General features: G+C 72.0%; 51 protein-coding genes, 2 pseudogenes and 1 riboswitch (1 of these 54 only partly in view). Of the genes and pseudogenes, 31 read left to right on the top strand and 22 right to left on the bottom strand.

From position 1 onward, the window contains the following. The 3 genes from ACZ6NC_RS18810 to ACZ6NC_RS18800 form a co-directional block, all read left to right on the top strand. On the top strand, positions 1-749 hold the 3' portion of the coding sequence (locus tag ACZ6NC_RS18810; protein ID WP_465734094.1) for an amino acid ABC transporter permease. The gene continues 202 nt to the left of window position 1, outside the view; the window shows 749 of its 951 coding nt (coding positions 203-951); the start codon falls outside the window, past its left edge; it ends in the stop codon at positions 747-749. Beyond that, entirely contained in the window at positions 746-1,537 is a 792-nt protein-coding gene (locus tag ACZ6NC_RS18805) for an amino acid ABC transporter ATP-binding protein (protein ID WP_465734092.1), read from the top strand. Before ACZ6NC_RS18810 ends, ACZ6NC_RS18805 begins: the two co-directional genes overlap by 4 nt. A gap of 112 nt (positions 1,538-1,649) precedes the next feature. Next, positions 1,650-2,243: a CGNR zinc finger domain-containing protein gene (locus ACZ6NC_RS18800; protein WP_465734091.1), complete on the top strand. Its 594-nt coding sequence runs from the start codon at positions 1,650-1,652 to the stop codon at positions 2,241-2,243. A 25-nt stretch (positions 2,244-2,268) separates the two neighbouring features. Here ACZ6NC_RS18800 and sodX read toward each other — a convergent pair whose 3' ends face one another. Next, positions 2,269-2,709 carry a nickel-type superoxide dismutase maturation protease gene (gene sodX, locus ACZ6NC_RS18795; RefSeq protein ID WP_465734089.1) on the bottom strand — a complete coding sequence of 147 codons (441 nt, stop codon included), beginning with the start codon at positions 2,707-2,709 and terminating at the stop codon, positions 2,269-2,271. A gap of 181 nt (positions 2,710-2,890) precedes the next feature. Between sodX and sodN the strand changes: the two genes are divergently transcribed. The 8 genes from sodN (at position 2,891) to ACZ6NC_RS18755 (ending at position 9,373) form a co-directional block, all read left to right on the top strand. Continuing rightward, positions 2,891-3,286 (top strand): superoxide dismutase, Ni, encoded by a 396-nt coding sequence (gene sodN, locus ACZ6NC_RS18790; protein ID WP_396456407.1) that lies wholly within the window; start codon positions 2,891-2,893, stop codon positions 3,284-3,286. A gap of 396 nt (positions 3,287-3,682) precedes the next feature. Further along, the gene (locus ACZ6NC_RS18785) at positions 3,683-4,747 is read left to right on the top strand and encodes a FecCD family ABC transporter permease (protein ID WP_465734086.1); all 1,065 of its coding nucleotides are present in this window, start codon (positions 3,683-3,685) and stop codon (positions 4,745-4,747) included. Then, on the top strand, positions 4,747-5,520 hold the full coding sequence (locus ACZ6NC_RS18780; protein ID WP_465734084.1) for an ABC transporter ATP-binding protein: 774 nt from the start codon (positions 4,747-4,749) through the stop codon (positions 5,518-5,520). The genes ACZ6NC_RS18785 and ACZ6NC_RS18780 overlap by 1 nt, the downstream gene beginning before the upstream one ends. Before the next feature lie 2 nt (positions 5,521-5,522). Further along, entirely contained in the window at positions 5,523-6,524 is a 1,002-nt protein-coding gene (locus tag ACZ6NC_RS18775) for an ABC transporter substrate-binding protein (protein WP_465734253.1), read from the top strand. Between the two features lie 113 nt (positions 6,525-6,637). Continuing rightward, positions 6,638-7,021, top strand: a complete 384-nt coding sequence (locus ACZ6NC_RS18770) for a nuclear transport factor 2 family protein (RefSeq protein WP_465734082.1) — start codon at positions 6,638-6,640, stop codon at positions 7,019-7,021. Positions 7,022-7,030: 9 nt separating this feature from the next. Then, positions 7,031-7,507: a GNAT family N-acetyltransferase gene (locus ACZ6NC_RS18765; protein ID WP_465734080.1), complete on the top strand. Its 477-nt coding sequence runs from the start codon at positions 7,031-7,033 to the stop codon at positions 7,505-7,507. A 294-nt stretch (positions 7,508-7,801) separates the two neighbouring features. Beyond that, a complete protein-coding gene (locus ACZ6NC_RS18760) occupies positions 7,802-8,212 on the top strand; it encodes an ATP-binding protein (protein WP_465734078.1) in 411 nt (136 codons plus the stop codon). Between the two features lie 159 nt (positions 8,213-8,371). Continuing rightward, complete coding sequence (locus ACZ6NC_RS18755; RefSeq protein ID WP_465734076.1) at positions 8,372-9,373, top strand: RNA polymerase sigma factor SigF; 1,002 nt, start codon at positions 8,372-8,374, stop codon at positions 9,371-9,373. Between the two features lie 46 nt (positions 9,374-9,419). Here the strand turns inward: ACZ6NC_RS18755 and ACZ6NC_RS18750 are convergent, their stop codons facing one another. Next, entirely contained in the window at positions 9,420-9,848 is a 429-nt protein-coding gene (locus ACZ6NC_RS18750; protein WP_465734074.1) for a hypothetical protein, read from the bottom strand. A 50-nt stretch (positions 9,849-9,898) separates the two neighbouring features. On the opposite strand from ACZ6NC_RS18750, the gene ACZ6NC_RS18745 reads away from it, so the two are divergent. Both ACZ6NC_RS18745 and ACZ6NC_RS18740 read left to right on the top strand, forming a co-directional pair. Continuing rightward, positions 9,899-10,870, top strand: a complete 972-nt coding sequence (locus tag ACZ6NC_RS18745) for a diacylglycerol/lipid kinase family protein (RefSeq protein ID WP_465734072.1) — start codon at positions 9,899-9,901, stop codon at positions 10,868-10,870. A 368-nt stretch (positions 10,871-11,238) separates the two neighbouring features. Continuing rightward, positions 11,239-11,490, top strand: coding sequence for a WhiB family transcriptional regulator (locus ACZ6NC_RS18740; protein WP_014138019.1), 252 nt, complete (start codon positions 11,239-11,241; stop codon positions 11,488-11,490). 425 nt (positions 11,491-11,915) lie between these two features. On the opposite strand, the gene ACZ6NC_RS18735 is transcribed toward ACZ6NC_RS18740, so the two are convergent. The 7 genes from ACZ6NC_RS18735 to ACZ6NC_RS18705 form a co-directional block, all read right to left on the bottom strand. Next, complete coding sequence (locus ACZ6NC_RS18735; RefSeq protein ID WP_465734070.1) at positions 11,916-13,436, bottom strand: sensor histidine kinase; 1,521 nt, start codon at positions 13,434-13,436, stop codon at positions 11,916-11,918. A gap of 625 nt (positions 13,437-14,061) precedes the next feature. Then, positions 14,062-15,120 (bottom strand): SIS domain-containing protein, encoded by a 1,059-nt coding sequence (locus tag ACZ6NC_RS18730; protein WP_465734068.1) that lies wholly within the window; start codon positions 15,118-15,120, stop codon positions 14,062-14,064. Positions 15,121-15,322: 202 nt separating this feature from the next. Further along, positions 15,323-16,621, bottom strand: coding sequence for an extracellular solute-binding protein (locus ACZ6NC_RS18725; protein WP_465734251.1), 1,299 nt, complete (start codon positions 16,619-16,621; stop codon positions 15,323-15,325). A 435-nt stretch (positions 16,622-17,056) separates the two neighbouring features. Then, the gene (locus tag ACZ6NC_RS18720; RefSeq protein ID WP_465734066.1) at positions 17,057-18,610 is read right to left on the bottom strand and encodes a glycoside hydrolase family 3 protein; all 1,554 of its coding nucleotides are present in this window, start codon (positions 18,608-18,610) and stop codon (positions 17,057-17,059) included. 6 nt (positions 18,611-18,616) lie between these two features. Further along, positions 18,617-19,447: a carbohydrate ABC transporter permease gene (locus ACZ6NC_RS18715; RefSeq protein ID WP_465734064.1), complete on the bottom strand. Its 831-nt coding sequence runs from the start codon at positions 19,445-19,447 to the stop codon at positions 18,617-18,619. Then, positions 19,444-20,466 carry a carbohydrate ABC transporter permease gene (locus tag ACZ6NC_RS18710; protein ID WP_465734062.1) on the bottom strand — a complete coding sequence of 341 codons (1,023 nt, stop codon included), beginning with the start codon at positions 20,464-20,466 and terminating at the stop codon, positions 19,444-19,446. The genes ACZ6NC_RS18715 and ACZ6NC_RS18710 overlap by 4 nt, the downstream gene beginning before the upstream one ends. A gap of 91 nt (positions 20,467-20,557) precedes the next feature. Continuing rightward, positions 20,558-21,844 carry an extracellular solute-binding protein gene (locus ACZ6NC_RS18705; protein ID WP_465734060.1) on the bottom strand — a complete coding sequence of 429 codons (1,287 nt, stop codon included), beginning with the start codon at positions 21,842-21,844 and terminating at the stop codon, positions 20,558-20,560. A 335-nt stretch (positions 21,845-22,179) separates the two neighbouring features. On the opposite strand from ACZ6NC_RS18705, the gene ACZ6NC_RS18700 reads away from it, so the two are divergent. The 4 genes from ACZ6NC_RS18700 (at position 22,180) to ACZ6NC_RS18685 (ending at position 26,207) form a co-directional block, all read left to right on the top strand. Continuing rightward, positions 22,180-22,971 (top strand): GntR family transcriptional regulator, encoded by a 792-nt coding sequence (locus tag ACZ6NC_RS18700; protein ID WP_396320774.1) that lies wholly within the window; start codon positions 22,180-22,182, stop codon positions 22,969-22,971. A gap of 347 nt (positions 22,972-23,318) precedes the next feature. Beyond that, positions 23,319-23,621, top strand: coding sequence for a DUF3311 domain-containing protein (locus ACZ6NC_RS18695; protein WP_465734058.1), 303 nt, complete (start codon positions 23,319-23,321; stop codon positions 23,619-23,621). Next, on the top strand, positions 23,618-25,231 hold the full coding sequence (gene mctP / locus ACZ6NC_RS18690; protein WP_465734056.1) for a monocarboxylate uptake permease MctP: 1,614 nt from the start codon (positions 23,618-23,620) through the stop codon (positions 25,229-25,231). Before ACZ6NC_RS18695 ends, mctP begins: the two co-directional genes overlap by 4 nt. Positions 25,232-25,397: 166 nt before the next feature. Continuing rightward, a complete protein-coding gene (locus ACZ6NC_RS18685) occupies positions 25,398-26,207 on the top strand; it encodes a histidine phosphatase family protein (protein ID WP_465734054.1) in 810 nt (269 codons plus the stop codon). An 18-nt stretch (positions 26,208-26,225) separates the two neighbouring features. Here the strand turns inward: ACZ6NC_RS18685 and ACZ6NC_RS18680 are convergent, their stop codons facing one another. Next, positions 26,226-27,182, bottom strand: coding sequence for a helix-turn-helix domain-containing protein (locus tag ACZ6NC_RS18680; protein ID WP_465734052.1), 957 nt, complete (start codon positions 27,180-27,182; stop codon positions 26,226-26,228). Positions 27,183-27,592: 410 nt separating this feature from the next. On the opposite strand from ACZ6NC_RS18680, the gene ACZ6NC_RS18675 reads away from it, so the two are divergent. Next, a complete protein-coding gene (locus tag ACZ6NC_RS18675; RefSeq protein WP_465734050.1) occupies positions 27,593-28,087 on the top strand; it encodes a GNAT family N-acetyltransferase in 495 nt (164 codons plus the stop codon). Between the two features lie 38 nt (positions 28,088-28,125). Here ACZ6NC_RS18675 and ACZ6NC_RS18670 read toward each other — a convergent pair whose 3' ends face one another. From ACZ6NC_RS18670 to ACZ6NC_RS18660, 3 genes are all read right to left on the bottom strand, one after another. Next, complete coding sequence (locus tag ACZ6NC_RS18670; RefSeq protein WP_465734048.1) at positions 28,126-29,634, bottom strand: hypothetical protein; 1,509 nt, start codon at positions 29,632-29,634, stop codon at positions 28,126-28,128. A gap of 323 nt (positions 29,635-29,957) precedes the next feature. After that, on the bottom strand, positions 29,958-31,094 hold the full coding sequence (locus ACZ6NC_RS18665; protein ID WP_465734046.1) for a LamG domain-containing protein: 1,137 nt from the start codon (positions 31,092-31,094) through the stop codon (positions 29,958-29,960). Between the two features lie 310 nt (positions 31,095-31,404). Then, entirely contained in the window at positions 31,405-32,631 is a 1,227-nt protein-coding gene (locus ACZ6NC_RS18660) for a ricin-type beta-trefoil lectin domain protein (RefSeq protein WP_465734044.1), read from the bottom strand. A 470-nt stretch (positions 32,632-33,101) separates the two neighbouring features. Here ACZ6NC_RS18660 and ACZ6NC_RS18655 point away from each other — a divergent pair, with 470 nt between their 5' ends. From ACZ6NC_RS18655 to ACZ6NC_RS18635, 5 genes are all read left to right on the top strand, one after another. Next, positions 33,102-34,520, top strand: coding sequence for a glycosyltransferase family 2 protein (locus ACZ6NC_RS18655; RefSeq protein WP_465734249.1), 1,419 nt, complete (start codon positions 33,102-33,104; stop codon positions 34,518-34,520). After that, positions 34,517-35,620: a glycoside hydrolase family 26 protein gene (locus ACZ6NC_RS18650; protein ID WP_465734042.1), complete on the top strand. Its 1,104-nt coding sequence runs from the start codon at positions 34,517-34,519 to the stop codon at positions 35,618-35,620. Before ACZ6NC_RS18655 ends, ACZ6NC_RS18650 begins: the two co-directional genes overlap by 4 nt. Beyond that, complete coding sequence (locus ACZ6NC_RS18645) at positions 35,617-37,608, top strand: ArnT family glycosyltransferase (RefSeq protein ID WP_465734040.1); 1,992 nt, start codon at positions 35,617-35,619, stop codon at positions 37,606-37,608. The genes ACZ6NC_RS18650 and ACZ6NC_RS18645 overlap by 4 nt, the downstream gene beginning before the upstream one ends. 105 nt (positions 37,609-37,713) lie before the next feature. Then, positions 37,714-37,791: riboswitch (cobalamin riboswitch) on the top strand. A 211-nt stretch (positions 37,792-38,002) separates the two neighbouring features. Then, positions 38,003-40,408: a ribonucleoside-diphosphate reductase subunit alpha gene (locus tag ACZ6NC_RS18640; RefSeq protein ID WP_465734247.1), complete on the top strand. Its 2,406-nt coding sequence runs from the start codon at positions 38,003-38,005 to the stop codon at positions 40,406-40,408. Further along, positions 40,408-41,424, top strand: a complete 1,017-nt coding sequence (locus ACZ6NC_RS18635; RefSeq protein ID WP_465734038.1) for a ribonucleotide-diphosphate reductase subunit beta — start codon at positions 40,408-40,410, stop codon at positions 41,422-41,424. Before ACZ6NC_RS18640 ends, ACZ6NC_RS18635 begins: the two co-directional genes overlap by 1 nt. Positions 41,425-41,491: 67 nt before the next feature. On the opposite strand, the gene ACZ6NC_RS18630 is transcribed toward ACZ6NC_RS18635, so the two are convergent. Continuing rightward, positions 41,492-41,659, bottom strand: coding sequence for a DUF397 domain-containing protein (locus ACZ6NC_RS18630; RefSeq protein WP_465734245.1), 168 nt, complete (start codon positions 41,657-41,659; stop codon positions 41,492-41,494). Between ACZ6NC_RS18630 and ACZ6NC_RS18625 the strand changes: the two are divergent. The 3 genes and pseudogenes from ACZ6NC_RS18625 to ACZ6NC_RS18615 form a co-directional block, all read left to right on the top strand. Then, a pseudogene (locus ACZ6NC_RS18625) lies at positions 41,618-41,764 on the top strand (ATP-binding protein); the annotation flags it as partial. The gene ACZ6NC_RS18630 and the pseudogene ACZ6NC_RS18625 sit on opposite strands and share 42 nt — an antisense overlap. Before the next feature lie 133 nt (positions 41,765-41,897). Further along, on the top strand, positions 41,898-42,170 hold the full coding sequence (locus ACZ6NC_RS18620) for a hypothetical protein (RefSeq protein WP_465734036.1): 273 nt from the start codon (positions 41,898-41,900) through the stop codon (positions 42,168-42,170). A gap of 158 nt (positions 42,171-42,328) precedes the next feature. Then, positions 42,329-43,387 (top strand): ferritin-like domain-containing protein, encoded by a 1,059-nt coding sequence (locus ACZ6NC_RS18615; protein WP_465734034.1) that lies wholly within the window; start codon positions 42,329-42,331, stop codon positions 43,385-43,387. Between the two features lie 51 nt (positions 43,388-43,438). Here ACZ6NC_RS18615 and def read toward each other — a convergent pair whose 3' ends face one another. The 8 genes and pseudogenes from def to ACZ6NC_RS18575 all read right to left on the bottom strand — a co-directional run bounded on the left by def (position 43,439) and on the right by ACZ6NC_RS18575 (position 51,436). Then, on the bottom strand, positions 43,439-44,086 hold the full coding sequence (def, locus tag ACZ6NC_RS18610; RefSeq protein ID WP_465734032.1) for a peptide deformylase: 648 nt from the start codon (positions 44,084-44,086) through the stop codon (positions 43,439-43,441). Positions 44,087-44,149: 63 nt separating this feature from the next. Continuing rightward, entirely contained in the window at positions 44,150-45,139 is a 990-nt protein-coding gene (locus ACZ6NC_RS18605; RefSeq protein WP_465734030.1) for a tetratricopeptide repeat protein, read from the bottom strand. 258 nt (positions 45,140-45,397) lie between these two features. Next, entirely contained in the window at positions 45,398-46,696 is a 1,299-nt protein-coding gene (locus tag ACZ6NC_RS18600; protein ID WP_465734028.1) for an HD-GYP domain-containing protein, read from the bottom strand. A gap of 104 nt (positions 46,697-46,800) precedes the next feature. Next, complete coding sequence (locus tag ACZ6NC_RS18595; RefSeq protein ID WP_465734026.1) at positions 46,801-48,231, bottom strand: HD-GYP domain-containing protein; 1,431 nt, start codon at positions 48,229-48,231, stop codon at positions 46,801-46,803. Positions 48,232-48,670: 439 nt separating this feature from the next. Next, positions 48,671-48,964 (bottom strand): annotated as a pseudogene (rsrA, locus tag ACZ6NC_RS18590) (mycothiol system anti-sigma-R factor); the annotation flags it as partial. Continuing rightward, positions 48,961-49,704 carry a sigma-70 family RNA polymerase sigma factor gene (locus ACZ6NC_RS18585; RefSeq protein ID WP_380321818.1) on the bottom strand — a complete coding sequence of 248 codons (744 nt, stop codon included), beginning with the start codon at positions 49,702-49,704 and terminating at the stop codon, positions 48,961-48,963. The gene ACZ6NC_RS18585 and the pseudogene rsrA, both read right to left, overlap by 4 nt. A 321-nt stretch (positions 49,705-50,025) precedes the next feature. After that, entirely contained in the window at positions 50,026-50,661 is a 636-nt protein-coding gene (locus tag ACZ6NC_RS18580) for an alpha/beta hydrolase family protein (RefSeq protein WP_465734024.1), read from the bottom strand. 22 nt (positions 50,662-50,683) lie between these two features. Beyond that, positions 50,684-51,436 carry an SOS response-associated peptidase gene (locus tag ACZ6NC_RS18575; protein ID WP_465734022.1) on the bottom strand — a complete coding sequence of 251 codons (753 nt, stop codon included), beginning with the start codon at positions 51,434-51,436 and terminating at the stop codon, positions 50,684-50,686. 157 nt (positions 51,437-51,593) lie between these two features. Here ACZ6NC_RS18575 and ACZ6NC_RS18570 point away from each other — a divergent pair, with 157 nt between their 5' ends. From ACZ6NC_RS18570 to hisN, 5 genes are all read left to right on the top strand, one after another. Next, a complete protein-coding gene (locus ACZ6NC_RS18570) occupies positions 51,594-52,310 on the top strand; it encodes a M50 family metallopeptidase (protein ID WP_465734020.1) in 717 nt (238 codons plus the stop codon). A gap of 339 nt (positions 52,311-52,649) precedes the next feature. Next, positions 52,650-53,981, top strand: a complete 1,332-nt coding sequence (gene aroA, locus ACZ6NC_RS18565; protein WP_465734017.1) for a 3-phosphoshikimate 1-carboxyvinyltransferase — start codon at positions 52,650-52,652, stop codon at positions 53,979-53,981. Positions 53,982-53,997: 16 nt separating this feature from the next. Beyond that, positions 53,998-55,053 (top strand): ribosome small subunit-dependent GTPase A, encoded by a 1,056-nt coding sequence (rsgA, locus tag ACZ6NC_RS18560; RefSeq protein ID WP_465734015.1) that lies wholly within the window; start codon positions 53,998-54,000, stop codon positions 55,051-55,053. A gap of 119 nt (positions 55,054-55,172) precedes the next feature. After that, entirely contained in the window at positions 55,173-55,496 is a 324-nt protein-coding gene (locus ACZ6NC_RS18555) for a DMT family transporter (RefSeq protein WP_465734013.1), read from the top strand. A 237-nt stretch (positions 55,497-55,733) separates the two neighbouring features. Then, positions 55,734-56,531: a histidinol-phosphatase gene (hisN, locus tag ACZ6NC_RS18550; RefSeq protein ID WP_465734011.1), complete on the top strand. Its 798-nt coding sequence runs from the start codon at positions 55,734-55,736 to the stop codon at positions 56,529-56,531. The last annotated feature ends 145 nt before the right edge of the window (positions 56,532-56,676 follow it).

Below are 56,676 nucleotides of genomic sequence, written 5' to 3'. Positions count from 1 at the left end.
CCGCGCTCTCGATGGTGATGGGTGTGGCCGGCGGCATCATCCTCGCGGTGATGCGGCTGTCGCCGAACCCGTTGCTGTCCGGCACCGCGTGGTTCTACATCTGGGTCTTCCGCGGCACTCCCGTGCTGGTCCAGCTGGTGTTCTGGAACTTCCTGGGCGCGCTCTGGCCGAAGTTGTCGATCGGCATCCCGTTCGGGCCCGAGTTCTGGTCCGAGTCGACCAACAAGCTGATCCCCGTCTTCACGGCGGCCCTGCTGGGCCTCGGCCTCAACGAGGCCGCCTACATGGCGGAGATCGTCCGCGGCGGCATCCAGTCGGTGGACGAGGGGCAGTCCGAGGCGGCCCACGCGCTCGGCATGAGCCGCTTCGCGACCATGCGCCGGATCGTCCTGCCGCAGGCCATGAGGGTGATCATCCCGCCCACCGGCAACGAGACCATCTCGATGCTCAAGACCACCTCGCTGGTCAGCGTCATCGCGCTGGAGGAGCTCTTCCGGGCGGGGCAGAACATCTACTCCCGCACCTTCCAGACCATCCCGCTGCTGATCACCGTCAGCCTCTGGTACCTCTTCCTGACCTCCGTACTGACCATCGGCCAGTACTACGTCGAGCGGTACTACGCTCGTGGTACCACCCGGACGCTGCCGCCGACGCCACTGGAGCGGCTGCGCCGGCTGTTCGCGGGCAAGCCCGTCCCGAAGGCCAAGAACGACGTGGTCCCGGGGATCGAGGGAGGTAGCCACCAATGACCGACCTGAGCAAGCCCCCGGCCTCGGGGCACCCGATGGTCCAGGCCGAGGGCGTTCGCAAGTCGTACGGCCTGGTCGAGGTACTCAAGGGCATCGACCTGGAGGTCAAGCAGAACGAGGTGTTCGTGCTCGTCGGGCCGTCCGGCTCCGGCAAGTCGACCTTCCTGCGCTGCATCAACCACCTGGAGAAGATCAACGGCGGGCTGCTGTCCGTCGACGGAGAGCTCGTCGGCTACCGGCGCAAGGGCGACAAGCTCTACGAGCTCAAGGACAGCGAGGTCGCCCTCAAGCGCCGCGACATCGGCATGGTCTTCCAGCGCTTCAACCTGTTCCCGCACATGACCACCATAGAGAACATCATCGAGGCGCCGGTGCAGGTCAAGGGCGAGAGCCGGGCGGACGCCCGGGAGCGCGGCATGGCCCTGCTGGAGCGGGTCGGCCTCTCCGAGAAGGCCAAGAACTACCCGTCCCAGCTCTCCGGCGGCCAGCAGCAGCGCGTCGCGATCGCCCGCGCGCTGGCCATGAAGCCCAAGCTGATGCTCTTCGACGAGCCCACCTCGGCGCTCGACCCGGAGCTGGTCGGCGAGGTGCTGGACGTCATGCGCGGCCTCGCCGAGGACGGTATGACGATGATCGTGGTCACCCACGAGATGGGCTTCGCCCGCGAGGTCGGCGACGCGCTGGTGTTCATGGACGGCGGTGTGGTGGTCGAGTCCGGCAACCCGCGCGAGGTCCTCACCAACCCGCAGCACGAGCGCACCCGCGCTTTCCTCTCCAAGGTGCTCTGAGCGCACCTTCACGCGGCGCCCGGCAGGCCGGTCCTGCCGGGCGCCGACGTTTTCCCCGTACGGGTAATAGGCTGGAAGCAGTCAGCCCGTTACCGACTTTGGAAGGACCACCGTGGAGCTCGCCTCGTACGCCGATCTGGCCGTCCGGCTGGTGAACACCGAGGAGCCCGAGCGCGGCACCGACTCGCTGACCTCGGTGGACGCGGTGCGCGCGCTGTTCTCGGAGTCGTCGCGGGCCGCCGCGCTCGCCGACGAGTCGGACCTGCCGCGACTGCGGGCCGTCCGCACCCGGCTGCGCGGGGTGTTCGAAGCCGCCGCCGAGGGGGACGAGATCCGCGGCGTCGACCTGCTGAACAGCCTGCTGATGGAGTACCCGGTCAGCCCGTTGGTCTCCGGGCACGACTACCTCGACGACGCCGGGCGGCCGCGCTGGCACCTGCACCTCGCCGACAACTCGCCGACCGCCACCGCGCACTTCAGCGCCGTCGCCTGCATGGGGCTGGCGGTCCATCTGACCGAGCTGGGCGCCGACCGGCTCGGCATCTGCCAGGCCGCGCCCTGCCGCAACGCCTACCTGGACACCTCCACCAACCGCTCCCGGCGGTACTGCTCCGACCGGTGCGCCACCCGCGCCAACGTCGCCGCCTACCGGGCCCGCAAGCGGCAGGAGGCCCAGGAGGCGGCGACCCTCGCCGGCCAGGGCTAGCGGACCGGGGGCCAGGGGCCGGGGGCTAGAGGGCCTCGGGGTCGACCCAGACGCCGAGCCGGCGGGCCAGCCCCGGAACCCGGGCCAGTGGGCCGGTGAGCAGCAGGCGCTCCAGCCGGCGGCCCGGGGCCAGCCAGGCCGGGCGGGGGCGCAGCCGCAGCAGCACCCGGCCGAGCACCAGCTCGTCCGGGACGGCGCCGTAGCTGCGGCTGTCGCTGTCGACCGGCCGGTTGTCGGAGAGCAGCCACCAGCCTTTCGGGCGCCGCTCGGCGGCCCGCTTCACCACCAGCAGGTCCTGCTGGAAGGGATGGCGGAAGACCACCACCGCCCCCGGCCGGATCCGCGCGCCGTAGCGGACCAGCAGCTGGTCGCCCTCGCGCAGGGTCGGCACCATCGAAGGCCCCGCCACGTCGATCAGCCCGAACGGTGCGCCACCCCCCGGGGTGCCGCCCTCCGGTTCCGCCATCCGCGCCACGACTCCTCCTCCCGGCCGGGTCCCAGTCTGCCGTACGGGCCGTCACCCGCCGATGTCCGGATTGGCCCGGTTCCGGCTCCGCCTTTTGCCCTAGGCCCACCGCCCGATCGCGAAACCCGGTGACCGGAAGGGTAATCTCAGCCGCGGGAAGACGATCTAAGGAAGGACTCCCATGTTCTCTCGTCTGTTTGCACCGCGCGCCACCGCCCACGCCCACTGCGACCTGCCCTGCGGCGTGTACGACCCCGCGCAGGCCCGGATCGAGGCCGAGTCGGTGAAGGGCACCCAGGAGAAGTACCAGGCCAACGAGGACCCGGCATTCCGCACCCGCGCCCTGATCATCAAGGAGCAGCGTGCCGAGGCCGTCAAGCACCACATCTCGGTGCTGTGGAGCGACTACTTCAAGGCCCCGCACTTCGAGAAGTACCCGCAGCTGCACCAGCTGATCAACGACACCCTGAAGGCCGCCTCGGCCACCAAGGCGTCGACGGACCCGGCCACCGGCCAGGCCCTGCTGGACCTCATCGCCGAGGTCGACAAGATCTTCTGGGAGACCAAGCAGGCCTGACCGCCGGTCAGCCTCCGTCGAACCGCCCCCGTCCGCACCACCGGACGGGGGCGGTCGCGTTTCCCAACCCCTTCACAGCTGGTAAGGGTTGCCTGGCCTTACTGCCTGTTATGCTGCCAGAGCGTCCCGAGGGGAAAGCCGGTGCGAATCCGGCGCTGACCCGCAACGGTGGGCGGAGCCCTGTGCCCGCGAGCCCGATCGCCCCGGGGCGCTGACCTCCCGACAACTCGCCGCGGACTGCGAGGGGATGGCGCCCCGGCATTCCCTGCGGCCCGGGCGCGCCGCCCCGCCGCCGCCCACGGCCCGAGGCGAAGGCGCGCCCTCCGTGAGCGAGCGAACCATCGAGCAGTGCTGCTCGCGGATCGATGACCCCGCCGAACGACGCGGGGCGGGCGCATGAGCACCGCGCCGGCCGCCGTACCGGCCCGTCGCGCACCCGTCGCACCGCTGGCCGCCGGCCTGGCCGCGGCGCTGCTGCTCTCGCTGGTCTGCGGGGTGGCCCTGGGCTCCACCGGACTCGGCTGGTCGCAGGTACTGCGGCTGCTCGGCGCCGGGCTGACGGGCGGTCGGCTGGAGGCCGGCGAGGCCGCCGCCTACGCGATCGTCTGGGAGATCCGGCTGCCGCGCACCGTGCTGGCCGCCGTGGTCGGCGCCGGGCTCGCGGCCACCGGGGTCGCGGTTCAGGCGATGGTCCGCAACGCCCTGGCCGACCCGTTCGTCCTCGGGATCTCCTCCGGCGCCGCCGTCGGCGCCAACGCGGTGCTGCTGCTCGGCGCCTTCGCCTCGCTCGGGGTCTGGGCGATCTCGGCCTCCGCGTTCGGCGCGGCGCTGCTGGCCATGGTGCTGGTGTACGCCGCCGCCCGCACGGCCTTCGGGCTCACCCCGCTGCGGCTGGTGCTCACCGGCACCGCGATGTCCTACGGCTTCTCGGCGGTGACGGCACTGATGGTGTTCGCCGCCGCCCGCGGAGAGGCGGCCCGCAGCGCGATGATGTGGCTGCTCGGCAGCCTCGGCGGGGCCACCTGGGGCTCAGTGCCGATCGCCGCCGCCACCGTGCTGGCCGGTCTGGCGTACCTGGCCTGCGCCGCCGGGCGGCTGGACGCGCTCGCCATGGGGGACGAGACGGCGGCCTCGCTCGGGGTGGACGGCGACCGGCTGCGCCGCGAGCTGTTCGTGGTGACGGCGGCCGTCACCGGCACCGTGGTCGCGGTCAGCGGCGCGATCGGCTTCGTCGGGCTGATGGTGCCGCACCTGACCCGGATGCTGGTCGGCGCCGGGCACCGCCGGATACTGCTGGTCGCCCCGCTGGCCGGCGCGCTGCTGCTGGTCTGGGTGGACATCGTCTCGCGCACCCTGCTGGCCCCGGCCGAACTGCCGGTCGGGGTGGTCACCGCGGCGCTCGGGGTGCCCTGTTTCCTGGTGCTGATGCGCCGTCGCGGCTACACCTTCGGAGGCCGCTGATGGACCTCGCCCTCGACGGCCTCTCGGTCGACCTGGCCGGCACCCGGCTGGTCCACGACATCACGCTGCGCGCCGCCGCGGGGCAGGTGGTCGGCCTGGTCGGGCCGAACGGCAGCGGCAAGTCCACCCTGCTGCGCTGCGTCTACCGGGCGCTGCGGCCGGCAGCCGGCTCCGTCCGGCTGGACGGCGCGGACCTGCACGCGCTGGCCCCGCGGGAGGCCGCCCGGCGGGTGGCGGCGCTGCCGCAGGAGCACTCCGCCGAGTTCGACTTCACGGTGGCCGAGGTGGTCGGCATGGGCCGGCTGCCGCACCGCGGCGGCTTCGCCCGCCCGGCCGACGGCGACGAGGAGCGGTGCGTCGACGCGCTGCACCGGGTGGGCGCGGCGCACCTGGCCGGGCGCGGCTTCCTGAGCCTGTCCGGCGGCGAGAAGCAGCGGGTGCTGATCGCCCGCGCGCTGGTCCAGGAGCCCCGCGTGCTGGTGCTGGACGAGCCCACCAACCACCTCGACATCGCGCACCAGTTGGAGGTGCTGGCGCTGGTCCGGGAGGCCGGGCCGACGGTGCTCACCGCGCTGCACGACCTCAATCTGGCGGCCGGCCACTGCGACCTGCTCTACGTCATCGCGGCCGGCCGGATCGTCACCTCCGGCCCCCCGGCCGACGTGCTCCGGCCCGCGCTGCTGGCCGAGGTGTTCGGCGTCCGCGCGACCCCGGTGGCACACCCGGACACCGGTGCCGTCCAGCTGCTCTTCGACCGACTCCCCCGATCCTAGGAATCCCCGTGCGTACCAAGGCCGTTGCCTCCGCCGCCCTGCTCACCCTCGGGCTGACCGCCTGCGGCGCCGAGATCGCCCCCGCCGGCGACGCCGCCACCGGCTCCGCCCACTACCCGGTGACCGTGGACAACTGCGGCACCCGGGTCACGTATCCGCAGAAGCCGGCCCGGGCGGTGAGCAACGACGTCGGCATCACCGAGCTGCTGCTGGCGCTCGGCCTCGCCGACCGGATGGCCGGCTATGTGATGCCCGACGACAAGGGCCAGGTCGACAAGGTGGCCTGGAAGGACGGCTACCAGCGGACCACGTGGCTCTCCAAGCAGCAGATCACCAAGGAGATCGTGCTGGAGGCCAAGGCCGACCTGGTCTTCGCCGGCTGGCACTACGGCTTCAGCGAGGCCGACGGCTTCACCCCGCAGGCCCTGGCCGGCCTCGGCATCGGCTCCTACGTGCTCACCGAGTCCTGCCGCAGCGGCAAGGGCCAGGAACGCGGCGTGATGTCCCCGCTGGACGCGCTCTACACCGACCTGGCCAACCTGGGCGAGATCTTCGACGTCCGCGACCGGGCCGACAGGCTGATCACCGAGTTCAAGGCGCAGGTCGCGGCCGTGCCGCAGCCCGAGCGCCGGCCGCGGGTCTTCCTCTACGACAGCGGCGAGGACAAGCCGTACACCTCGGGGAGGTTCGCGGCGCCGGAGGAGATCATCGCCAAGGCCGGCGGCCGGAACGTGATGGGCGATATCGCCGACTCCTGGACCACCGTCGGCTGGGAGAGCGTGGTCCGGCGCGACCCCGAGGTGATCGTCATCAACAACTACGGCTCCCCCGACGCCGAGGCCAAGCGGAAGTTCCTGAAGTCCTTCCCGCCGCTCGCGGGCGTCGCCGCGGTCCGCAACGACCGGATCTTCGTCCTGGACTACGTCGACCTGGTGGAGAGCCCGCGAAACCCGGCCGCGATCACCGCCCTCGCGGCGTACCTGCGCAGCGTGACGACCGGCTGAGGCGGACCTCGGAGGCGGACCTTCAGGGCGACGGGCCGGGGCAGCCGGGCGGCGGCGCGGCGGGCGTACGCTCGGAGGTACGAGCCGACGGAACCGACCGGAGGAGCGAGAAGATGACCACCAAGGCCGCGTCGTCCGCCTTCGACACCGCGGCGCTGCGCGAGGGCATCGAGCGCGCCGACGCCGACGCCCTGCTGGCGCTGTACGCGGACGACGCCGAACTGCGCATGGTCGACCGCAAGACGCAGCCCAGCCACCCCCTGGTGATGCACGGCCGGGACGAGATCGGCGCGATGCTGGCCGACGTCTACGGCCGGGAGATGACCCACCGGCTGGAGCAGGTGGTGCTCCAGGGCGACCACGTGGCCTTCCTGGAGTCCTGCCAGTACCCCGACGGTGTCCGGGTACTGGTCAGCTCGGTGGCCGACCTACGGGACGGCCGGATCGTCGACCAGACCTCGATCCAGGCCTGGGACGAGAACGAGCGGCCCAAGTAGGCTCGTCGCATGATCCGCACAGCCGTAGTCACCGATGTCCCGATCATTCACGCCATGATCCGCGAACTCGCGGAGTACGAGAAGGCGCCGCACGAGGCGGTGGCCACCGAGGAGCAGCTGCGTGACGCGCTGTTCGGCGCCAACCCGGCGCTGTTCGGCCTGATCGCCGAGGACGACACCACCGGCCAGCCGGTCGGCTTCGCGGTCTGGTTCCTCAACTTCTCGACCTGGCGCGGGACTCACGGGGTCTACCTGGAGGACCTCTACGTCCGTCCGGAGGCCCGTGGCGGCGGCCACGGCAAGGCCCTGCTGCTGGAGCTGGCGCGGATCGCCGTCGAGCGCGGCTACTCGCGGATGGAGTGGTCGGTGCTGGACTGGAACGAGCCCTCGATCAACTTCTACAAGTCGCTCGGCGCGGAGCCGATGGACGGCTGGAGCGTCTACCGGCTCACCGGCGAGGCGCTCACCGCCGTCGGCACCCGCTGACCGTCCAGGAGCACGTCCGGGGCTCCCTCCGGGAGTTCGTCCGCGAATTCCGAGCGGTGACGCACGACCCCTGACACCCTGTGTCGCGAGGGCTTACCATGAGTGACTCCCGCACCGGGGACAAAAGCGGTAACGTCTCGTGCGGATGCGCGGCGTCCGGCCACCCTCAGAGGGGTATGACCGGTACGTACCGCACCACCCCTCTGGACAGTTGGGGCGAAGCAGTTGAGCCAAGCAACAGACAGTGCCGCGGCCACCGGCCCGGAAGCACAGCGCGTCACCCAGGAGGTGAGGGTGTCCCAGATCGACGGCGAGCCCGGAGTGCAGGACTTCGTGGAGGTCCGGCTGCCCGCGGCGGGGGCCTACCTCTCGGTGCTGCGAACAGCGACGGCGGGGCTGGCGGCCCGGCTGGACTTCACGCTGGACGAGATCGAGGACCTCCGGATCGCGGTGGACGAGGCCTGCGCCATCCTGCTCCAGCAGGCGGTGCCCGGCTCCGTCCTCTCCTGCGAGTTCCGGCTGGTGGGCGACTCACTGAAGGTCATCGTCTCCGCCCCGACCACGGACGGCCGGGCCCCGGAGCGGGACACCTTCGCCTGGACGGTGCTCTCCGCACTGGCCGGCGAGGTGGAGTCCTCCGTCGGCGAGGACAACACCGTGTCGATCAGCCTGCACAAGAAGCGCGGCGGGTCCACCGCCCATTAGAGCCGCCACAGCAGCAACCGAACAAGGGCCGTCCGCCCGGCACCCCACCCGGGCCGGCGGGCGGCTCCCGGTACCGCCCTACACGCGGTACGACCGACATGACGGATCCGGGACCGCCCCACGGTCCCGGTGCTCCCGGAACGGAACGGGGGAATGGCCGTGAGTGATCTGGACCGTACCGGCCTCGCGACGGCGGGCCCTGCCGTACCGACCCAGGCGAGCGTTCCCGGCCTCGCCTCCAACGACGATGCGCACCCGAAGGACGCCCACCGGATGAGCCAGCCGACCGAGCCGACGTCCGAGCCGTCGCAGACACCCTCGCCCCCGCCGTCCGCCGAGGACCCGGCGGCCGCCGAGGCGCTGCGCGGTGCGGTGCCGGCCCAGCAGGCCCCGCACCGCTCGGGTGCGCCGGACCGGGAGGCGGCCCGGGCACTGTTCGTCCGGCTGTCCGCGCTGCCCGAGGGCTCCCCGGAGCGCGTCGAGCTGCGCAACCAGCTGGTGCGCATGCACATCCCGCTGGTCGAGCACCTCGCCCGGCGGTTCCGCAACCGCGGCGAGCCGCTCGACGACCTGACCCAGGTCGCCACCATCGGGCTGATCAAGTCGGTGGACCGGTTCGACCACGAGCGCGGGGTCGAGTTCTCCACCTACGCGACGCCGACCATCGTCGGCGAGATCAAGCGGCACTTCCGCGACAAGGGCTGGGCGGTCCGGGTGCCGCGCCGGCTCCAGGAGCTGCGGCTGTCGCTGACCACGGCGACCAGCGAGCTCTCCCAGCGGCACGGCCGCTCCCCCACGGTGCACGAGCTGGCGGAGCACCTAGGGATCTCCGAGGAGGACGTGCTGGAGGGCCTGGAGTCCGCCAACGCGTACTCCACGCTGTCGCTGGACGTGCCGGACAGCGACGACGAGTCGCCGGCCGTCGCGGACACCCTGGGCGCCACCGACGAGGCGCTGGAGGGCGTCGAGTACCGCGAGTCCCTCAAGCCACTGCTGGCCCAACTGCCGCCCCGGGAACAGAAGATCCTGGTGCTGCGGTTCTTCCGGAACATGACGCAGTCGCAGATCGCCGCCGAGGTGGGCATCTCCCAGATGCACGTCTCCCGGCTGCTCGCCCGCACGCTGGCCCAGCTGCGGGAGAAGCTCCTGGTGGAGGAGTAGAACTGACGGCCGCCCAGCGGCCGACCCGGCCCGCGGCCCTCTGTGCTCAGCCCTCGTGCGGAGCGTAGAGGGCCGCGGTCGACTTCGGGCTCAGCAGTGCGCCGATGCCGGCCAGGCCGAACAGGCCGACGGCGATCCCCACCGGGGCCATCGCGCCGCCGCTCTGCCACATGTAGTACGCCACCGGCAGGCAGATCGAGTTGGTCAGCACCGCCGGGCTGCGGCCCCAGCGCCGGCCCCGGAGCAGTGCCCGGGCCGCCAGCAGCGGAAGCACGCCGAGCAGCACGATCACCAGCCCGCCGAACTCGTTGAGGGCGAGCTGCTTGGACTGGCCGGACAGCGCGGCCACCATGTCCCAGACGCCGACGACGGCCAGCGCGGCGCCCGCCAGGGCGGTGATGACGGCGCCCACGGTCAGGGACGCCGGCCGGTCGGAGCCGGGCGCGGGTGCGGGTGCGGAGGATTCTGCGGTCACTCCAGCAGGGTAGCCGCCGGTTGGTCCGTACCGACCCGTAGGCTGAGCACATGCGCGCTCTCCTGGTCGTCAACCCGAAAGCGACCACCACCAGTGGCCGCACCAGGGATGTGCTGATCCACGCCCTGCGCAGCGACCTCAAGCTGGAGGTGGCGCAGACGGAGTACCGGGGCCATGCGCGTGACCTGGCCCGCGAGGCGGCGGAGGACGGCACGGTCGACCTGGTGGTGGCGCTGGGCGGCGACGGCACGGTCAACGAGGTCGTGAACGGACTGCTGACGCACGGCCCGGGCGAGAAGCTCCCCCGGCTGGCCGTGGTGCCCGGCGGGTCGACCAATGTGTTCGCCCGCGCGCTGGGCCTGCCCAACGACCCGGTGGAGGCCACCGGGGCCCTGCTGGATGCCATGGAGCACCGCCGGGAGCGGCCGATCGGCCTGGGCAAGGCGATGACCGAGGGGCTGCCGGACCGCTGGTTCACCTTCACTGCCGGCCTGGGCTTCGACGCCGGCGTGGTCGGCCGGGTGGAGGAGCAGCGCAGGGCGGGGCGCAAGTCCACCCACGCGCTCTATGTCGGACAGGCGCTCCGGCACTACATCACCCAGCGTGAGCAGCGCCGGTCGGGCCCGGTCACCCTGCAACTGCCGGGCCACGAGCCCGTGCCGGGCCTGGCGATGGCCATAGTCAGCAACACGTCCCCGTGGACGTTCCTGGGCAACCGCCCGGTCTACCCCTCGCCGCTCGCCTCCTTCGACACGGACCTCGATGTCTTCGGCATCACCCGGATGACGGCGTTCGGTACGGCTCGAACGGTCCGTCAGATCCTGCGGTCGCACAGCCCTTCGAGCGATGGCGCAACGCCTGCCGGCCCGTCCGGAAAGCACGTCGTTTCCTACCACGACGCCCGGCACTTCACCTTGGTTTCACAGGAACCGACCCCATTCCAGGTGGACGGGGACCACCTTGGAGACAGGAGTCGCGTCAGTTTCACAGGCGTACGGCGGGCACTGCGTGTGATTGTGTGACCGGAAGTGGGGTTCGCCCTTCTTCTCGAACGCACAAGCCCCCTTCACTCCATAGAAGTACTGGCTGTGAGCTAGGCGACACCGAAGAATCAAAAATTCCTTCCTGAAGGGGGTTGTATCCGGGCCCGAGGTTTGCGAACCTCTACATGGCGATCGGGACACATCGCAGCGACGGCAACCTCAGACCCTGACGGGCGCCGACCGCGGAGTGTCCCTCGAATCGCCGAATCCCTCCCCAGCACAGACCACCCGGGCCCGACGGGCCTTTGGTCTCTTTTGCTGTTGCGGGATTCGTGAAAGCGTTCACATTCACAAGCCATCGATTATGCCGACCGGGCCACCCCCGCGGCAGGAGGAGTTGGACGACCATGGACTGGCGCCACCGCGCTGTCTGCCGCGAAGAGGACCCGGAGCTGTTCTTCCCGATCGGGAACACCGGTCCTGCTCTGCTGCAGATCGAGGAAGCCAAGGCCGTGTGCCGCCGTTGTCCGGTCATGGAGCAGTGCCTGCAGTGGGCGCTCGAGACCGGCCAGGACGCCGGCGTCTGGGGCGGTATGAGCGAGGACGAGCGTCGCGCGATGAAGCGCCGTGCTGCCCGCAACCGCGCCCGCACCGCCTGATCACACGCCGTAGTACCAGCAGTGACCGTCATACCAGCAGTGACTGCAGTACCGATCAACACATGATCAAGGGCTTCCCTGCACTTCCTGGTGAAGCCTTCCGTACAAAGGACCTTGCTCGCCACGGTCCGGCGACACCGAGCCGCCCAGGCACTTGATACTGTTCACAGAGAGCAATATCGTGGAGCTGAGGCGCTCACCGTGTGCAACGCACCGGTGAGGTGTCGCACCACCAAGAGCCCCCGTTCCGGCCGACTCCCCCCGACGGCCGGAACGGGTTGAGAGGCCCTGTCGACCCACCCCCCCCGGTCGACAGGGCCTCGTTTCTGTTTCCCGGCCCGGGTCACGGCGGTCGTGACGGTTGTGCGAGGGTGCGGGACCGGCGCTCCCACCGAACGCACGCCCCCCGCACACCTCGACGCACCTCAGCGGACCGGGATCTCCAGAACCACCTTGGTGCCGCCGTCCGGCCCGGCCACCATGTCGAAGGTGCCGCCCAGCTCGCCGGTGGCGAGCGTCCGGACGATCTGCAGCCCGAGATTGCCCGCCTGCTGCGGGTCGAAGCCCTCCGGCATGCCCTTCCCGTCGTCCTGCACGGTGATCAGCAGGTACTCCTCCGGCTTGGCACCGCCGTTCCAGCTGTCCGACCAGCCCATGCCGGTGGCCGGCGCCCGCCCCCGCAGCGCGGAGACCTCCAGGTTGCCGGAGGCGGACGGGCCGAAGGCGTGCTCCAGGGCGTTCTGCAGCAGCTCGGTCAGCACCATCGCCAGCGGGGTGGCCACCTCGGCGGAGAGGATGCCGAAGCTGCCGCTTCGGCGGGTCGCCACCCGGCCGTCCTGGGACAGCTCCATCACCATCGCCAGCACCCGGTCGGCGATCTCGTCGAAGGCGACCTGCTCGTCGAGCGCCTGCGAGAGCGTCTCGTGCACGATCGCGATCGAGCCGACCCGGCGGACCGCCTCGTCCAGCGCGGCGCGGCCGGCGTCCGAGTCCATCCGGCGGGACTGCAGCCGCAGCAACGCGGCCACCGTCTGCAGGTTGTTCTTCACCCGGTGGTGGATCTCCCGGATGGTGGCGTCCTTGGTCATCAGCTCGCGGTCGCGCCGCCGCAGCTCGGTGACGTCCCGGCAGAGCACCAGGGAGCCGGTGAGAGTGCCCTTGGGCTTGAGCGGGATGGCCCGCAGCGTCACCACCCCGCCCTGCACCTCGACCTCGGTCTGCCGGGGCGCCCAGCCGCTCGCCAGCTTCACCAGCGCCTCGTGCACGGCCGCGCGCGAGGGCGGGACGAGCTCGGCGGTGGCGCGGCCGAGGTGGCTGCCGACCAGGTCGGTGGTGAGGCCGAGGCGGTGGTAGGCGGAGAGCGCGTTGGGGCTGGCGTAGGTGACGATGCCGTCGGCGTCCACGCGGATCAGGCCGTCGCCGACCCGGGGGGCGGCGTCCATGTCGGTCTGCTCGACGCCGGGGTACGGGAAGGTGCCGGCCGCGATCATCTGCGCCAGGTCGGAGGCGCTCTGCAGGTAGGTGAGTTCGAGCCGGCTGGGGGTGCGGACGGTCAACAGGTTGGTGTTGCGGGCGATCACGCCGAGCACCTTGCCCTCGCGGCGCACCGGGATCGACTCGACCCGGACCGGCACCTCCTCACGCCACTCCGGGTCGCCCTCGCGCACGATCCGGCCCTCGTCGAAGGCGGCGTCCAGCAGGGGGCGGCGCCCGCGCGGGACGAGGTGGCCGACCATGTCGTCCTGGTAGGAGGTGGGGCCGGTGTTGGGCCGCATCTGGGCCACCGAGACGTACCGGATGCCGTCCCAGGTGGGGATCCAGAGGACCAGGTCGGCGAAGGACAAGTCGGAGAGCAGCTGCCACTCCGAGACCAGCATGTGGAGCCACTCCACATCGGCACCGGTCAGGGTGGTGTGGCGGCGGACGAGTTCGTTCAGCGAGGGCACATGGCGAGAGTAGCTCCAGGCCCGGCGTGCGGGCCTGCCGCACCCGCCGGGCTGCCCGCCCGCGCGTGCCGGGCGGGCCAGCCGGACCAAGTTGTCCAGACCAATTTTCGAAGTCCTCTGGACAACCCAGATTGGTCTAGTCCACAATGAAAGGGCACCAAGGAGAGGCCCCCCGCGCACTGCCCTGACCCGCGCGAGGCCGCTCCTCGGTCGGACGCCGCCGAGCGAGGACCCCGCACAGTTCTCGGTCGTTCACGGCGCCCGACGACAGCTCCGGGCTGCGGTGCCGCATGGGTTGAGGGTCCCGTGTCGGCGCCGTGGCCCGTAGTGCTTTCCGGCCCCGGGCAGGAGACGCCGCCGGGTGCCGGTGCACCGAGACCCCTCTCTGCCGCTCAAACGCCGAACCCCCGTCCACAGCCTGTGGACGGGGGTTCGGCGTTGCGCCGTCATGGGCGGCACCGGACCGGAGCGACCCGGAACCGAGCGGGCGAACCCCACCCCGAGGCGAAGGACCGCGCCGGTGCCGAAAGAGAGAAGCGAGGACGCCCTGAGGAACGAAGGGCGTTGGAGTGCCGACCGTCGGCACCGGACCGGAGCGGCCCGGAGCCGAGCGGGCGAATTACCGTCAGTGGGTCTCGGTGACCTTGGCCAGGGCGCGCGGGGCGTCCGGGTCCTGGCCGCGGGCGATGGTGACCTCGTAGGCCAGCTGCTGCAGCGGCAGGATCTCCAGAATGGTCTGGACCTCCTCGGGCACCCCGGCCGGCAGCGCGAAGCCCGCCGAGGCGGCATCCACCTGTGCCTGCTGGCCGATGACCACCAGGTCCGCGCCCCGGCCGCGCAGGCGGTCCAGCACCGGCTGCAGGGCCTCGCCGCCCTTGCCGTCCGGGACGATCGCGATGACCGGGGAGACGTTGTCCACCATGGCCAGCGGGCCGTGCAGCAGGTCGGCGCCGGAGAACGGGGAGGCCGGGATGTAGGTGGTCTCCATCAGCTTCAGCGCCGCCTCGCGGGCGGTCGGGTAGCCGTAGCCGCGCGAGGTGATGACCAGGCGCTGGGCGAAGCGGTACCGCTCGGCCAGGGCCTTCACCTCGGCCTGGCGGGCCAGGATGCCGGCGGCCAGCGACGGCAGCTCCTTGGCGGCCGCGCCGTCGCCCCCGCGCAGGCCCTCCACCAGCAGGTAGAGCGCCAGCAGCTCGGCGGTGTAGGTCTTGGTGGCGGGCAGCGCCTTCTCGGGGCCGGCCAGTACGTCGATGTGGAACTCGGAGACCTCGGCCAGCGGCGAGGCGGCGTTGTTGGTGACCGCCAGGGTGATGGCACCGGCCTCGCGGGCGGCCTTGGTGGAGGCCACGAGGTCCGGCGAGCCGCCGGACTGGCTGACGGTGATCACCAGCACGTCGGTGAGGTCCGGCTTGGCGCCGTACGCGGTGGTGGTCGACATCGAGGTCAGGCCGGCCGGCTTGCCGAGCAGGATCTCGATCAGGTACTTGGCGTAGAGCGCCGCGTTGTCGGACGTACCGCGCGCGGTGAGCAGGACGAAGCGCGGGTTGCGGGCGGCGATCTCGGCCGCGATGTCGAAGATCTTCGGGGCACCCTCGTCGAGGATGCGCTGGAGGACGGCCGGCTGCTCGGCCATCTCCGCCGCCATGATCCGGCCGGGGACGGGGACAGTCTGCGTGTCGGACATCTGGATGTGCCTCCGATGAGATGGTTCGACCCCACGCGGGCGGGGATGCCCGGCGGGGACCTCTACGGCGGCGAGTCCGCACACTCGCTGCGGTGATTCCTGCGGTAATCCTACGGGGCCGTCCCCGTGGAGCACATTCGAGAGCCCCTCCCGCCGCTGCGGGCAGGGGCCCTCGTCGGCCGGTGGACCGGCCGACCCCGGATCAGCCCTGCTTGTTGATCAGCTGGTCGATCGCGGCGTCCGCCTCCTTGGCGGCCTGGTCCACGGGCTTGTTGTTCTTGAGGATGGCGGTCAGCATGTCCGGCAGGATCTTCTGCTTCTCGATCGCGCCCCAGCCCGGCGCCAGTGGGGTGAACCAGGCGTCCGGCACCGCGTTGGCCGCGGCGGCCGTGGCCGGCTTGCCCTTCAGCGGGTTCAGCTGGGTCAGGTTGTTCGGCAGGATGTCCTTGTCGGCCAGCGCCTGCTCGGACTTGTTGCTGGTGAACATCCGGATCCAGTCGGCGGCCAGCGGTGCCACCTGCGACTTGGCGGTGACCGCGAGGTCCGAACCGCCGATGAAGCTCGGCAGCGGCTTGCCGCCCGGGCCGGGCATGGTGGCGACCTTGACGACGTCCTTGAGGTTCGGGTCGCCGGTGACCGGCGCGGTCACGCTGGCCGCCTCGTAGCCGTTGCCGTAGAAGGCGCCGGTGCGCCCGCGGGCCATCGCCTCGAACTGGTTCAGCTCGTTCACGGCGAGGTCGCCCTTGTTGTACTTGCGCACCAGGTCGACGAAGTGGTTGAGCCCCTGCACGGACTTGGGGTCGCTGAGCGTGCCGTGCCAGTTGCCGCTGCTGTCGAAGCGGGCGATGGCGCCGCCGTACGCGGAGACGTAGCTCATCGCGGCGTACCAGAACGGGCCGGGCAGGTAGAGCGCCGAGTACGTCCGGTCGGCCTTGTTCTTGTCGGCCAGCCTGTCCAGCGCCGTCCGCAGCTCGTCCTCGGTCTTGGGGAAGTCCGCGCTACCGGTGGCCGTCTGGAAGGCCGCCGAGTTGTAGATGGCGACCCGGGCGCCCGCGTAGTACGGCACGCACCAGAGCTTGTCCTGGTAGGTGCAGGTGTTGGCGAGCGCCTTGATCCAGGCGTCGGAGTTCTCGAAGCTGCTCCGCTCCACCGGGGCGAGAGCGCCGGACAGCACGTACTTCATGGTCTCGGTGTTGCCGAGCTCCACCACGTCCGGGGCGGTGCCGTCGGCGATCGCCTTGTCCAGCCTGGTGACCTTGTCGGCCCAGCCCTGGTAGCCGAGCCGCAGGGTGACGTTCGGGTACTTGGCGGCGAACTCGTCGTTGACCCGCTGGACGAGGTCCGGCCAGTTCTTCTGGGCGTCCTCCATCAGCCAGACCGTGACCGTCCCGGTCGCCGACTTCGGGTCCGCCGGGCCGCTCTTGGCGTCCCCCGACGGCGAGCCGCCCGAGGAACAGGCCGTCAATCCGACGGCCAACGCCATGATCCCGAACGTCGCCATGAACTGACGCTGCTTCACGCCATCCTCCGAGGGTGTTAGAGCCTGGGTGCCCGCCGGCAGCGCTGGCACCCGTCGGAGAGTGGTCTCCGGGAAGGGGCGGCGATGTGCTTCGGGAAGGGCCGATACCACATCCGGTGAGGTTGAAGTTCGAACCGGATGGGTGGAGCCTGGCCTAGACCACTGGCGGTGTCAACGCCAAATGGCCCGGCCGCAAAGGACGTTGCAGACCCGTTGTACCGCGTGGCGATCAGTCGCAGCCCCATCACCCTAAGTGGGACTTAAGGCTGACTTAAGACCGATTTGAGGGAACACCGACAGCCGACCAATCCGCAGGTCAACGCGGGAACAACGGAGCGGGCCCGCCATGCGACATGCGCATGACGGGCCCGCTCGGGGATGCCTTCCCGGCACCCTGGGTCACGGTCCGACAGAACCTCAGCCGATCGCTCCCGACTGCCCGGTGAGCACCTCCACGGCCGCCAGGCCGCAGACGCGGGCGGCGCCGTGGGTGGCGATGTGCAGCGCGCCGACCGGCTCGGACTGCGGCAGGCCCATCTCGACCACCGCGGCGTCCGGCCGGGCCGCCACCAGACGGGCCAGCGCGGCGGCCATCCACGCGTGCCGGTGCGCGTCCCGGACCACCAGCACCAGTCGGCGGCCCTCGGCGTCGGCCAGCACCGCGGCGACCAGCGCGTCCAGCTGCTCCGGGCCGGCGTCCTGCGGGCCCACCTCACGGGTGCGGGTGCCGGGGAAGCGGTCGGCCAGCATGCCGGCCACGCCCCACGGGGTCACGTCGCCGACGGCGATGTTGGGCTCGTCGGAGAACGAGGCCACGTACGGGCGTTCGGTCACCGGCAGCACCTCGCGGCCCGGCGCCCGGACCACCCGCAGCGCGCGGCGGGCGGCCCGCAGGCCGACCGCGAGGTCCGGCTCCAGCCGCTCGCCCTGAGCCGCGATCCGGCCCCAGCTGCCCAGCGCGCGGACCCGGCCGGCGGCGTCGGCCAGCCGCTCCTCGGCCAGCTTGCCGGACCGCACGCCCGCCACGATGGCGTCGCGCAGCATCAGCACGGTCTCCTCGTCGGCCAGGCCGCCGCCGACGCAGATCGCGTCCGCGCCGGCCGCCAGGGCCAGCACGGTGCCCTCGCCCATGCCGAAGGTGTCGGCGATGGCGCCCATCTCGATCGCGTCGCTGACGATCAGGCCCTGGTAGCCGAGGCCGCCGTCGCCCGGAGCAGCGCGCAGCAGGTCGCGCAGCACCCGGGGGCTGAGCGTGGCCGGCAGCTTGGGGTCGAGTGCCGGGATCATGATGTGGGCCGTCATCACGGCCTTGGTCCCGGCGGCGATCGCGGCCTCGAACGGGATCAGGTCACGGGCGCGCAGCACGTCCAGGTCGACGTCGATCACCGGCAGGCCGTGGTGCGAGTCGACGGCCGTGTCGCCGTGCCCGGGGAAGTGCTTGGAGCAGGCGGCCACGCCGGCCGACTGCAGGCCCTCCACCCAGGCGGCGGTATGCCGGGCGCACAGCTCCGGGTCGGCGCCGAACGAGCGGACGCCGATCACCGGGTTGCGCGGGTTGGAGTTGACGTCCGCGGTGGGCGCCCAGTTGTAGTTGACGCCGGCCGCGGCCAGCGCCCGGCCCAGCTCGCGGGCGACGTCACGGGTCAGCTGCGGGTCGTCGATCGCGCCGAGCGCGAAGTTGCCCGGCCAGGACGAGCCGGAGCCGGCCTCCAGGCGGGTGACGTCGCCGCTCTCCTCGTCGATCGCGATCAGGAGGTCCGGGTTCTCCTCGCGCAGCGCCTTGGTGAGCGCGGCGAGCTGGTCCAGGTCGGTGACGTTGCGGTCGAACAGCGCGACCGAGCCGAGCCCGGCCGCCAGGTGGCGGCGGACCCACTCCGGCGGCTCGGTGCCGACGAAGCCGGGCTGGAGGACGGTCAGCGCGTCGCGGTGCAGCTGGTCACTGGCGGGCAGAGTGGGGATGAGGATGCTCACGTGGGATCAGCCCTTCACTGCACCGTCGGTCAAGCCGCCGACGGCCTTGCGCTGGAGGAAGACGAACAGGACCAGGATCGGGACCGCGAAGAGGGTGGACGCGGCCATGGTGGCGCCCCAGTCGGTGCCGAAGTTGGTCTGGAAGGAGGAGAGCCAGAGCGGGAGGGTCTGGAACTCCTCCTTCTTGTTCAGGATGTTCACCAGCGGGAACTCGTTCCACGCGGTGATGAAGCCGAACAGCGAGGTCGACATCAGGCCGGGCGCGAGCAGCGGGAAGATCACCTTCAGGAAGGCCTGGGTGCGGGTGCAGCCGTCCACCATCGCGGACTCCTCCAGCTCCTTCGGCACGGCGGCGATGAAGCCGCGCAGCGTCCAGATCGTGAAGGGCAGCACCATCATCATGTAGAGCGCGGTGAGCGGCACGAGGCTGTTCAGCATGTCGTTGTCGCGGACGAGCAGGTAGGCCGAGATGATCATGACCTCCCACGGCGCCATCTGCGCGGCCATGACGACCAGCACGAAGCTCTTGCGGCCGCGGAAGCGCATGCGCGCGATCGCGAAGGAGGCCAGCGTGGCGATCACCAGCGAGGCGAGCACCGCGCCGACCGTCACGATGAGGCTGTTGCCGACGTACGTCCAGAAGTTGGGGGCCTGGACGGCCTTGTCGAAGTGCTCGAGAGTCGCGTTCAGCGGCAGGAAGACCGGCGTCCGGCTGATGATGTCGTTGTTCTGCTTGAAGGCGGTGACGATCATCCAGTAGACGGGGAAGATGAAGAAGACGAAGAGGACGACCGCGATCACGTTCGGCCAGGTACGTCCGATGAGCGAGCGCCTCACAGCTCGTCCTCCTGCTTCAGAATGATGCGGAAGTAGTACGCCATCAGCGCACCCAGCATCAGGATGGTGAGTACCGCGATCGCGGAGCCGACGCCGAATCGCTGGGATCCGAAGCCTTCGAGGAAGGCGTGCACGGGGAGGGTCCGGGTGAGCCCGTCCGGGCCACCCTTGTTGATCAGGTAGACCTGGGTGAAGGCCTTGAAGACCCAGATGACCTCGAGGAAGGTCGTGGCCAGGAAGAACGGCTTCATGATCGGGAAGGTCACGGAGCCGAAGATCTTGAAGGCGGCGGCGCCGTCCATCCGGGCGGCCTCGTAGAGCTCCTTGGGAATCGTGGTCAGGCCCGCGTACATGTTGAAGGCCACGAACGGGATCGACTGCCAGACGATCAGCAGGATGATCACGAAGAAGGTCGAGTACTGGCCGCTGGTCCAGTTGAAGTGGGCCATCGAGTGCCAGCCCAGCTTGTCCAGGAACCAGTTGACGACACCGAAGTTCTGGTCGAACAGCCACTGGTAGACGGTGGTCGCGGCGACCACCGGCATCGCCCAGGCCAGGATGAGCGCGATCGACAGCGCCAGCCGCATCTTCTTGCCGAGGCGGTCGAGCAGCAGGCCGACCAGGGTGCCGCACACCATGATCAGGACCACGTTGACGACGGTGAAGACCACCGTGCGGCCCGTGATCGACCAGAACTCCGAGTTGGTGAGCTGGTCGGTGTAGTTCTCGAAGCCGTTCCACTCGGTCAGGTGCTGGATCAGCTGGCGCCTGTTGAGGTTCTGGAACGACACCACCACCGTCTTGAGCAGCGGCCAGCCCAGCAGGACCAGGGTTGCCGCGATGGCCGGCAGCAGCAGCAGGTACGGCGTGAGGGCGGCCTTGCCGAACGCCTTCGCCGGTCTGCCGCTCTTCTTCGGGGCGCTCCCGGCACCGCGGCCGGTGATCTCCTCGGTAATGGCCACGCCGGCCTTCCCTGACTCCGGGGACTGTGTCTGCACCCGCTCCGAATGCACAGCCATCGTTCTCTCTTCCTGACAACCTGACCAACGACGGATAGGCGTCGCCCACCGGCTCCCCGCCGGGAGTCGGTGAGCGACGCCGCTCGACTGCTTACTGCTTCTGGTTGAGACGCTTCGCGATCTCGTCGTCGGCCTTCTTGGCAGCGGCCGCGTAGTCACCCGTCAGGGCTCCGGTCAGGAACTCCTTGATCGGGTTCGGCTCGTTCTCCACGTTGGCCCAGGTCGGCGTGTTCGGGGTGATCGCGCCGACGGCGGCGGCCGGCTGAGCGGCCTTGGCGAAGTCGCCGGTGACCTGGCCGTTCAGCGAGGCCTTGTTCGGGATGTTGCCCGCGGCGGCGACCAGGCCCTCGTTCTTGTCGTTGAGGGCGACCTTCAGGAAGTCCTTGGCCATGTCGGAGTTCTTGCTTGCCTGGGCGATGGCCAGGTTGGAACCGCCGAGGAAGACGCCGGACGGCTTGTCGGCGGTCTTGCCCGGGAGCGGGAAGAAGCCGATCTTGTCCTTGGCCATGGTCTTCTCGTCCGGCAGCTCCCAGCCGAGGCCGATCATGGTGCCGACGTCACCCTTGCCGAAGACGTCCTTCTGCTGCGGGGTGGCCTCGTCCTTGTCCTTCGGACCGGTGGCGGAGTAGCCCTGCAGCTTCTTGTAGGTCTCGAAGGCCTTCTGCGCCTCGGGGGAGGACAGGCCGCCGGCCCACTTGTCGCCGTCCTTCTTCGCGATCTTGCCGCCCTCGCTGGTCAGCAGACCGAAGTAGACGTACCACTCCTGGCCGGGCATGTAGATCGGGTCGGTGACGCCCGCGGTCGTCTTCAGCTTGTCCAGGTCGGCGTAGAACTCGTCCAGGGTCTTCGGCGCGGCGGTCAGGCCGGCCTTCGCCCAGAGGTCCTTGTTGTAGGCGACGACGCGGTTGCTGACCCACCACGGAGCGGCGTACTGCTTGCCGTCCAGGATCGCGGCCTCGTTCTGGTTGGCGGCCCAGTCGGCACCGCCCAGGGCGGCCTTGTCCTTGGTGATGTCGAGCAGACCACCGGTGGCCGCGTAGCCCGCGGTCTGGGTGTTGCCGACCTCGAGGACGTCGACCGAGCCCTCGGACAGCGCGGTGGTGACCTTCGCGCCGATGCCGTTCCACTTCTGGATCTGGAAGTCGACCTTGGAGCCCGGGTAGGCGGTCTCGAAGTCGGCCTTGACCGAGTCCGTCCAGCCCTTCGGGGCGGAGCCGTCCATCAGCCACACGGTCAGGGTCTTGCCGCCGTAGTTCTTGGCGGCGGACGAGGACGAACCGCCCTTGCCCTCGTCGCTCGACTTGGCGTCCGAACCACAAGCCGCCACACCGACGACCATTGCTGCGACGCCGACCGCCGCGATGAGCTGACGCTTCACGCCATCCTCCTGAGGGATGCCTGGGTTACCCCCGTCGGGTGGCAGCGGCAGACCCACGTAAAGCGGGAGGAATGGTGCCGCGGACCCCATCGGACGGGTGGGGGATTCATAGTGACCGGCCTAGTGGTGTAGACCAGATGCCTGGAGCTTGGCCTAGACCAATGGGCCTGTCAACGGCTGTTCAAGCGATCTGGACCACCCGTTATCAAGCCGACACCGCACATCGTTCATCGCGTGATGAGGTATTCGTTCCGTAGCCATACATGCAACGATGTGAGCTGTTAACGATGTGGCGCGACCCTCAAGGGCCGCGCGAGAAGCGGGAGACAGGTCCGATGAGCAGCGACGGGGGCAGCACGGCCCAGGTCAACGACCCCCAGGTGAAGAACCTCCCGACGCAGGCCGGCGCAGACCCGACCGCCCGGGTGCCGAAGTACTACGGCCTCAAGCGCCACCTGCTGCAGCTCACCGAGACCCAGCCCGCCGGGACGCCCGTCCCGCCCGAGAGGGCCCTCGCCGCCCAGTTCGACACCTCGCGCACCACCGTCCGCCAGGCCCTCCAGGAGCTGGTGGTCGAGGGGCGGCTGGAGCGCATCCAGGGCAAGGGCACCTTCGTCGCCAAGCCCAAGGTCGCCCAGGCCCTCCAGCTGACCTCCTACACCGAGGACATGCGCGCCCAGGGCCTGGAGCCCACCTCCCGGCTGATCGAGATCGGCTACATCACCGCCGACGACCGGCTCGCCCCGCTGCTGGACATCAAGCCCGGCGGCCGGGTGCTGCGGATCGAGCGCCTCCGGCTGGCCAACGGCGACCCGATGGCCATCGAGGTCGCCCACCTCTCCGCCAAGCGCTTCCCCGCGCTGCGCCGCAACCTGGCCAAGCACAACTCGCTGTACACGGCCCTGCGCGAGGTCTACGGCGTCACGGTGGCCGAGGCCGAGGAGACCATCGAGACCACCCTCGCCACCCCGCGCGAGGCCGGTCTGCTCGGCTCCGACCTCGGGCTGCCGATGCTCCAGCTCGCCCGGCACTCCTTCGACGCCGACGGCAACCCGGTCGAGTGGGTCCGCTCCATCTACCGCGGCGACCGCTACAAGTTCATCACCCGGCTCAAGCGCCCCGAGTAGGGCGGCCACCCCCTGCCGACACCCGGGCACCGGCGTACGCACACGCGTACGCCGGTGCCCGTTGCGTCGGGTGGCCGGGGCGGCACAGCGCACACCGGCGCGCGGGCATCCAGGCGGCGCGTGGACCGGGTACGGCGCTCCGGCGTACGCACGGGCGCGCGCGGAGCGTCCGGATAGCGGGAAGTTCGGTCGTTCCTGGTGACACAGATCACGCCATGCTCTAGATTTCGCAGCCGTATTGACTGCCGATCACCAGTGGTGCTGCTCGGCGGGCCTCGGGGGGATCGTGCGACCCCGTGGGGCTGCGGCGCCGACCGGGTGACCCTCCTCCGGAGCGGAGCCGAACCATGTCGTCAGACCTCGACGCCACCGAACCTGTCATGCCCGAGCCACCGGATCCCGGGGCCCTTCCGGCCGTGACGCCGGAGCGGGTGCTGGCCGGGCTCGCCCTGCTCGTGCCGATCGTCGCGATGCTCTGGGTGTCCTCCTACGACAAGACCACACCCGAGGCCGGCGGGGTGCCGTTCTTCTACTGGTACCAGCTGCTCTGGGTGCCGGTCTCGGCCGTCTTCACGGTGGCCGCGTACCTGCTGATCAACCGGGACGAGAAGGCCCGCAAGGCCGTCCGGAAGGCGGGTGGCGCGCGATGAACGGCGTCAATGTGCCGGCCCTGGCGGTGTTCGTGCTCTTCTTCGTCCTGGTCACCGTGATGGGCTTCCTCGCCTCGCGGTGGCGCCGGGCCGACGACGCCCAGCACCTGGACGAGTGGGGCCTGGGCGGCCGCAGCTTCGGGACCTGGATCACCTGGTTCCTGCTCGGCGGCGACCTCTACACCGCGTACACCTTCGTGGCCGTCCCGGCCGCCGTGTACGCGACCGGCGCGGCCGGGTTCTTCGCGGTGCCGTACACGATCATCGCGTACCCGCTGGTCTTCCTCTTCCTGCCCCGGCTCTGGTCGGTCTCCCGGGTGCACGGGTACGTCACCCCGGCCGACTTCGTGCGCGGGCGGTACGGTTCCAAGCCGCTCGCGCTGGTGGTCGCGCTGACCGGCATCCTGGCCACCATGCCGTACATCGCGCTGCAGCTGGTCGGCATCCAGGCGGTGCTGGACGTGCTGGGCGTCGGCGGCGGCGAGAACGCCAACTGGTTCGTCAAGGACCTGCCGCTGTTCATCGCCTTCGGCGTGCTGGCCGCGTACACGTACTCGTCCGGCCTGCGCGCGCCGGCGCTGATCGCGTTCGTCAAGGACACCCTGATCTACATCGTGATCATCGTCGCGGTGATCTACATCCCGATGCGGCTCGGCGGCTACGGGCACATCTTCGACGCGGTCGGCCAGAAGTTCAGCGCGCCCAAGGCGGCCGGCTCGCTGACCGTGCCGGAGAACAAGCAGTGGACGTACGCCACACTGGCGCTCGGCTCGGCGATGGCGCTGTTCATGTACCCGCACTCGGTGACCGGCGTACTGGCGTCGAAGTCCCGCAACACGGTGCGCCGCAACATGGCGATCATGCCCGCGTACTCGCTGATGCTGGGCCTGCTGGCGCTGCTCGGCTTCATGGCCATCGCGGCCGGCGTCGGCAAGGGCGACAAGAAGTTCAACACCCAGCTCTCGGTGCCGCAGCTGTTCGAGAACATGTTCCCGGACTGGTTCACCGGCGTGGCCTTCGCGGCGATCGGGATCGGCGCGCTGGTGCCCGCCGCCATCATGTCGATCGCGGCGGCCAACCTGTTCACCCGCAACGTCTACAAGGAGTTCCTGAAGCCGTCCGCCACCCCGGCCGACGAGACCAGGGTCGCCAAGATCGCCTCGCTGCTGGTGAAGGTCGGCGCACTGGCCTTCGTGCTCACCATGGACAAGCAGGCGGCGATCAACCTCCAGCTGCTCGGCGGCCTCTGGATCCTGCAGACCTTCGTCTCCATCGTCGGCGGCCTGTTCACCCGCTGGTTCCATCACTGGGCGCTGTTCGCCGGCTGGGCGGTCGGCATGATCTACGGCACCTGGGAGGCGTACGACATCGCCAGCCCCGCCACCAAGCACTTCGGCGGCAACTCGGCCGAGATCCCGGGCATCGGCGAGCTGGGCTACATCGGCCTGACCGCCTTCGTGCTCAACCTGGTGGTCTCGGTGGTGCTCACGCTGGCGCTGAAGGCGTTCAAGGCGCCGGAGAGCCCGGACGAGACCCGGCCCGGCGACTACAGCGCCGAAACCGGCGACGAAGAGCTGAAGAACGCGCCGGAGCCCGTGACAGCGCACTGATTGCCCCTTCGCGCGCCCTGTGATCGCGCCGTCTCCTCCGTGAACACTGGAAGAGGCGGCGCGATCATATGTATGAACGGCCGCACGTGCAGGGAACCACCGGGACCGGACCGGCAGCCGGCCGGCACCGACCGACCCACGGATCGACCCACGGGGAGCAGTCGCGATGGCAGAACTCGGCACCACACTCAACGGCCAGCACCAGTCCGCCCACGCGCCCGGCGCGGCGCTCGGCGCACCGCCCACCACCGCGGCGCCCACCACCGCGGCGCCGGACACCCGGCTGCCGTCCGTGCTGATCGCCACCCGGCACGGCGAGTCCACCGCCAACGTGGAGTTCCAGCTGGCCGAGGCGGCCGGTGCGCTGAGCGTCCCGATCAGCTGCCGGGACGCCGACATTCCGCTCTCGATGCACGGCCAGCACCAGGCCCAGGCCCTCGGCCGCTGGTGGGCCGGCCTGCCCAGCGCCGACCGGCCGCGCAGCGTCTGGTGCTCGCCGTACGTACGCACCGCCGAGACCGCCCGCATCGCGCTCGCCCAGGCCGCCGGGCTCGGCGCCGTACCGGTCTCGCTGGCCGTCCGGTACGACGAGCGGCTGCGCGACCGCGAGCTGGGCGTCCTGGAGATGCTGCCCCGGGCCGCGATCGAGGCCAAACATCCGGAGGAGGCCGCCAGACGGCGCAAGATGGGCGAGCTGTACTACCGCCCGCCCGGCGGCGAGTCCTGGGCGGACGTGGCGCTGCGGGTGCGCAGCCTGCTCCGCGACCTCTGCGCCGACGAGGCCGGCCGGCCCGTCCTGGTGATCGCGCACGACTGCACGGTGCTGATGCTCCGGTACGCGCTGGACCGGCTCACCGAGGCGCAGCTGACCGCGCTGGAGCCGGTGCGCAACTGCTCCACCAGCCTCTGGCGCGCCGAGGGCGGGCGGCTGCGCCCGGCGCACTGGAACGAGACCGGACACCTGGCCACCGGCTGACCGGACGCCCGCCGCCCGTCAGCCCGTCAGCGGCTCGGCGAAGCAGCGGCGGTAGGCCAGCGGGGTCGTCCCCAGCCGGCGGCCGAAGTGGTGCCGCAGCGTCGCCGCGTTGCCGAAGCCGCAGCGGGCGGCGATCGCGTCCACCGGCTCGGTGGTGGACTCCAGCAGCCGTTGGGCGAGCAGCAGCCGCTGCCCGACCAGCCAGCGGTGCGGTGTCGTGCCGGTCTCCTGCTGGAACCGGCGGGCGAAGGTACGCGGCGACATGTGGGCCCGGGCCGCCAACTGCTCGACGGTGGACTCCTCGTCCAGGTGGTGGCGCATCCAGTCCAGCAGCGGGGCGAGCGACTCGCCGTCCCCCTCCGGCAGCGGGCGGGCGACGAACTGGGCCTGCCCGCCCTCCCGGTGCGGGGCCACCACCATCCGGCGGGCGATCCCCCGGGCCACCTCCACGCCCTGCGCCTTGCGCACCAGGTGCAGGCAGGCGTCGATGCCGGCCGCCGTGCCGGCCGAGGTGATCACGGGGTCGTCGTCCACGTAGAGGACGTCCGGCTCGATGGTGGTCCGCGGAAAGCGCGCGGCCAGCTCGTCGGTGTGGCGCCAGTGCGTGGTGGAGCGGCGGCCGTCCAGCAGCCCGGCGGCGCCGAGCACGAAGGCGCCGCTGCAGATGGAGAGCGCCCGGGCGCCGCCCTCCACTGCCGCCCGCACCGCGTCCACCAGCGGCGCCGGGTACTCCTGCTGCACCCCGACCGCCGTGACCAGCACCAGGTCGGCCTCGGCGAGGCGCTCCGGGCCGTACGGGACGTCGATGGAGAAGCCGGCGTGCGTGCGGTGCGGGCCGGGGCGGGCGCCGGCGATGGCGAAGTCGTAGCCGGGCAGGCCGTCGGCCGTCCGGTCCAGGCCGAACACCTCGCAGGCCACCCCGAGTTCGAAGGGATGGACCTCCTCCAGCACCACCGCGACCACGTTCTTGAGCATGCCGACCAGGATGCCCCCGCGAGCGGCCCGGAGGGAAGGACCGCGGTGGCAGTATTTCGATGCATTCAGGCATTACTGCCACTCGTGGCCGCCCGGCGGCGCGGGGAGAGTGGAGCCATGGACTCCGACACTCTCGCAAGCGCACTCGCCCTCGCCGGGGCCGTCGGCGGCTTCGGACTGCTCGGCACCCTGATCGGGCGCGACGTGGCCCGGGGCGCCGCCAACGGCCGCGACAACTGGCACCGGCCCGGCGGCTACCCCGCCGCCCCCGCCCTGCAGGACCGGCTCTACGGCACCATGCCGGCCGCCTCGCTCCGTCCGTCCGCCGACCCGGCCACGGCCGCACCGGTCCCGGCCCCCGCCCCGGCCCCCACCCCGGCGACCGGCACCGCCTGCGGCACACTGACCGCATGGACATCGTCATCCGCCGAGCCATCGAGGCCGACCTCACCGCAGTCGGAGCCGTCACCCACGAGGCCTTCGTCGGCGACGGCCACAGCCCCGCCGACGGCCCCTACGCGGCCCAGCTCCTGGACGCCGGCCCGCGTTTCGAGCAGGCCGAACTCCTCGTCGCGGTCGACCCGGCCGGCGGACAGCTGCTCGGCTGCGTGACCTTCGCGGTCGGCGGCACGGCCTTCGCCGACATAGCGCGGCCGCACGAGGGCGAGATCCGGATGCTCGCGGTCGGCGGCGCGGCCCGGGGCCGGGGCGTGGGCGAGGCGCTGGTCCGGGCCTCGATCGCGCGCAGCCGGGAGCTGGGCCTGGACGGGATGGCGTTCTCCACCCGGCCGTCGATGACCTCCGCCCACCGGCTCTACGAGCGGCTGGGCTTCCGGCGGACGCCGGAGCGCGACTGGGAGGTGCGCCCCGGTGTCCCGCTGCTGGTCTACACGATGACGTTCTGACGGCGGGCCCCCGGCGGCGGATCACCGCCGGGGCCGGGTCACTTCTTGTCGTAGCCCGGCGCCACGTAGATGGTGTACCGGCCGTGCTCCCCGCTCTTGACCACGGTGGCCACGCGGTACCCGGCGCTCTTGAGCGTCGGCTGGATCGCCTTGTCGGTGGCACCGGTCTGGGTGAAGTCCAGCACCACCACCTTCCACTCGTGGGCCTCGATGCCGGCCTGGATGGCGGGCACCCCCACCTGCTGCTTGCCGGTGTCAGGGTCCCGGCGGTAGACCGCCACCAGGTCGTGCCACTGCTGCCAGTTGCTCGACTCGCGCAGGTAGTACGCGGGCACGTTGTAGTTCTCGACCAGGTACTTGTCGTCGCCCTTGACGACGTACGGCCTCAAGGCGGCCACGAAGGACTCGGTGTTGGACCACTCGCCGAACATCTCCCGGCCCTGGGCCGCCCCCACCCAGCCGAGCGGGCCGACCACCAGGGCGGCGACCACGACCCCGGCCGTGACGTGAACCCGGTCCTTCAGCGCGACGACGACCCGGGCCAGCAGGGCGCCCACCACGATGCAGGCGAACCAGGCACCGAAGTCGACGTGCTTCTGCAGGGAGAGCCAGGTGTGGATGCGGATCTGGTTCGCCGGCGCGAGCATCCCGGCGACCAACAGCACGGCGGCGAGGCAGGCCTCGGACCACGCGCTCCCGCCGCGCTTGCGCGCCGCCACCAGCTGCACCACCACGCCCACCAGGGCCAGCAGCAGCAGGGCGCCCACCCACTTGGCGGCCTCCCCGGCCACGTAGGAGTAGGCGTCGTGCCCGGGGGCGCGCTTGAGGGTGGTGTGGTTGAAGCCGTCGATGTAGCGCTTCCCGGCCACCAGGGCCGCCACGGCCATCGCCGCCACGAAGGCGAGGAGGAGCTGCAGCCCGCGCTTCCACCGCACCCACGCGCCGGGGGCGCCGCCGGAGCCGGCGAAGACCGCGACGCCGCACACGACCGGGACCCAGAGCAGTGCGGCGTACTTGGTGCAGCCGGCCAGCGCCAGCAGCAGGGCGGCGAGCAGCATGCTCGGGTAGCCGCCGCCGGTGGTCAGCCGCACCGCGAGGTAGCCGGCCCAGGCGAGCAGGGCCAGCGCCATCGAGTCGTAGGTGGCCAGCCCGCCCAGGAACTGGGTCGGCCCGAGCGCGGCGAAGGCCGCCGCCGCGCAGAACGCCGCGAGCGACCCGTGCAGCCGCCGGGTGGCCAGGTGGACGGCCACGGTGGCGGAGAGCATGAAGATCATGCTCAGCAGCCGCGCGGTGGTCAGGCCGCCGAGCATGTCGGCCATCGCCACGACCACCGGGTAGATCAGCGGGGAGCCGGAGAAGAACGTCTCGTACGTCGCGACCGGGCTGCCGTGCGCCAGGTTGGCGATCTCCTGGTAGCCCGCGTAGATGTAGGTGCCCTCGTCCACGAAGGCGGTGTTGCCGACGAGGAGGTGGAACGAGAGCGCGCCCTGGACCAGCAGGACGGCGAACAGCGGCAGCAGGTCCGTGCGGAGCGCGGGCCTGGGCATCCGCGCCACCGGCTCCGCCGTCCGCCTCCGGCGGCCCCGCGAGGACGACGACCCGTCCTGGGCGCCCGTCGACGGTTCACCGGGACCGGCCGTGCCGACCCCACCGGGCCGGACGGCACCCGCGGGCTTGAGTACGGGCCGCCGGGTGGATTCGGGCCGGATCCAACGGCCGTCCGCGCTCATCAGGTACTGCTCCTCAACTTCGGGACATCGCGCCCGGTACGGCAGGTACCGGGGCTCGGTGCGCCAGAGGGCGCCGGGGCGGTGCTGCGCCCCGGCGCCGTGGGTGTCTCACGACGGGCGGCCTGCCCGTACGGACCGGCTCAGCCGGTGAGCCAGGCGGCCGTGGGCGGGATCGCCGGCGGCGAGCTGGGGCCTGCGACGATCTTCACGATGTCGGCCTCCGGCAGCACCTGGTCCCAGGCCTGGATGTCGGCGACGGCCCCGTGCCAGGGGTCGCTCCACTGCGAGTTCGAGCTCAGCCGGCCCAGCTGGAACGCGTTGGTGCCGCTGCTCTGCACGCCGGCCGCCTGGGCCGACGCCTGCGCCGCGCCGTTGACGTAGAGCGTGATCTGCTTGCTCGCCGCGTCGTAGACACCGGTCAGCAGGGCCCACTGGTTGACCGTCGCGTCGCCCTTGGAGTAGACGACCACGGAACCGCCGCCGGGGAGCTGGACCTTGAAGTACCAGAGGTTGCGGCCGTTGTTGGTCGCCCGCCCGAGCGCGTAGGAGTAGTAGGCGCCGTCGCCCTGGCTGACCGCGGCCCGGACACCCGCCGGCACGTCGACGAACACCCGGGCGGACACGGTGAAGCTCTTGTTCGTGTCGACGATCGGCTCGGCGCTCTGGGCGAAGGAGTTCTGCCCGCTGGGCAGCTTGAGGACCTGTCCGGCGAAGCCGGCCACCGAGCCCGTCTTCGCGTCCGAGCCCAGGCCCAGCGCGGCCGTCCCCTTGCTCGCCGGCAGCGAGCCGACGGTCGGCGGGCCCGCGATGGCCTTCGGCGGACCGCTCGGCGTCCCACTGGCCGTCCCGGCCGGCGAGCCGCTCGACGACGCGCCCGGAGTCTTGGGCGCCTCAGCCGTCGGGCTGCCGTCGGCGACCGGGGTCTTGTCGGACTGACGCATCACCACGACGCCCGCGACGGCGGCGCCGACGACCACGACGGCCACGGCGGCACCGATCAGCCGGAGACGGCGCTTCCGCTTCGCCTGCTCCTCGTTCCTGGCCGCCAGCGCCTCCCAGTCGGGCGTGCCGGCGGCCTGCGCCGGGAAGCCGCCGCCCTGCTGCCACTGCTGGGCGGGCGGCATGGGGACGGTGGACGCCAGGGGCGCGGCGGGCGCCATGGGGACGGTGGTCGCGGTGGGCGAGGTCGGCGCAGTCGGCATGGCAGGCATGGCGGGCGCGGCCGGGGCGGCGGGCGGCGGGCCGAACGCGCCTGCCGGCGGCTGCTGCTGCGGCACACCGGCCACCGGGGGCACCGGTCCGGGCGGAGGCACCTGCCCCGGCGGCATCTGACCGGGCGGAGGCACCTGCCCCGGAGGTATGGGGCCGGCGGGCGGCTGCGCGGAGACCGGCGGCTGCGCGGGGCCAGGTGCCGCGGGCGGCGGGCCGAACGCGCCGATCGGCGGCTGCTGCGGGGACCACCCCGGGTTCTGGTCCGGCTCGCCAGTCGGTACCGGTCGATCGCTCATGTGTCGGAATGGTAAGGCATGGTTCGCCCAACGCCCATGGAGGGTGCTTCGGCTGACGGGCCCACCCCCGGGGCCCGCCCTACGGCAGTCCGTTGTACGGGAGCTTCCACCGCTGCGAGACCCCGCCCGAGCAGGGCTTGAGGTTCACCGCGGTCCCGTCCGCGAGGGAGCCCCCGGCGGTGCCGAGGCACAGGCCTGACTCCAGGTGCATCAGGCTCTGGCCGGCCCCGGCGGCCCAGCGCTGCGGGGCCCCTCCGGTGCAGCGGGCGAGCGCCACGGTGGTGCCGTCCCCGGACGGCGCCAGGCACGCCGCGCCGCCCCGCAGAGAACCGTCGTTGCCCACCGTCCAGCTCGTCGACACGGCCTGGTCGCCGCAGGAGCCGACCGTCACCGGTGTGCCCGCGAGGCCTCCGCCGCCGTGCCGCAGGCAGATCCCGGGGGCGCCGGCGGGCACCTCGCCGGCCGGCAGGCCGACCCGGTTGTGGAAGGCGAACGACCAGCTCTGCAGGCCCGTCCCGCCGCTCCAGATCTCGAAGCCCGCCTGCACCCGGCACAGGTACGACCCCGGCGGGACGTAGCCGCGCATCAGGGCGTCGGCGGTGAACAGCCGCAGGTTCAGGCCGTGGGCGCTGTGGGTCGACGCCTTCCGCACGTAGCTGATCACGCTGTGCGGGCCGGTGATGGGCGCCTGGAAGACGTCGTAGGCGGTGTCGCCCATGGTCTGGGCGTCCGTCACCTTCTTCCCGGCCGGCCGGACGCTGTCGGTGGCGTCCAGCCAGATCATCACCTCCGCGCTCTCCCCCGGGGCGCAGTTGTCGGGGCTGGGCCCGTACCAGAGGTCGTAGGAGAGGTTGTAGGAGCCGGTCGCCCGGGCCGAGGCGTCCCAGTCGCTGGTCGCGTCGCCCAGCGCGCTGACCGGGACGGGCAGTCCGCTCGCGCCGGGGGCCGTGGAGATGTTGGGGTAGGCGCCCGGGGCGAGCGGGGTCTTGGCCACGAAGTCGCGCAGCTCCGTCACCGTGAAGCCGGTGTCCCCGGGGGCGTCCAGGCAGACCGTGCCGGCGGTGTTCCACGGGTTCGGCTCGATGATCTTGGTGCCGCCGTCGACCGGCTTCTTGGGGAAGGGGACCTCCGCGGTCGAACAGAGCCTGCCGGAGCCGCCGGCCGCCGGCCCGGCGGACAACGTCCCACCCGGCTGCGCGGGCGCCGAACCGGGCTCGCTCGTGCAGCCGATGAGCAGCACGGCCACGGTGCCGTGGGCGACCAGCGCCCGCACCCCCCGCGCCAACCGTGCGGCAGTGCCCTTCACGACGACCCTCCCTCTCCCATGAACCGGCCCGCCGGCCCCCGGTCCCGTGGAACCGGCCCACCGGCCGACCTGCGGCCGCGGCGAGCGCCCACCGTATACGCCTGCCTCCAGATCACGATCGGAACTCAATCCCGGTTCCGGGCAGCCCGGCAGACGGGGGGGCAGGATTTCCCCGGAGCCCTTCCCGTACGATCCTGACGTCCCTGCGGCCGGGCTCAGCGCGGCCGCAGTCGTCTTTGGTCCACTTCGATACGGTTTCTGGGGGAGAGAGCCACGTGACTGTCACCGAGAGTACGCAGCTCGCGGGCGGCAGGAGAGCAGCCACCTCACGCCGGAAAACCCGACAGGACGCCAGTTCCCGCGTACAGCGCGGCCTGCTCCCGCAGCCGCCGGACAACGTCGAGAAGTACTCCTACACGCGCAGCCACCTCTGGGTGCTGACCTGCTTCTCCCTGGCCAGCTTCGGCTGCATGGTGGCCAGCGAGGTGGGCCTGCTCAGCGCGACGCCGTGGTTCTGGCTCTTCGTCCCGTTCCTGGCGTTCACCGTGGTCTACTACCTGATCTCCCGTTGGGTGCACGGGTTCAACGAGACCTTCGACCTCAAGGGGCACCGCGCGCTGGTGCGGGCCTGGCGCCCCGAGCGGTACCCGACCGTCGACGTCTTCCTGCCCGTCGCGGGCGAGCCGATCGAGGTGCTGCACAACACCTGGACTCACGTCGCCAGGCTGCGCGACCAGTACCCGGGTGAAGTGACCCCCTACGTGCTGGACGACAGCGACAGCCCCGAACTCGCGCAGATGGCAGTGGACTTCGAGTTCGTCTACGGCACCCGCAACAACCGCGGCTGGTTCAAGAAGGCCGGCAACCTCCAGTTCGGCTTCCGCAACTCCGACAGCGACTACATCCTCATCCTCGACGCCGACTTCGCCCCGCGCGCCGATCTGCTCGACGAGCTCCTTCCCTACATGGAGAACGACCCGAGGCTCGGAATCGTTCAATCCCCGCAGTTCTTCCGCATCCTCGACTCCCAGAACTGGATCGAGCGCGGCGCCGGGGCCGTCCAGGAGCTCTTCTACCGGACGGTCCAGGTCTCCCGGCAGCGCAACGACGGCGCGATCTGCGTCGGCAGCTGCGCCGTCTACCGGCGGGCCGCGCTGGAGCAGAACGGCGGCACCACGCTGATCGAGCACTCCGAGGACGTGCACACCGGCTTCGACCTGCGCAGGCTCGGCTGGGACCTCCACTACGTGCCGATAGCCCTGGCGGCCGGGGTCTGCCCCGACAACGTGGGCGGGTTCTTCAACCAGCAGTACCGGTGGTGCACCGGCTCGATGAGCCTGCTGGGCAGCCGGAAGTTCTGGGGCGCCAAGCTCCGGCTGATAACCCGGATGTGCTACATGTCCGGCTTCTTCTACTACATCCACACCGCGCTGTTCACCATCGTCTCCCCGCTCGTGCCCATCCTGCTGCTGCTCGTGCGGCCGGACCTGATCCGGTGGGAGAACACGATGCTGGTGATACCGGGCCTGGTGTACGCCACCCTCATCTTCCCGCTGTGGCACCGCAACCCGTACCGGCTGGAGGCCTGGGCCGCCCGCATGATGTACGGCTGGGCCCACGTCTTCGCCATCTGGGACATCCTGCGGAAGAACCGGATGGCCTGGCAGCCGACCGGATCCAGCGGCGCCAAGAAGAACAAGACCCGCCGGTTCTGGACGGGCATGATCGTCTGGGGTGGCGGGACCGCCGCCCTCTGGGTGGGCGCCGGCATCTGGCGCATGCTCACGATGGGCCCGCTGAACTTCGCGCTGGTCCTGGCGTCCGGCCTCTTCTACGCCGTGATCGTGGGCCGAGTCCTCGTCCAGCCGCGTCCCACGGAAGCTGTGTGATCACCGTGCCCGCCGTGCCCGCCGTGCCCGCCCACCGCCGCCGGGCAGGCCTGCGCCGTCCGCTCGCCGTGCTCGGGCTGCTGACCACCGGCCTGCTGCTCGCCACCGCCTGCGGCCCCGAGGACCCGGGCTTCGCGGTGCCCGAGGCCGCCGTCGCGCAGCCGGCCGGCACCGCCACCGGGGCCGCCGCCGGCACCGCCGCCCCGGCCCCTGCGCGCAAGCCCGCGGCCCAGGCCGCCGACCTCCCGTACGACGTCACGCCGCTGCTCAAGCCGGGGCACAAGTACCTGGGGGCGGCGCTGCCCGACGTCCCCGCGAAGATGGACGCGCTGAGCGGCTACACCGCCGCGATCGGCAAGCAGCCGAACGTCCTGGAGTACTACGCCGGCTGGGGCGACGGCTTCGACACCGCCGGGGTCCGCCGGATCTACGACGCCGGGGCGCTGCCCTACATGGCGTGGGAGCCGCACTCCCCCTCGATGGCGGCGATCGCGGCCGGCGAGACCGACGACTACGTGAAGGGCGTGGCCAAGGCCGCCGCCAAGCTCAACCTGCCCATCGCCATCAGCATCGCGCACGAGATGAACGGCGACTGGTACCCGTGGGGCCGGCAGGCCAGCAGCGCCGCCGACTTCGTCGCGGCCTGGCGCCGCGTCCACGACATCTTCGACCGGGCCGGCGCGACCAACGTGATCTGGGTCTGGAGCCCCAACATCACCGACCCCGCGCCCAACACCCGGCTCGCGCCCTACTACCCCGGCGACACCTACGTGGACTGGGCCGGCATGACCGGCTACTTCACCCTCACCGGGCCCAAGACCTTCGACGCGCTCTACGGGCCGACGATGGCCGAGATCCGCACCTTCAGCCAGAAGCCGTTCTTCATCAGCGAGACGGCCTCCCAGCAGGGCAAGCGCCAACGCGCGGACATCGACCAGCTCTTCACCGGGCTCGAGACGCACGACGACGTCGTCGGCTTCGTCTGGTTCAACATCGTCAAGCGGGCGGACTGGCGCATCGAGGCCAGCCCGCCGTCGCTCGCGGACTACAAGCAGCGCGCGTCCGACCCTCGCTACGGCTTCGACATCCGGAACCCATGATGCCTTCAGAGACCGACTCCTGGTTCACCCCGCAGACCCCGGCCCGGACCCCGGCCCGGTCCTCGGACGGCGAAGGGTCCCGGGCCCGCCTCCCCCACCCCCGGGAGGACGGGCACGGCTGGACCGGGCACGGCGGGAACGCCCGGGCCGAGGACGCCGAGGAGGCCGAAGGGCCCGCAGGACGCGAGCAGACCGGGTACGCCCGGGGCACCGACGGGAGCGGCGAGGCCCCGGGGTACGACGAGTACGCCCCCGAGAGCGGGTACGCCCCGGACGGCACCTACCACCCGGAGGGCACCTACCCCCCGGACGACGAGCACGACCCGGACGACGAGTACGAGGCCCCGGAAGCCCCCGACGCCGACCCCGACGCCACCCCCGAGGCCCACGAGGCCCCCGAGGCAGACGGGCACGACCGCGCCCACCCCGGCGACGAGGAGGACGGCCAGGCCGTCCAGCTGGCGCCGTACCGGATCCCGGCCGTCCCCACGACCGGCTGGGACCCGGCGCCCAGCCCCCGGCGCCGCTGGATCGGCCGCGGCCTGCTCTTCGGCGTGCTGGCCGTCCAGGCGGCGCTCTCCCTGCGCCTGCTGGGCGCCGCCCACCCCGACGAGGCCGTCGCCATGATCGTCGGCCGCCAGCAGCTGGACAACCTGCTCCACGGCACCGCGGTGACCACCGACCTGATCGGCCAGATCCCCGGGTCGCCCTGGCTCTACCCCCCGCTGGCCGGCGCCGCCGCCAACGCGAGCGGGGTGTTCGGGGCCCGGGTGGTCAGCCTGGTCCTCGCCCTGGCCACCACCGCGCTGCTCTACTCGCTGACCCGCCGGCTCTTCAACGAGCGCGTGGCCATCTGCAGCGCCGCCGCGTACGCCGTCCTGCAGTCCACCGTGGTCGTCGGCTTCTACGCCGCCCCGGACGCCCTCGCGGTGGCCCTGGTCGCGGCGGCCACCTGGATCGTCGTCCGGACCGCCCGCGCGCCGGTGGCCGCCGTGCTGCTGGCCGTACCGGTGGCGGCGCTGGCGGCCGCCGTGGAGTACGCCGCGGCGGTCGCGCTGCCCGTGCTGGCCGCCCTCGCACTGATCACCTCCTGGCCCTACCGCGGCCGCGGCCCCGCCGCCGGGCGCGCGCTCCTCCTGGCCGCGGGCGCCCTCGGGGCGCTCCTGGCGTTCGGCCTGCTGGACGACGTCTGGGCGTGGTCGCCCGCGCACGGTCACCAGGCCCGCCCGGCCGGCTCGGTCCTCTTCTCCGCGGTCCAGTGGAGCGGCCTGTTCACCGTGCTCGCGTGCGCGGGCGGGATCGCCTACTCGCTCCGCGAGCGGCTGAACGAGTCGCCCGAGGACAGCGCCATCACGGCCTCCCGGCTGCGCCGCACGACGCTGAGCGTGACCCTCTGCGCGACGGCGCTGCTGATCCCGGCCGGGTACGCCTACCTGGGCAGCTCCGGCGTGATGTTCCGCCACCTCGGCTTCGGCATGCTCTTCGCCGCGCCGCTGGCCGGCGTGGGCATCACCCGGCTGGTCGGCGCGCACTTCCGCAACCCGCAGCTGGGCATTCTGGTCTGGGTGGTGCTGCTCGCCCTCGGGCTGGAGCAGTCGGCGCTGCGGTACCAGGACGGGCCCGACTCCGGCCGGCTGCTCGGCGTGCTGCGCGTCCACGCCACCCCGCAGGGCCGCTACCTCACCGAGGTCGACGGGCTGCCGGAGTACTACCTGGGCAGCGTCAGCAAGCCCGAGCAGTGGGTCTCGGCCCGCAAGGGGACCGACTACCGGGACCCCGCCGGAGTGATGCACCACGGCGACGACGGCACGGTCACCGCCGTCCGCAACGGCTGGTTCACCGTGGTCGTCCTCGACAGCACCGCGCCCACCGCCACGGACCGTGCCATCACCGAGGCTCTGAGGGCCGGCGGACGCTACCGCCTGATCGCACAGTTCAGCTCCCCGACGGGCGATTCCGGCACGTACAAAGTGTTCCTCCTGCACTGAGAGCCCGGGGTTCCGGGCCCCGCCCCGCGACACACCGGCTACTACATATGGTGCCGCGATACTCCACCGCCACTAGATGTATGCTCGTCCCTGCTGTCGACGCAGGGGAACCCGGTGCGAATCCGGGACTGCCCCGCAGCGGTGTGCGGGCGGCTCCGACCAGAGCCCGCGAGTCCGAATACCTGCCGACGGCGTGCCGCCCGGCCTCCCCGCAGAGGCCTCCAGCACGAGCAGTACTTCCGGGCCTCGCGGGCGGGCCGGGGATGACACCGTCGCGCGACGCCTTCCGGCCGTCGCGCCGTGCTCCCCTGCCCCGAACGGCCCGGTACCCCCGATCAACAGCTGCCGATCGCCGCCAGGAGAGAGCGCCTTGACCACCGCTGCCTCAGCCACCCTGCCCGCCCAGGGGTCCAGCTCAGCCCCCGTCGACCCGACGGTCTCCGACCCCGGCGGTGCGCTGCTCCGGCTGCTGACCGACCGCAGCGTCGACCTTCCCCAGGTGGACCCCGGCCATGTCGCCGCCGCCGCGCTGCGCGGCCGCCACGCCGGCTCGGACTTCGCCGAGCTGCGCGGGCTGGCCGTGGACGCCGCAGCGTCGATGATCGCCGAGGACCCCCAGTACTCGAAGCTGGCGGCCCGCCTGCTCGCGCTGGAGATCGTCGACGAGGCGGTCTCCCAGGGCTCGGTCTCCTTCTCCGCCTCGATCGCCGTCGGCCACGCCGAGGGCCTGATCGGCGACACCACCGCCGGCTTCGTCGCCAAGCACGCCACCGCCCTCGACGCGCTGATCGACGCCCAGGGCGACGACCGCTTCGAGTACTTCGGCCTGCGCACCGTGCAGTCCCGCTACCTGCTGCGCCACCCGATCACCCGCAAGGTCGTCGAGACCCCGCAGCACTTCCTGCTCCGCGTCGCCTGCGGCCTGGCGGTCGGCGACAACGAGCAGTCGGTGCGCGAGGTCGCGGAGCTGTACGGCCTGATGAGCCGTCTGGAGTACCTGACCTCCTCGCCGACCCTCTTCAACTCCGGCACCCGGCACCCGCAGATGTCGAGCTGCTACCTGCTCGACTCGCCGCTGGACAACCTGGACTCGATCTACTCCCGGTACGCCCAGATCGCCCGCCTCTCCAAGCACGCCGGCGGCATCGGCCTCTCCTACTCGCGGATCCGTTCGCGCGGCAGCCTGATCCGGGGCACCAACGGCAAGTCCAACGGCATCGTCCCGTTCCTGCGCACCCTCGACTCCTCGGTCGCCGCCGTCAACCAGGGCGGCCGCCGCAAGGGCGCGGCCTGCGTCTACCTGGAGACCTGGCACGCGGACATCGAGGAGTTCCTGGAGCTGCGCGACAACACCGGCGAGGAGGCGCGGCGCACCCACAACCTCAACCTGGCGCACTGGATCCCGGACGAGTTCATGCGCCGGGTCAACGCCAACGAGGACTGGTCGCTGTTCTCGCCGGCCGACGTGCCCGAGCTGGTCGACCTCTGGGGTGCCGACTTCGACGAGGCGTACCGCAAGGCCGAGCTGGCCGGCAAGGCCGTCCGCACCATCCCCGCGCAGACCCTCTACGCCCGGATGATGCGCACCCTGGCGCAGACCGGCAACGGCTGGATGACCTTCAAGGACGCCTCCAACCGCGCCGCCAACCAGACCGCGCTGCCCGGCCGCACCGTGCACTCCTCCAACCTCTGCACCGAGATCCTGGAGGTCACGGACGACTCCGAGACCGCCGTCTGCAACCTCGGCTCGGTCAACCTCGGCGCCCACGTCGCCCCCGGCGCCACCGCCGCCGACCTGCTGAACGCCATGGACTGGGACCGGCTGGACGCCACCGTGCGCACCGCCGTCACCTTCCTCGACCGCGTGGTGGACATCAACTTCTACCCGACCCCCGAGGCCGGCGCCTCCAACTCCCGCTGGCGCCCGGTCGGCCTCGGCGTGATGGGCCTGCAGGACGTCTTCTTCCAGCTCCGCCTGGACTTCGACTCCGCCGAGGCCAAGCAGCTCTCCACGCTGATCGCCGAGCGCATCATGCTCACCGCGTACGAGCGCTCCGCCGACCTGGCCGAGCAGCTGGGCCGCCACGAGGCGTACGGCGAGACCCGTGCCGCCCGCGGCGAGCTGCACATCGACCACTTCCCGTCGGCCGCGCCGCAGTGGGCCGGCCGCTGGGATGCGCTGCGCACCCGCATCGCCGAGACCGGCCTGCGCAACTCCCTGCTGCTGGCCATCGCGCCGACCGCGACGATCGCCTCGATCGCCGGTGTGTACGAGTGCATCGAGCCGCAGGTCTCCAACCTGTTCAAGCGCGAGACCCTCTCCGGCGAGTTCCTCCAGGTCAACCCGTACCTGGTGCGCGAGCTCAAGGAGCTCGGCGTCTGGGACCAGCAGACCCGGGACGCGCTGCGCGACGCCAACGGCTCGGTCCAGGAGCTCAACTGGCTGCCCGCCGAGGTCCGTTCGCTCTACCGCACGGCGTGGGAGCTGCCCCAGCGCGCGCTGATCGACCTGGCCGCGGCCCGCATGCCGTACCTCGACCAGAGCCAGTCGCTGAACCTCTTCATGGCCGCGCCCACCATCGGCAAGCTCAGCTCGATGTACGCGTACGCGTGGAAGGTCGGTCTGAAGACCACCTACTACCTGCGCTCGCGCCCGGCGACCCGGATCGCCCAGGCCGCGTCGGGCACCGCCCGCGCCGCCACGCCGGTGCCGGTGGCGTCCCCGACCCTCACCCCGGAGGAAGAGGCCGCGCTGGCCTGCTCCCTGGAGAACCCCGAGTCCTGCGAGGCCTGCCAGTAATGTCCGACGATCGCCAGAAGATGCTGCTCGACCCCGGGTTCGAGCTGACCCTGCGCCCGATGCGGTACCCGTCGTTCTACGACCGGTACCGGGACGCGATCAAGAACACCTGGACCGTCGAGGAGGTGGACCTGCACTCCGACGTCGCCGACCTCGCCAAGCTGAGCGAGGGCGAGCGGCACATGATCGGCCGGCTGGTCGCCTTCTTCGCCACCGGTGACTCGATCGTCGCGAACAACGTCGTGCTGAGCCTCTACAAGCACATCAACTCCCCGGAGGCGCGGCTGTACCTGTCGCGCCAGCTGTTCGAGGAGGCCGTGCACGTCCAGTTCTACCTGACGCTGCTGGACACCTACCTTCCGGACCCGGAGGACCGCAACGCGGCCTTCGCCGCGGTGGAGAACATCCCCTCCATCCACCAGAAGGCCCAGTTCTGCTTCAAGTACATGAACGCGGTCGACCACATCGACTCGCTGCAGACCAAGGAGGACCGCCGCGCGTTCCTCCTGAACCTGATCTGCTTCGCGGCCTGCGTCGAGGGCCTGTTCTTCTACGGCGCCTTCGCGTACGTGTACTGGTTCCGCAGCCGCGGCCTGCTGCACGGCCTGGCGACGGGGACGAACTGGGTGTTCCGCGACGAGTCCATGCACATGGACTTCGCGTTCTCCGTGGTGGACACCGTCCGCGAGGAGGAGCCCGACCTCTTCGACGACGAGATGGCCAAGCAGGTGACGGAGATGCTGGAGGAGGCCGTCGAGGCCGAGCTCCAGTTCGCCCAGGACCTGTGCGGTGAGGGCCTGCCCGGCATGAACACCGCCTCGATGCGCGAGTACCTGGAGGCCGTCGCCGACCAGCGGCTCGCCCGCCTGGGTCTGCCGATCCGCTACGGCTCGACGAACCCGTTCGGTTTCATGGAGCTCCAGAACGTCCAGGAGCTGACCAACTTCTTCGAGCGCCGGGTCTCGGCGTACCAGGTCGCCGTCGAGGGCTCCGTCGCCTTCGACGACGACTTCTAGGAAGAACGAAGACAGACAGACAGGTGCCCCGCACGGCCGCAGCCCGTGCGGGGCACCTCCTGTTGTTTCAGTCGGTCGGAAACTCCCCGCCCTTGACCCCGGCGAGGAACGACGACCACGCCTCGGCCGGGAAGAGCAGAGCCGGCCCATCAGGGTCCTTTGAGTCCCGCACTGGCACGATCCCGGTCACACCATCGGCCACCTCGACACAGTCGCCACCAACGCCATCCAGCACGCCCGTGCGGCCCGAGGACGCCTGATCCAGATCCGTCTCAGGCTCGCCGACAGACTCCTCCGCATCGAGGTCCATGACGCCGACAGCGAGAAGCCCGCGCTCCGCGACGCCTCCAACTCCGACGAGGCCGGCCGAGGCCTGCTCCTCGTCCACGAGTTGGCCACTCAGTGGGGCTGCTGCCCCCGCGCCGGCGGCATCGGCAATTCGTCTGGTGCCACATCTCCGCCGAGGCCGCCGCGTGAGCGCCGTCCGCGCCGAGATCGGCGGCATCATGCCGCCCGCCGTGTTCCTGAGCCTCGACCAGGCGCTCCCCGTCCTCTGGGAGCACATCCGCGAACTCCCCGTCCGCGAAGCCCACCGCGACTTCATCCGCTTCTGCGTCGGCCCGGGAGGCGGCGACGGCGTCGCCCACTGCCTCAACCGAGGCGGCCGATGGAGCACCACCCTCTACGTCGGTGAACTCACCAGCTGGACCGCCCACCCGATCACCATCACCACCAGCCGCCCCTGAACTACCCCGCCCCGCACGGCGCTCGCGCCGGGCGGGGCGGGCACACCTCCGCACGCCGCCCGTCCGGATGAACTCCCGGGCCACACCGGCGACATACGTCCGCACACGATCTGCCCCCAAGTACGGTCCGGCCCACAGCCGAACGAAAGGGGCCCACCGTGACGACCGGAATCCTCGACTACCAGAGCGACGCCATCGTCCAGCTCATGAACATGGCGGAGGAGGAGTGGACCGAGCAGGAGCTCAAGGACGCCCTCCAGCGGGCCATCATGCTGGAGCTGTCCACCATCCCGCCGTACGCCACCGCGCTCTGGTCGATCACCGACCCGGACAACAGCAAGCCGGTCCGCCACACGATCCGCGAGATCGTCTTCGACGAGATGTCGCACTTCGGCCTCGTCTGCAACATGCTCACCAGCATCGGCGGCACCGTCGTCCTCACCGACCCGGCCACCGTGCCGAAGTACCCGGGTGAGCTGCCCGGCGGCGTCAACCCCGGGTTGGAGGTCTTCCTCAGCGGGCTGACCCGGGAGTCGGCCGGCCTCTTCTCCGACATCGAGAAGCCCGAGCACCCGCTCGCCTTCGCCGTCGACGGCAACACCATCGGCGCCTTCTACCAGCGGATCGCCAACGTCTTCCCCACGTTCGCCCACCTGCTGACCGGTCAGCGGCAGGTGACCTTCCCGCTCGGCTCGGGCCACGGCGCCGGCAACGACATCGTCGCGATGAACACCATCGACGACGTGCTGAACGCCATCCACATCATCCAGACCCAGGGCGAGGGGACCGACGTCTCCCCGGACAACCCCTTCCCCGGCGCCTCGGGCGAACTCGCCCACTACTACGCCTTCAAGGAGATCGCCGTCGGCAAGAAGCTCGTCCTCGACGAGCAGACGCAGAAGTTCGACTTCACCGGCGCCGACGTCCCGCTGCCGGACACCTCCCCGGTCGCCCGGGTCCCCGCGGGCGGGTGGGCCAACTCCCCCGGCAACGAGCCCGACGCGACCACCGCCGAGCTCCTCCGGACCTTCAACCAGCAGTACAGCGGCATGCTGCATGCCCTCGAAGACGCCTGGGGCCCCGGCGGGGCGGACATCTTCCCGGCCATCGGGCTGATGGGCTCCATGCGCCACACCGCCCAGCAGATCAACGCCGTCAAGCTGCCCCTCGACCCCCGCTTCACCTACGGCCCGGAGTGGCTGTTCGTCCAGCAGTAGGCACCCATGCGAAAGGGCCGGTGCGCGCGCACCGGCCCTTTCGTCACACCGTCAGGCGTTCGGCACCGTCGCGTAGCGCGGCGTGCCCTCGGCCATCTGCCGCAGCGCGTCCTTGCGGTCCCGCTTCGACAGCTTGTCGATGTAGAGGAACCCGTACAGGTGGTCCGTCTCGTGCTGGAGGCAGCGGGCGAAGAAGCCGGTGCCCTCGACCCGGATCGGGTTGCCGTCCTTGTCCTGGCCGGTCACGGCGGCGTAGTCCGGCCGGGGCAGCTCGGCGTACGCGGTCGGCACCGAGAGGCAGCCTTCGTTGCCGTCGTCGAGCACCCGCTTGCTGCCGGCCGGCAGCTCCTCCAGCACCGGGTTGATGACGTGGCCGATGTGGCGCACGCCCTCGTCGTCCGGGCAGTCGTAGACGAACACCTTGAGGTCCACGCCGATCTGGTTGGCGGCGAGGCCCACGCCCTCGGCCGCGTACATCGACTGGAACATGTCGTCGATCAGCGCCGACAGCTCACCGTCGAACGCGGTGACGTCCTTGACCTCCCGGTGCAGCACCGGGTTGCCGTACACGGTGATCGGACGCGCCGTGCCCTTCGAGAGGTCCGGCTGCTCACCGACCACCTTCACCGGCTGGGCCTCGCCCTGCTCGGTCCCGTGATCATGGTCGTGGTCGTGCTGGTGATCGTGCTGCTCCGCCATCGCTGCTTATCTTCCGCTTCCGTGGACTGTCTGGCCGTACCGATCAAGGGTAAGCGGCCAGGCTCAGCAGACCTCTTCGAGATCCCGGTACGCCCGCGTCCCCGGCGCCGCCGCCACCCAGCGGTCCAGCAGCGTCCGCACCAGACCGGCCGGGGCCGCGATCCCGCACTCCCGCTCCACCAGCCAGGACATCCCGCCCGCGCCCTGGCTCAGATGGCTCAGGTGCCCCGGGTGGGCCGCGTCCCCGTCGTCGTGCGGATCGTGGTGCGCGGTGTGCCCGTCGTCCGAGGCCATCCGGCTCTCCGAACAGGCCCGGCAGAGCAGCCGCACCGAGGACGTCCAGTCCTCCGCCGCGTATCCCGCCTCCGCGACCAGCCGCTCCAGCGCGTCCCGGTCCGCCGCCGTGGCGGCCTGCAACAGCACCACGTACGTCGGCACCGGGGAGGGCGCCCACAGCTCGATCTCGTCGAACACCGGGTACGCCACCCCGTCGGTGACCCGCTCACCGTGCGGGGCGCCGTCGTGCAGCACCACCTCGCCCCAGCGGCGGCCGGACGACGGCAGCGGGATCGACAGCACCTCGATCCGGGCCGGGTCCAGCCGCCGGCCCCAGACCACCTCGGACTCGCCGTCCGGCGAGAGCCGCACCGGGGTCGTTCCCAGGTCCAGGCTCACCGGACCGTCCGGCTGCGCCCCGGGCCCGCCCGGCAGCCGCAGCCCGTACGCCTGCCAGGCGCGCCGGGCAAGCGCCCAGTCCTGCAGGGCCGTCGCGGTGATCCCCAGGTTCCACCAGTCGGGAGCGCCGTGCTCGCGGTCCAGCAGCGCGACGGCGCGCAGCCCGGCCGCCCGCGCCTGCTCCCAGTCCCGCCGGAACTTGTGCAGCAGCGCCAGGTTGAACCACGAGTCGGACAGCCAGGGCTCCAGATCGGCCGCCATCACCAGCAGGGCACCCGCGTCCTCGTACCGGCCGTCGCCGATCAGCGTGAAAGCCCGGTCGGTCGTCTGCCGCCAGGTGGCGGACGGCCGGTGCCGTGCCCGGTGGAAGATCCTCACGTTCGTCCCTGCCGTCGTCGTCCGCTCAAGTCCCGCATCCGCTCCCGCGTCACGGGCCCGGTACCCCGGGTCGGTGTTCCACGCTACGACCGCATCCAACCACGCCCGCCACCGCCCGCGCTCCCCACCGCCCACGGTTGCCCCGCCACCGGCCCTGCCCCTACCCAGCCTGCCCGCCCCACCCCGCCGCCTCAACCCCAGCGGGCCGCACTCCCCCGTGTATTCCCCGCACACTGCTCCGCGCGGGCGCCCCGGGGCCTAGCCCCGGACCCGGACCAACGCGTCGACCACCCGGGCGTCGTAGACCCGCCCGCGCCCCAGCCGCAGCACCTCCAGCACCTCCAGGCGGCCCACCGCCTCCCCCAGCCCGCGACCCCGCGCCGCCGTCAGCAGGTCGTCGTGCGCATTGGCCACCCGGATGATCCGTGCCGCCAACGGCACCTCCTGTCCGCCGCCGTCCGGCCCGCCCTCCGGCCGCCCGCACCACGGATCCGCCAGCCGGGCGACCTGCTCGGCCACCTGCCGCGGCACCCCCGTCCGCCGGATCACCTCGCTTCCCAGCCGGGCGATCCGCTGCTGCTCCTCGTCCGGCAGCAGCGCCGTCGCCCCGCCCGGCACCGGCTCGACCAGCGACAGCTGGCCGACGTCGTGCATCAGCGCCGCGTACTCCAGCAGGGCGAGCTCACGGGTGCCCAGCCCCAGCTCGCGCCCGACCGCGCACGCCGTGTCGGCGACCCGCCGGGCGTGACCGGGCGGGGTGTAGCCGGCCACCTCGGTGGCCCGGGCCAGGCTGGCGATGGTCTGCCCGGTGGTGGCCCGGACGGCGGCGGCCCGCCGGAACGAGACCTGGGCCAGCAGCAGCGGTGTGCAGAACAGCGGCAGCGCCCAGAGCCCGACCTCGCCCGCGGCCAGGCTGACCAGCAGGCCGGTGGCCGTGATCGCGGTGCCGATCCCGAACAGCGAGCGCAGCTCGTCCTCCAGCGTCGCCGGGAACCGCAGCCCGCTCCGGTCCCGCCGCAGCACCGCCGCCAGGGTGGCGTCGCAGAGCGCGGCCAGCGCGGCCACCAGGGTCAGGAACACCCCGTACGCGGGGCCGTCCGCCGAGATCCGGTCGACCAGTCCGCTGTTGTAGAGCGGCTGGAAGATCGCGGCCGCGAAACCCGCGCCGAGCAGCCGTCGGGCGGCGCCGTCGCGCCGGGCCCGGTCCCGCCACGGCGCGTGCCGGTGCCGCCGGGCGCCGTGCGGCAGGAGGACGGCCGGCAGCAGCGCGAGCAGCAGGCCGACCCCGGTCACCGCGACCACCTGGAGCACCCCGTGCGCGGTCGGCAGCCCGCGCAGCGGCCCGAGCAGCGCGTACGCGAGCGCGCCGGCCGCCCCGATCGGCGCCTGCTCGCGGTCGCCCGGAAGGGTGATCCGGACGCACTCGCCGAGCGCGATCAGCACCGTGAAGGCCAGCGCCACCCCGGGCTCGGCGATCCCGCGCACCGCCACCGCCCCGAACGCCAGGGCCAGCAGCGCGAGCGCCCCGCCGTGCACCGCCAGTGTGCCCCCGTGCACCGCCCCGGCCCCCGGCCGGGGCCCGCCGGGCCGGAGCAGCCTGGGCCCGCCGGGCGGTCTCCGGTGCGCCCGCCGGTGCGGCCGTGCGCCGCCGGTCGCCGCGATCACGACGGACCGGCCGTCGGCATGGTGCCGCCCTGGACGGGCACCCGCCGCGGGGCCGCCCGGGCCGGCTCGGGGACGCCGAGCGGGATGTCCGGCACCGCCCGGATGCAGTCGCCGGGCGGCGGCAGCACCGGCTGCCAGTCGTGCACGGCGAGCGCGTCGACCAGCGCCCGGACCATCACCGGGTCGAACTGGCTGCCCGAACAGCGCTCCAGCTCGGCCATCGCCTCGGCGACCGGCCGGCCGCGCCGGTAGGAGCGGGTGGAGGTCATCGAGTCGAAGGCGTCGGCGACGGAGATGATCCGGGCGAACTCGGGGATCTGCTCGCCCACCAGCCCGCTCGGGTAGCCCCGGCCGTCCATCCGCTCGTGGTGGTGCAGGATCCCCGCGTGCGCCTCCCCGAGGAAGGCGATCCCGCGGACCAGCTCGTACCCGTGCACCGGGTGCACCTCGACGGCCCGCCGCTCGACCTCGGTGAGGGGACCGTTTCTGCGCAACAGCTCGGTGGCGACCCCGAGCTTGCCGACGTCGTGCAGGATGCCCGCGAACCGCAGGGTGCGCAGCCGCTCGGACTCCATGCCGAGCTGATCGGCGATCAGCACCGCGGCCTTGCCGACCCGTTCGCTGTGCCCGCGGGTGTAGGCGTCCTTGATCTCGACGGCCTGCACCAGCGCCTGGACGGTGGCCTGGTGGGCGTCCCGCTCGCGGTGGCCCTGGGCGAACACCCAGGCCGAGATGGAGAGCGGCAGCAGCGCCAGCAGCGCCGCGAAGGCCCCGTACGGGCCCTGCCAGAGCACGGCGACCATCAGCCCGCCGGCCGCGTGCACCAGCACCGGCAGTCCGATCGCGGCGGCCGGGCCGCGCAGCAGCACGACCGGCCGCCGACCCTCGGCCAGCACCAGCATGCCGCCCACCAGCACGCCGTTGACCAGGCAGAACACGGCGAGCGCGGCGAATCCGGGCAGCAGCGCGGCCGGGAACCGGGAGCCGAGCAGCAGTTGCGGCCCGGCGAGCAGGTGGAAGGCCACCGAGGAGGCGAAGGCGGAGAGCGCGAGCTGGGCACCGTTCCAGAACTGCCGCCGCCGACCGTGCGGCTCGACGGGGGCGAGCAGCGCGGGCACCACCGCGACGAGCGCGGCGGCGGCCGGCGGCAGCATCAGCACCCCGGCGAACAGCACCGGGAAGAAGGCGTTGGCGCAGGGCCGGGCCGGCGCCCGGTCGGGCAGCGGTCGGCGCAGCAGGGTGCGGACCAGCCGCAGGCAGGGCGTGGGCAGCCCTTGGGCGAGCGACTCCCAGCACCCGTGCAGGAAGGCCAGCAGCCCGACCTTGGGCCAGTCGACGGGTGCGCCGAGCCAGCGCGGCACCCCCAGCGGGAGTGGTGCGGCCAGCAGCGGCAGCAGGCAGCAGACCGCCGCCACGGGGACGGCCACCAGGTAGCGCGCCGCGCCCGGGGGCAGGGCCGCGTCTCCACTGTCGGTAGCGATCTCGACCTCCCCGCGTCCTGGCCCGCTCTGCGCTCAGCGCGCCGGGGCAACCGACGGTGAGTGTCCGTCAGGAGGATAGGCCGCCGCTCCGGCGCAACGACGCATGATCGCGGAATGCCGCAGTTGGCGCACCGCCAACTCACTCGAACGAGTGACGGCGCACGCAAGCAGAAAGGGGGCGGCCCCCGGAGCACCTGCTCCGGGGGCCGTCTGGTCCTCACGGTGAACCGCCCTCACGGTGAACCGCCCGCCGTACGACGGGCGGGCCCGCTCACTCCGCCGGGGCGCCCGCCTCGACCGGGGTGCCCGGCCTGGCCGCCGACTCGACGGTCTCCTCGGCCGGGGCCTTCCGGCCCTGCCCGGCGGCCTCGCCGTGCGCCTCGGCCGTGGGGTCGACGGCGACCACCGCCTCTCCGGACCGCTGCCCGGCCCGGATCGAGTCGATCCTGGCCAGCACCTTGCCGCGGAGGTCGGCCGGGGTGTCGTCGCACCCGCAGCAGCGCTTGATCAGTGCCTTGATGGCCTGCTCCAGCCCGTACTTCTCCAGGCATGGCGAGCACTCCTCGAAGTGCACACGCAACTTGGCGTAGTCACCCTCGGCCATCTCGTTGTCGAGGAATTCATAGAGGTGGTCGAGGACCTCGCCACACTCGGTGTCGTGCGGATCGCCGCAGCTCATGAGCCCGAGCCCTTCGCTTCCTGCCCTGCCCCGCTGCCGGCCGGGACCAGCCCGCGCTCACGGGCGTAGTCCTCCAACATGCCGCGCAGCTGCCGGCGGCCGCGGTGCAGTCGGGACATCACCGTACCGATGGGAGTACCCATGATGTCCGCGATCTCCTTGTACGCAAAGCCCTCTACGTCCGCGAGATAGACGGCGATACGGAATTCCTCCGGGATGGCCTGGAGGGCGTCCTTCACATCGCTGTCCGGGAGGTGGTCGAGCGCCTGGGTCTCGGCCGAGCGCAGACCGGTCGACATGTGCGACTCGGCCCGGGCCAGCTGCCAGTCCTCGATCTCCTCGGCGGCGGTGCGCTGGGGCTCCCGCTGCTTCTTGCGGTACGAGTTGATGAACGTGTTGGTGAGGATGCGGTACAGCCAGGCCTTGAGGTTGGTGCCCTCACGGAACTGGTGGAATGACGCGTACGCCTTCGCGAACGCCTCCTGGAGGAGGTCCTCCGCATCGGCCGGGTTGCGGGTCATCCGCAGCGCCGCCGAATACATCGGATCCAGGTAGCCCAGGGCGTCGCGCTCGAAGCGCTCCCGCCGGGCCTCCTCGCTCTCCTCCGCCGACACCCGGAAGGTGTCCTCACCGATCGCCTCGGCCAGCTCCTCACCGGTGAGCGCCTCCCCCGTGGGCAGGCTCTCCTCCGGGCCCCGGCCCGGCTCGGCCTCGTGCTCGGTCCCGACGACCGGACCCACCTCCTCGCCATGGCGGGCACGACCCACCGCGGGCCGCCCCGAAATGGAGGATATCGGGCTGACGGGCTTCTCGCCCGCGACAATCCAGTCGGACCACGCAGGGGCGAAGGCCGCGGCGGCCTCGCGCTCCTCCGGCCGCTCGGGGCACGCGATCGAACCCATCTGTGCTGCCTTCCACCCGGACTCAAGCTGACAGGGGTGTCAACCACGGCGACCGCGCCCGCATTCCCACCCTCCGGCGGCTTTTCACCCGCACGGGTGAGGGACGGCAACGGCCCCGTCCGCAGTGCCCGGACGACACACCCAGACCGGACGCCACACCTAGAGCAGCCCGAGCACCCAGTCCCCGACCGCCCCGGTGATCAGCTCCAGCACCTCGTCCTGCCCCACCGGCGCCCGCTTCGGCACCTCGAAGCCGTGGTTCCCGTACGGCAGCGGCACCAGCGTGTGCCCGGCAGGCAGCTCCGGGAACTCGTCCGGGCCGCCGAACGGATCCGCCGCACCCTGCACCACCAGCGTCGGCAGCCCGGACTCCAGCAGCTCCTCCGCCCGGCTCTTCTCCGGCCTGCCCGGCGGATGCAGCGGGAAGGCCAGCGCCACCACCCCGGCCGCGCCGGTCGCCGCGCCCGTCCGGCAGGCCACCCGGGCCCCGGCGCTGCGCCCGCCGACCACCAGCGGCACCCCCTGACCGGCCAGCAGTTCGGCGACCGGGGTCCAGCCCACGTCGAGCGTCCTCGGCGCGGGCCCGAGCCGCTTCCCGGCCACCCGCCAGGGCTGCTCGACCAGCGCCACGGTGATCCCCCGGGTCGGCAGGGCGGCGGCCAGCGCCACCAGGTCGCGCGCCCCGATCCCCCCGCCGGCGCCGTGCCCGAGCGCCAGCACCGCCTTCGGGGCGGCCGCGCGGTGCCAGGTGATCCGGGCGTCCCCGGCAGGCGTCGGGACGAGTTCGGTGGTCATCGTGCAGGTGCTCCAGGGAGGTTCAGAACAGCGTGGTCTCGTACTCGGGCTCGTCCCACGGCCGGGTCAGCTCGGGGCCGTTGTTGCGGATGCTGCCGACCGCCGGCGAGACCGGGGTGGCCAGCAGGGCGCCGGGTCGCGGGGGTATCAGCAGCCGGCGCAGCTCGTCCGGGTCGCTCACCCCTGGGTCCAGCCAGTCGTCGAAGGACTCCCGGTCCAGGAACAGCGGCATCCGCTCGTGGATCGGGGCGAGCAGCTCCTCGGCCTCGGTGGTGACGATCGTGAAGGTCACCAGCCAGGCCTCCGGGTGGCCGGCGGGCACCGTGCGGTTGCGCCAGAACTCGTACAGCCCGGCCAGCGCCAGCGGGCCGCCGTCCACCCGGGAGACGAAGAACGGCTTCTTCTTCGGCTTGCCGCGCTCGCCGGGCAGCGTCTGCCACTCGTAGTAGCCGTCGACGGGCAGGATGCACCGCCGGGACGCGAAGGCCTGCCGGTACGAGGGCTTCTCGTGCACCGTGTCCGAGCGGGCGTTGATCATCTTCACCGCCGTCTCCGGCGACTTCGCCCAGGCCGGCACCAGGCCCCAGCGCAGCACCCGCAGCTGCCGCACCGGCGCCGCCTCCCCCTTGGGCACCCGGTCCAGCACCACGAAGGCGCTCTCGGTGGGGGCGACGTTCCAGCTGGGCGCCAGCGTCTCGGCAGGGTCCCACTGCTGGACGCCGAAGAGCTCCAGAAGGTCCTCGGGCTTGCTGCTGGAGGCGAAGCGACCGCACATACCGTCAGCTTGCCACGCCCCCCGTTCTCACCACTTCCTCATCCCACGGAGCGAACCGCCGCCTCCCGCCCGGCCGTCCCCGCATGGGAGGCTGCCACCCCGGCCGACCGCGACGCGCGGCCGGCCCGGGCACGACCGGACGGAGGCGGAGAGGGACATGGACGTACAGAACATCGGCGAGGTGTGGGACCGGGTCACCGGCCCCCAGCAAGCCCCGCCCGGCTGGCTCGTCCTGGCCACCGCCGCCGCCGCCCTGCTCCTGGTGGTCGTGCGGCCGCTGTGGCGGATCAGCCGCAACGCCGTGACCATCGCCCACGAGGGCGGCCACGGCCTCGCCGCGGTCGCCACCGACCGCAAGCTGGCCGGCATCCGGCTGCACTCCGACACCTCCGGCCTCACCCTCTCCTACGGCCGCCCCACCGGCCCCGGCATGGTGCTCACCGCCGCCGCCGGCTACACCGCCCCCGCCATGCTCGGCCTCGGCTGCGCCGCGCTGCTCGCCGCCGACCGGATCACCCTGCTGCTCTGGCTGGCCATCGCCCTGCTGCTGGCCCTGCTGGTCCGGATCCGCAACGCCTTCGGCTTCCTCTCCGTCCTGCTGGCCGGCGGCGCGTTCTTCCTGGTCTCCTGGTTCGGCACCGCCAAGGTGCAGGCCGGCTTCGCCTACCTCGGCACCTGGTTCCTGCTGCTCGGTGCCGTCCGGCCGGTCCTGGAGCTGCAGTACCAGCGCCGCCGCGGCCAGGCCCGTGACTCCGACGCCGACCAGCTGGCCCGGCTCACCGGCGTCCCCGGCCTCGCCTGGATCACCCTCTTCCTGGTCACCGCGCTGGCCTGCCTCGCCCTCGGCGCGAGCTGGCTGCTGCCCACGGGCTGAGGCGCCCGGAGGCGAGCGGGCGAGTCACCGCCCCGAGCCGAAGGGCGCGCCGGTGCCGAAAGTGATGAGCGACAAGCGACCGACGCAGGAGAGAGCGCCGGAGGGAAGAGCGTCGGCGCCGGGTCCGAGCGCCCGGAGGCGAGCGGGCGAGTCACCGCCCCGAGCCGAAGGGCGCGCCGGTGCCGAAAGTGCTGAGCGACAAGCGACCGACGCAGGAGAGAGCGCCGGAGGGAAGAGCGTCGGCGCCGGGTCCGAGCGCCCGGAGGCGAGCGGGCGAGTCACCGTCCCGCCATCCGGCCGCCGCGCGGACAGTTCCCCCACGGCCCCTAAACTTGCCCCATGACCGAGACCCTGTGGCCCGCCCCCGTCGCGACCACCCCTGTTGACGCCACCGTCACCATCCCCGGCTCCAAGTCGGTCACCAACCGGGCCCTGGTGCTGGCGGCGCTCGCCGACGAGCCCGGATGGGTCCGGCGCCCGCTGCGCAGCCGCGACTCCCAGCTGATGGCCGACGGCCTGCGGGCGCTCGGGGTCGGCATCGAGGAGCAGGTCAACAACGACGCCGGCGGCACCGGCGGCGGCGAGGCCTGGCGGGTCATCCCGGCGCCCGCGCTGCGCGGCCCCGCCTCGGTGGACGTCGGCAACGCCGGAACGGTCATGCGCTTCCTGCCCCCGCTGGCCGTCCTCGCCGACGGCCCGGTCCACTTCGACGGCGACCCGCGCAGCTACGAGCGCCCGCAGCACGGCGTGATCAACGCCCTGCGCGCGCTCGGCGCCCGGATCGACGACGGCGGCCGCGGTGCCTTCCCGCTCACCGTGCACGGCACCGGCGCGCTGGACGGCGGCCCGGTGGAGCTGGACGCCTCGTCCTCCTCGCAGTTCGTCTCCGCCCTGCTGCTCTCCGGTGCCCGCTACAACCAGGGTGTGGAGGTCCGCCACGTCGGCGGCCCGGTGCCCTCGCTGCCGCACATCCGGATGACGGTCGAGATGCTGCGGCTGGCCGGCGCCCAGGTCGACGCCCCCGAGGACGGCGGCGAGAAGGACGTCTGGCGGGTCACCCCCGGCGCCCTGATCGGCCGCGACATGGTGGTGGAGCCGGACCTCTCCAACGCGGCGCCGTTCTTCGCCGCCGCGCTGGTCACCGGCGGCCGGGTCGCCGTCCGCGACTGGCCGAAGCACACCACCCAGCCCGGCGACCAGCTGCGCGACATCTACACGCAGATGGGCGGCGTCTGCGAGTTCACCGACGAGGGCCTGCAGTTCACCGGCACCGGCCGGATCCACGGCATCGAGGCCGACCTGCACGACGTCGGCGAGCTGACCCCGGTGATCGCGGCCGTCGCCGCGCTCGCCGACGGCGAGTCCCACCTCTACGGCATCGCGCACCTGCGGCTGCACGAGACCGACCGGCTGGCCGCGCTCGCCAAGGAGATCAACGACCTCGGCGGCGACGTCACCGAGACCGAGGACGGCCTGCGGATCCGCCCGCGCAAGCTGCACGGCGGCATCTTCCACACCTACGAGGACCACCGCCTGGCCACCGCCGCCGCGGTGATCGGCCTCGCCGTCGAGGGCGTCCAGGTGGAGAACGTGGCCACCACGGCCAAGACCCTGCCGGACTTCCCGAAGATGTGGGACGAGCTGCTCACCGGGACAGTGGCGGGCGGCTGAGCGGGAGACTGGGCACATGCGCCGCTACGGCAAGGACGCCGACGAGGACGACATCCGCAACCGCCCCGCGCGCCGGGGATCCCGGCCGCGGACCCGGATCCGACCCAAGCACGAGGACGCGGCCGAGGCGATGGTGCTCACCATCGACCGCGGCCGGCTGACCTGCCTGCTGGACGCCGGGACGAAGCAGGAGCGCGAGATCGTCGCCATGAAGGCCCGTGAGCTGGGCCGCAAGGGCGTCGTCGTGGGCGACATCGTCAACATCGTCGGCGACCTCTCCGGGGACGCCGACACCCTGGCCCGGATCGTCCGGGTCGAGGAGCGCAGCTCGGTCCTGCGGCGTACCGCGGACGACGACGACCCGTACGAGCGGATCGTCGTCGCCAACGCCGAGCAACTGGCCATCGTCACCGCGCTGGCCGACCCGGAGCCCCGGCCCCGGCTGATCGACCGCTGCCTGGTGGCCGCGTACGACGCCGGCATGGAGCCGCTGCTGGTGCTCACCAAGTCCGATCTGGCCCCGGCCGGGCCGCTGCTGGAGTCCTACGCGCCGCTCGGCATCAACTACGTGGTGACCCGGCGGGACGAGCTGGCCACCGAGGGCGCCGAGGCGGTCCGCACGCACTTGCGCGGGCGCTCGACGGTCTTCATCGGGCACTCCGGGGTGGGCAAGACCACGCTGGTCAACGCCCTGGTGCCGCTGCACCAGCGGTCCACCGGGCACGTCAACGCGGTGACCGGCCGCGGCCGGCACACCACCGTCTCGGCGCTGGCGCTGCGGCTGCCGCCGCCCCCGGGCGCGAAGCCGGGCTCGAAGAAGGCGCTCGACCCGGGCTGGGTGATCGACACCCCGGGGTTCCGCTCCTTCGGCCTCTCGCACATCGACCCGGCCCGGGTCATCCACGCCTTCCCCGACCTGGAGCCGGGCACCGCCGAGTGCCCGCGCGCGTGCAGCCACGACGAGCAGGACTGCGCGCTGGACGCGTGGGTCGCGGACGGCCACGCCGATCCCGCCCGGCTCTACTCGCTGCGCCGGCTGCTCGCCAGCAAGGAGGCCCGCGAGGGCGACTGACGGCGGGCGGCCCCGGCCGATTTCGCGCGTCCGAGGTGTCGGAGCGGCCCAGCCTGGTGATCATAGGAAAGTCGGGCCGGATCACCGCCCGACCCGTCGATCGACAGGGAGAGCACGCGATGGCATGGGCCCTGGTGATCCTGGCCGGCCTCCTGGAGACCGGCTTCGCGATCAACCTCAAGCTCAGTGACGGTTTCACCAAGCTCTGGCCCACCATCAGCTTCTGCGTCTTCGCCCTCAGCAGCTTCGGTCTGCTCACCCTCTCCCTCAAGACCCTGCCGGTCGGCCCCGCGTACGCAGTCTGGACCGGCATCGGCGCGGCCGGCACCGCGATCTACGGCATGGTCTTCCTGGACGAGACCACCTCGGTGCTCAAACTGGTGTCGATCTCGCTCGTGATCGCCGGCGTGATCGGACTGCAGCTCAGCGGCTCGGCACACTGATACTCGCCCGCTCGCCAATGGACCGGCTCGGGGCGGCCCTTTGGCTCGGGGCAGCTCTTCCGCTCGGGGCGGTTCTTTCACTCGGGGCGGTTCTTTCACTCGGGGCGGCGTCGGAGCGGGGCTCGGGGCGGCTCCGAGCGGGGCTTCGGGGCGGGGCTTCGACTCGGGGCGAAACGTTTCCGTCCGCTCCGCGAGCCCGACTGGGCCGATCCGGGCGGGCTCGCTAGGGTCTTGGACATGGCCGACTACCACGACGATCTCCGACTCGCCCATGTCCTCGCCGACTCGGCCGACTCGATCACCCTGGAGCGCTTCCGCGCCCTCGACCTGAAGATCGAGACCAAGCCCGACCTCACCCCCGTGAGCGACGCCGACAAGGCCGCCGAGGAGCTGGTGCGCGGGGTGCTCCAACGTGCCCGGCCGCGCGACGCGGTGCTCGGCGAGGAGTTCGGCCTGCAGGGTTCCGGCCCGCGCCGCTGGGTGATCGACCCGATCGACGGCACCAAGAACTACATCCGCGGCGTGCCGGTCTGGGCCACCCTGATCGCGCTGCTGGAGGACGGCCCGGACGGCGTCGAGCGCCCGGTGGTCGGCATCGTCTCCGCCCCCGCGCTGAACCGCCGCTGGTGGGCGGCCAAGGACCTCGGCGCCTTCGCCGGCCGCAGCCTGGCCAAGGCGAGCCGGATCCACGTCTCCGGGGTCTCCCGGATCGAGGACGCCTCGTTCTCCTACTCCTCGCTCTCCGGCTGGGAGGACCGCGGCCGGCTCGACCCGTTCCTGGACCTCACCCGGGCCTGCTGGCGTACCCGCGCCTACGGCGACTTCTGGTCGTACATGATGGTCGCCGAGGGCGCGGTGGACATCGCCGCCGAGCCCGAGCTCTCCCTGTGGGACATGGCCGCGAACTGCGTCATCGTCGAGGAGGCCGGCGGCCGTTTCACCGGCCTGGACGGCGTCCCGGGCCCGGGCGGCGCCGACGCGGTGGCCTCCAACGGCCTGCTGCACGACGAGGCGCTGCGCCGCCTCAGCGTCTGACGGCGGTTCGCCCGCTCGCCTCCGGGGCGAGGGGGCGGCCGGACATGGGTGCGGGGGGGGGGGGGGGGGGGGGGGGGGGGGGGGGGGGGGGGGGGGGGGGGGGGGGGGGGGGGGGGGGGGGGGGGGGGGGGGGGGGGGGGGGGGG

The organism is Kitasatospora sp. NPDC041988, from assembly GCF_055588525.1.
The sequence above is the reverse complement of the archived record's forward strand: the minus strand, read 5'-3'. Positions and strand labels throughout refer to the sequence as shown.

What these genes read in the sequence shown, in the direction of transcription:
- ACZ6NC_RS18680 (WP_465734052.1), bottom strand. Translation starts at nt 27,182, where the DNA reads ATGCTCAAGAACGTGGTCGCGGTGGTGCTGGAGGAGGTCCATCCCTTC.
- ACZ6NC_RS18805 (WP_465734092.1), top strand. Translation starts at nt 746, where the DNA reads ATGACCGACCTGAGCAAGCCCCCGGCCTCGGGGCACCCGATGGTCCAG.
- ACZ6NC_RS18700 (WP_396320774.1), top strand. Translation starts at nt 22,180, where the DNA reads ATGAGCAGCGACGGGGGCAGCACGGCCCAGGTCAACGACCCCCAGGTG.
- mctP (WP_465734056.1), top strand. Translation starts at nt 23,618, where the DNA reads ATGAACGGCGTCAATGTGCCGGCCCTGGCGGTGTTCGTGCTCTTCTTC.
- ACZ6NC_RS18675 (WP_465734050.1), top strand. Translation starts at nt 27,593, where the DNA reads ATGGACATCGTCATCCGCCGAGCCATCGAGGCCGACCTCACCGCAGTC.
- ACZ6NC_RS18655 (WP_465734249.1), top strand. Translation starts at nt 33,102, where the DNA reads ATGGTGGCCAGCGAGGTGGGCCTGCTCAGCGCGACGCCGTGGTTCTGG.
- ACZ6NC_RS18765 (WP_465734080.1), top strand. Translation starts at nt 7,031, where the DNA reads ATGATCCGCACAGCCGTAGTCACCGATGTCCCGATCATTCACGCCATG.
- ACZ6NC_RS18745 (WP_465734072.1), top strand. Translation starts at nt 9,899, where the DNA reads ATGCGCGCTCTCCTGGTCGTCAACCCGAAAGCGACCACCACCAGTGGC.
- sodX (WP_465734089.1), bottom strand. Translation starts at nt 2,709, where the DNA reads ATGGCGGAACCGGAGGGCGGCACCCCGGGGGGTGGCGCACCGTTCGGG.
- ACZ6NC_RS18725 (WP_465734251.1), bottom strand. Translation starts at nt 16,621, where the DNA reads ATGGCGACGTTCGGGATCATGGCGTTGGCCGTCGGATTGACGGCCTGT.
- hisN (WP_465734011.1), top strand. Translation starts at nt 55,734, where the DNA reads ATGGCCGACTACCACGACGATCTCCGACTCGCCCATGTCCTCGCCGAC.
- ACZ6NC_RS18710 (WP_465734062.1), bottom strand. Translation starts at nt 20,466, where the DNA reads ATGGCTGTGCATTCGGAGCGGGTGCAGACACAGTCCCCGGAGTCAGGG.
- ACZ6NC_RS18670 (WP_465734048.1), bottom strand. Translation starts at nt 29,634, where the DNA reads ATGCCCAGGCCCGCGCTCCGCACGGACCTGCTGCCGCTGTTCGCCGTC.
- ACZ6NC_RS18740 (WP_014138019.1), top strand. Translation starts at nt 11,239, where the DNA reads ATGGACTGGCGCCACCGCGCTGTCTGCCGCGAAGAGGACCCGGAGCTG.
- def (WP_465734032.1), bottom strand. Translation starts at nt 44,086, where the DNA reads ATGGCGGAGCAGCACGATCACCAGCACGACCACGACCATGATCACGGG.
- ACZ6NC_RS18730 (WP_465734068.1), bottom strand. Translation starts at nt 15,120, where the DNA reads ATGTCCGACACGCAGACTGTCCCCGTCCCCGGCCGGATCATGGCGGCG.
- ACZ6NC_RS18770 (WP_465734082.1), top strand. Translation starts at nt 6,638, where the DNA reads ATGACCACCAAGGCCGCGTCGTCCGCCTTCGACACCGCGGCGCTGCGC.
- aroA (WP_465734017.1), top strand. Translation starts at nt 52,650, where the DNA reads ATGACCGAGACCCTGTGGCCCGCCCCCGTCGCGACCACCCCTGTTGAC.
- ACZ6NC_RS18570 (WP_465734020.1), top strand. Translation starts at nt 51,594, where the DNA reads ATGGACGTACAGAACATCGGCGAGGTGTGGGACCGGGTCACCGGCCCC.
- rsgA (WP_465734015.1), top strand. Translation starts at nt 53,998, where the DNA reads ATGCGCCGCTACGGCAAGGACGCCGACGAGGACGACATCCGCAACCGC.
- ACZ6NC_RS18780 (WP_465734084.1), top strand. Translation starts at nt 4,747, where the DNA reads ATGGACCTCGCCCTCGACGGCCTCTCGGTCGACCTGGCCGGCACCCGG.
- sodN (WP_396456407.1), top strand. Translation starts at nt 2,891, where the DNA reads ATGTTCTCTCGTCTGTTTGCACCGCGCGCCACCGCCCACGCCCACTGC.
- ACZ6NC_RS18555 (WP_465734013.1), top strand. Translation starts at nt 55,173, where the DNA reads ATGGCATGGGCCCTGGTGATCCTGGCCGGCCTCCTGGAGACCGGCTTC.
- ACZ6NC_RS18785 (WP_465734086.1), top strand. Translation starts at nt 3,683, where the DNA reads ATGAGCACCGCGCCGGCCGCCGTACCGGCCCGTCGCGCACCCGTCGCA.
- ACZ6NC_RS18635 (WP_465734038.1), top strand. Translation starts at nt 40,408, where the DNA reads ATGTCCGACGATCGCCAGAAGATGCTGCTCGACCCCGGGTTCGAGCTG.
- ACZ6NC_RS18580 (WP_465734024.1), bottom strand. Translation starts at nt 50,661, where the DNA reads ATGACCACCGAACTCGTCCCGACGCCTGCCGGGGACGCCCGGATCACC.
- ACZ6NC_RS18695 (WP_465734058.1), top strand. Translation starts at nt 23,319, where the DNA reads ATGTCGTCAGACCTCGACGCCACCGAACCTGTCATGCCCGAGCCACCG.
- ACZ6NC_RS18685 (WP_465734054.1), top strand. Translation starts at nt 25,398, where the DNA reads ATGGCAGAACTCGGCACCACACTCAACGGCCAGCACCAGTCCGCCCAC.
- ACZ6NC_RS18645 (WP_465734040.1), top strand. Translation starts at nt 35,617, where the DNA reads ATGATGCCTTCAGAGACCGACTCCTGGTTCACCCCGCAGACCCCGGCC.
- ACZ6NC_RS18575 (WP_465734022.1), bottom strand. Translation starts at nt 51,436, where the DNA reads ATGTGCGGTCGCTTCGCCTCCAGCAGCAAGCCCGAGGACCTTCTGGAG.